The 56,036-nt window shown below is 68.5% G+C and carries 54 protein-coding genes (1 of these 54 only partly in view); 30 read left to right on the top strand and 24 right to left on the bottom strand.

Features of this window, described 5'->3' with window-relative positions:
• The 3 genes from ACFPZ3_RS29850 to ACFPZ3_RS29840 all read right to left on the bottom strand — a co-directional run.
• Positions 1-8: the start of an SIS domain-containing protein gene (locus ACFPZ3_RS29850; RefSeq protein ID WP_379517592.1), read on the bottom strand. 1,066 nt of this gene lie to the left of the window's left edge; the window shows 8 of its 1,074 coding nt (coding positions 1-8); its start codon is at positions 6-8; its stop codon lies beyond the left edge, outside the window.
• 7 nt (positions 9-15) lie between these two features.
• Positions 16-837 (bottom strand): BtpA/SgcQ family protein, encoded by an 822-nt coding sequence (locus ACFPZ3_RS29845; RefSeq protein WP_379517591.1) that lies wholly within the window; start codon positions 835-837, stop codon positions 16-18.
• Positions 838-1,031: 194 nt separating this feature from the next.
• Positions 1,032-1,427, bottom strand: coding sequence for a restriction system modified-DNA reader domain-containing protein (locus ACFPZ3_RS29840; protein ID WP_379517590.1), 396 nt, complete (start codon positions 1,425-1,427; stop codon positions 1,032-1,034).
• Between the two features lie 331 nt (positions 1,428-1,758).
• Here ACFPZ3_RS29840 and ACFPZ3_RS29835 point away from each other — a divergent pair, with 331 nt between their 5' ends.
• The 6 genes from ACFPZ3_RS29835 (at position 1,759) to fxlM (ACFPZ3_RS29810) (ending at position 6,933) form a co-directional block, all read left to right on the top strand.
• Positions 1,759-2,466, top strand: a complete 708-nt coding sequence (locus ACFPZ3_RS29835) for a hypothetical protein (protein WP_379517589.1) — start codon at positions 1,759-1,761, stop codon at positions 2,464-2,466.
• Positions 2,467-2,684: 218 nt separating this feature from the next.
• Complete coding sequence (locus tag ACFPZ3_RS29830; RefSeq protein ID WP_379517588.1) at positions 2,685-3,380, top strand: NYN domain-containing protein; 696 nt, start codon at positions 2,685-2,687, stop codon at positions 3,378-3,380.
• 115 nt (positions 3,381-3,495) lie between these two features.
• Complete coding sequence (locus ACFPZ3_RS29825) at positions 3,496-3,885, top strand: hypothetical protein (protein ID WP_379517587.1); 390 nt, start codon at positions 3,496-3,498, stop codon at positions 3,883-3,885.
• Between the two features lie 343 nt (positions 3,886-4,228).
• Complete coding sequence (locus tag ACFPZ3_RS29820; protein ID WP_379517586.1) at positions 4,229-5,152, top strand: methyltransferase domain-containing protein; 924 nt, start codon at positions 4,229-4,231, stop codon at positions 5,150-5,152.
• Positions 5,153-5,295: 143 nt separating this feature from the next.
• Positions 5,296-5,472, top strand: a complete 177-nt coding sequence (locus tag ACFPZ3_RS29815) for a hypothetical protein (protein WP_379517585.1) — start codon at positions 5,296-5,298, stop codon at positions 5,470-5,472.
• A gap of 225 nt (positions 5,473-5,697) precedes the next feature.
• Positions 5,698-6,933, top strand: a complete 1,236-nt coding sequence (gene fxlM / locus ACFPZ3_RS29810; protein WP_379517584.1) for a methyltransferase, FxLD system — start codon at positions 5,698-5,700, stop codon at positions 6,931-6,933.
• A 49-nt stretch (positions 6,934-6,982) separates the two neighbouring features.
• On the opposite strand, the gene ACFPZ3_RS29805 is transcribed toward fxlM (ACFPZ3_RS29810), so the two are convergent.
• Positions 6,983-8,047 (bottom strand): helix-turn-helix domain-containing protein, encoded by a 1,065-nt coding sequence (locus tag ACFPZ3_RS29805; protein WP_379517583.1) that lies wholly within the window; start codon positions 8,045-8,047, stop codon positions 6,983-6,985.
• A gap of 180 nt (positions 8,048-8,227) precedes the next feature.
• Positions 8,228-8,608, bottom strand: a complete 381-nt coding sequence (locus ACFPZ3_RS29800) for an NUDIX hydrolase (protein ID WP_379517582.1) — start codon at positions 8,606-8,608, stop codon at positions 8,228-8,230.
• A 192-nt stretch (positions 8,609-8,800) separates the two neighbouring features.
• Between ACFPZ3_RS29800 and ACFPZ3_RS29795 the strand changes: the two genes are divergently transcribed.
• From ACFPZ3_RS29795 to ACFPZ3_RS29760, 8 genes are all read left to right on the top strand, one after another.
• A complete protein-coding gene (locus ACFPZ3_RS29795) occupies positions 8,801-9,598 on the top strand; it encodes a TauD/TfdA family dioxygenase (protein WP_379517581.1) in 798 nt (265 codons plus the stop codon).
• Positions 9,599-9,780: 182 nt separating this feature from the next.
• Complete coding sequence (locus ACFPZ3_RS29790; protein WP_379517580.1) at positions 9,781-10,113, top strand: hypothetical protein; 333 nt, start codon at positions 9,781-9,783, stop codon at positions 10,111-10,113.
• A 73-nt stretch (positions 10,114-10,186) separates the two neighbouring features.
• On the top strand, positions 10,187-10,375 hold the full coding sequence (locus tag ACFPZ3_RS29785) for an FxLD family lanthipeptide (RefSeq protein ID WP_379517579.1): 189 nt from the start codon (positions 10,187-10,189) through the stop codon (positions 10,373-10,375).
• A gap of 80 nt (positions 10,376-10,455) precedes the next feature.
• Positions 10,456-12,492 (top strand): lantibiotic dehydratase family protein, encoded by a 2,037-nt coding sequence (locus tag ACFPZ3_RS29780; RefSeq protein ID WP_379517578.1) that lies wholly within the window; start codon positions 10,456-10,458, stop codon positions 12,490-12,492.
• Positions 12,489-13,553, top strand: coding sequence for a lanthionine synthetase LanC family protein (locus tag ACFPZ3_RS29775; protein ID WP_379517577.1), 1,065 nt, complete (start codon positions 12,489-12,491; stop codon positions 13,551-13,553). Before ACFPZ3_RS29780 ends, ACFPZ3_RS29775 begins: the two co-directional genes overlap by 4 nt.
• Before the next feature lie 51 nt (positions 13,554-13,604).
• Positions 13,605-15,650 (top strand): methyltransferase, FxLD system, encoded by a 2,046-nt coding sequence (fxlM, locus tag ACFPZ3_RS29770; RefSeq protein WP_379517576.1) that lies wholly within the window; start codon positions 13,605-13,607, stop codon positions 15,648-15,650.
• A gap of 19 nt (positions 15,651-15,669) precedes the next feature.
• The gene (locus ACFPZ3_RS29765; RefSeq protein ID WP_379517575.1) at positions 15,670-16,824 is read left to right on the top strand and encodes a hypothetical protein; all 1,155 of its coding nucleotides are present in this window, start codon (positions 15,670-15,672) and stop codon (positions 16,822-16,824) included.
• Positions 16,825-17,158: 334 nt separating this feature from the next.
• Positions 17,159-17,482, top strand: coding sequence for a hypothetical protein (locus ACFPZ3_RS29760; RefSeq protein ID WP_379517574.1), 324 nt, complete (start codon positions 17,159-17,161; stop codon positions 17,480-17,482).
• 74 nt (positions 17,483-17,556) lie between these two features.
• Here the strand turns inward: ACFPZ3_RS29760 and ACFPZ3_RS29755 are convergent, their stop codons facing one another.
• Both ACFPZ3_RS29755 and ACFPZ3_RS29750 read right to left on the bottom strand, forming a co-directional pair.
• Positions 17,557-18,330 carry a class I SAM-dependent methyltransferase gene (locus ACFPZ3_RS29755; RefSeq protein ID WP_379517573.1) on the bottom strand — a complete coding sequence of 258 codons (774 nt, stop codon included), beginning with the start codon at positions 18,328-18,330 and terminating at the stop codon, positions 17,557-17,559.
• A gap of 155 nt (positions 18,331-18,485) precedes the next feature.
• A complete protein-coding gene (locus ACFPZ3_RS29750; RefSeq protein WP_379517572.1) occupies positions 18,486-18,740 on the bottom strand; it encodes a hypothetical protein in 255 nt (84 codons plus the stop codon).
• Between the two features lie 311 nt (positions 18,741-19,051).
• On the opposite strand from ACFPZ3_RS29750, the gene ACFPZ3_RS29745 reads away from it, so the two are divergent.
• From ACFPZ3_RS29745 to ACFPZ3_RS29730, 4 genes are all read left to right on the top strand, one after another.
• On the top strand, positions 19,052-19,360 hold the full coding sequence (locus ACFPZ3_RS29745; protein WP_379517597.1) for a mycothiol-dependent nitroreductase Rv2466c family protein: 309 nt from the start codon (positions 19,052-19,054) through the stop codon (positions 19,358-19,360).
• 1,314 nt (positions 19,361-20,674) lie between these two features.
• Entirely contained in the window at positions 20,675-21,094 is a 420-nt protein-coding gene (locus tag ACFPZ3_RS29740; RefSeq protein WP_379517571.1) for an SSI family serine proteinase inhibitor, read from the top strand.
• 1,074 nt (positions 21,095-22,168) lie between these two features.
• Positions 22,169-23,365 (top strand): AfsR/SARP family transcriptional regulator, encoded by a 1,197-nt coding sequence (locus tag ACFPZ3_RS29735; RefSeq protein ID WP_379517570.1) that lies wholly within the window; start codon positions 22,169-22,171, stop codon positions 23,363-23,365.
• A gap of 382 nt (positions 23,366-23,747) precedes the next feature.
• The gene (locus ACFPZ3_RS29730; protein WP_379517569.1) at positions 23,748-24,653 is read left to right on the top strand and encodes a S41 family peptidase; all 906 of its coding nucleotides are present in this window, start codon (positions 23,748-23,750) and stop codon (positions 24,651-24,653) included.
• Positions 24,654-24,898: 245 nt separating this feature from the next.
• Here the strand turns inward: ACFPZ3_RS29730 and ACFPZ3_RS29725 are convergent, their stop codons facing one another.
• Together ACFPZ3_RS29725 and ACFPZ3_RS29720 are read right to left on the bottom strand one after the other, a co-directional pair.
• On the bottom strand, positions 24,899-25,432 hold the full coding sequence (locus tag ACFPZ3_RS29725) for a peptidylprolyl isomerase (protein ID WP_379517568.1): 534 nt from the start codon (positions 25,430-25,432) through the stop codon (positions 24,899-24,901).
• A gap of 280 nt (positions 25,433-25,712) precedes the next feature.
• Positions 25,713-26,105: a hypothetical protein gene (locus ACFPZ3_RS29720; RefSeq protein WP_379517567.1), complete on the bottom strand. Its 393-nt coding sequence runs from the start codon at positions 26,103-26,105 to the stop codon at positions 25,713-25,715.
• A gap of 268 nt (positions 26,106-26,373) precedes the next feature.
• Here ACFPZ3_RS29720 and ACFPZ3_RS29715 point away from each other — a divergent pair, with 268 nt between their 5' ends.
• Positions 26,374-27,234 (top strand): ATP-binding protein, encoded by an 861-nt coding sequence (locus ACFPZ3_RS29715; RefSeq protein ID WP_379517566.1) that lies wholly within the window; start codon positions 26,374-26,376, stop codon positions 27,232-27,234.
• A gap of 172 nt (positions 27,235-27,406) precedes the next feature.
• Here the strand turns inward: ACFPZ3_RS29715 and ACFPZ3_RS29710 are convergent, their stop codons facing one another.
• Positions 27,407-27,784 (bottom strand): hypothetical protein, encoded by a 378-nt coding sequence (locus tag ACFPZ3_RS29710; protein ID WP_379517565.1) that lies wholly within the window; start codon positions 27,782-27,784, stop codon positions 27,407-27,409.
• A gap of 1,002 nt (positions 27,785-28,786) precedes the next feature.
• Between ACFPZ3_RS29710 and ACFPZ3_RS29705 the strand changes: the two genes are divergently transcribed.
• The gene (locus ACFPZ3_RS29705) at positions 28,787-29,056 is read left to right on the top strand and encodes a hypothetical protein (protein WP_379517564.1); all 270 of its coding nucleotides are present in this window, start codon (positions 28,787-28,789) and stop codon (positions 29,054-29,056) included.
• A 73-nt stretch (positions 29,057-29,129) separates the two neighbouring features.
• Here the strand turns inward: ACFPZ3_RS29705 and ACFPZ3_RS29700 are convergent, their stop codons facing one another.
• On the bottom strand, positions 29,130-29,837 hold the full coding sequence (locus tag ACFPZ3_RS29700; RefSeq protein WP_379517563.1) for a hypothetical protein: 708 nt from the start codon (positions 29,835-29,837) through the stop codon (positions 29,130-29,132).
• Between the two features lie 433 nt (positions 29,838-30,270).
• On the opposite strand from ACFPZ3_RS29700, the gene ACFPZ3_RS29695 reads away from it, so the two are divergent.
• The 6 genes from ACFPZ3_RS29695 (at position 30,271) to ACFPZ3_RS29670 (ending at position 35,182) form a co-directional block, all read left to right on the top strand.
• On the top strand, positions 30,271-31,476 hold the full coding sequence (locus tag ACFPZ3_RS29695; RefSeq protein ID WP_379517562.1) for a hypothetical protein: 1,206 nt from the start codon (positions 30,271-30,273) through the stop codon (positions 31,474-31,476).
• Between the two features lie 222 nt (positions 31,477-31,698).
• On the top strand, positions 31,699-32,703 hold the full coding sequence (locus ACFPZ3_RS29690; protein ID WP_379517561.1) for a DUF932 domain-containing protein: 1,005 nt from the start codon (positions 31,699-31,701) through the stop codon (positions 32,701-32,703).
• 217 nt (positions 32,704-32,920) lie between these two features.
• Positions 32,921-33,379 (top strand): hypothetical protein, encoded by a 459-nt coding sequence (locus ACFPZ3_RS29685; protein WP_379517560.1) that lies wholly within the window; start codon positions 32,921-32,923, stop codon positions 33,377-33,379.
• Between the two features lie 165 nt (positions 33,380-33,544).
• A complete protein-coding gene (locus tag ACFPZ3_RS29680) occupies positions 33,545-34,114 on the top strand; it encodes a hypothetical protein (protein ID WP_379517559.1) in 570 nt (189 codons plus the stop codon).
• Between the two features lie 67 nt (positions 34,115-34,181).
• Positions 34,182-34,691, top strand: a complete 510-nt coding sequence (locus ACFPZ3_RS29675) for a hypothetical protein (RefSeq protein WP_379517558.1) — start codon at positions 34,182-34,184, stop codon at positions 34,689-34,691.
• Positions 34,688-35,182, top strand: a complete 495-nt coding sequence (locus tag ACFPZ3_RS29670) for a hypothetical protein (RefSeq protein WP_379517557.1) — start codon at positions 34,688-34,690, stop codon at positions 35,180-35,182. The genes ACFPZ3_RS29675 and ACFPZ3_RS29670 overlap by 4 nt, the downstream gene beginning before the upstream one ends.
• A gap of 158 nt (positions 35,183-35,340) precedes the next feature.
• Here ACFPZ3_RS29670 and ACFPZ3_RS29665 read toward each other — a convergent pair whose 3' ends face one another.
• The 10 genes from ACFPZ3_RS29665 to ACFPZ3_RS29620 all read right to left on the bottom strand — a co-directional run bounded on the left by ACFPZ3_RS29665 (position 35,341) and on the right by ACFPZ3_RS29620 (position 47,999).
• Complete coding sequence (locus ACFPZ3_RS29665) at positions 35,341-35,985, bottom strand: GIY-YIG nuclease family protein (RefSeq protein ID WP_379517556.1); 645 nt, start codon at positions 35,983-35,985, stop codon at positions 35,341-35,343.
• Between the two features lie 322 nt (positions 35,986-36,307).
• Positions 36,308-37,288: a C40 family peptidase gene (locus tag ACFPZ3_RS29660; protein WP_379517555.1), complete on the bottom strand. Its 981-nt coding sequence runs from the start codon at positions 37,286-37,288 to the stop codon at positions 36,308-36,310.
• Positions 37,285-38,316 carry a replication-relaxation family protein gene (locus ACFPZ3_RS29655; protein ID WP_379517554.1) on the bottom strand — a complete coding sequence of 344 codons (1,032 nt, stop codon included), beginning with the start codon at positions 38,314-38,316 and terminating at the stop codon, positions 37,285-37,287. The genes ACFPZ3_RS29660 and ACFPZ3_RS29655 overlap by 4 nt, the downstream gene beginning before the upstream one ends.
• Before the next feature lie 42 nt (positions 38,317-38,358).
• Positions 38,359-40,929, bottom strand: coding sequence for a type IV secretory system conjugative DNA transfer family protein (locus tag ACFPZ3_RS29650; protein WP_379517553.1), 2,571 nt, complete (start codon positions 40,927-40,929; stop codon positions 38,359-38,361).
• A complete protein-coding gene (locus ACFPZ3_RS29645) occupies positions 40,926-42,800 on the bottom strand; it encodes a VirB4 family type IV secretion system protein (RefSeq protein WP_379517552.1) in 1,875 nt (624 codons plus the stop codon). The genes ACFPZ3_RS29650 and ACFPZ3_RS29645 overlap by 4 nt, the downstream gene beginning before the upstream one ends.
• Positions 42,797-43,753, bottom strand: coding sequence for a PrgI family protein (locus ACFPZ3_RS29640; RefSeq protein ID WP_379517551.1), 957 nt, complete (start codon positions 43,751-43,753; stop codon positions 42,797-42,799). The genes ACFPZ3_RS29645 and ACFPZ3_RS29640 overlap by 4 nt, the downstream gene beginning before the upstream one ends.
• Positions 43,750-45,300: a TrbL/VirB6 family protein gene (locus ACFPZ3_RS29635; RefSeq protein ID WP_379517550.1), complete on the bottom strand. Its 1,551-nt coding sequence runs from the start codon at positions 45,298-45,300 to the stop codon at positions 43,750-43,752. The genes ACFPZ3_RS29640 and ACFPZ3_RS29635 overlap by 4 nt, the downstream gene beginning before the upstream one ends.
• Positions 45,301-45,542: 242 nt before the next feature.
• Positions 45,543-45,959 carry a pilin gene (locus tag ACFPZ3_RS29630; RefSeq protein WP_379517549.1) on the bottom strand — a complete coding sequence of 139 codons (417 nt, stop codon included), beginning with the start codon at positions 45,957-45,959 and terminating at the stop codon, positions 45,543-45,545.
• 334 nt (positions 45,960-46,293) lie between these two features.
• The gene (locus tag ACFPZ3_RS29625) at positions 46,294-47,238 is read right to left on the bottom strand and encodes a hypothetical protein (protein ID WP_379517548.1); all 945 of its coding nucleotides are present in this window, start codon (positions 47,236-47,238) and stop codon (positions 46,294-46,296) included.
• 347 nt (positions 47,239-47,585) lie between these two features.
• Positions 47,586-47,999: a hypothetical protein gene (locus ACFPZ3_RS29620; protein ID WP_379517547.1), complete on the bottom strand. Its 414-nt coding sequence runs from the start codon at positions 47,997-47,999 to the stop codon at positions 47,586-47,588.
• 755 nt (positions 48,000-48,754) lie between these two features.
• On the opposite strand from ACFPZ3_RS29620, the gene ACFPZ3_RS29615 reads away from it, so the two are divergent.
• Together ACFPZ3_RS29615 and ACFPZ3_RS29610 are read left to right on the top strand one after the other, a co-directional pair.
• Positions 48,755-49,522 carry a hypothetical protein gene (locus tag ACFPZ3_RS29615; protein ID WP_379517546.1) on the top strand — a complete coding sequence of 256 codons (768 nt, stop codon included), beginning with the start codon at positions 48,755-48,757 and terminating at the stop codon, positions 49,520-49,522.
• Positions 49,522-50,478: a TRM11 family SAM-dependent methyltransferase gene (locus tag ACFPZ3_RS29610; protein WP_379517545.1), complete on the top strand. Its 957-nt coding sequence runs from the start codon at positions 49,522-49,524 to the stop codon at positions 50,476-50,478. The genes ACFPZ3_RS29615 and ACFPZ3_RS29610 overlap by 1 nt, the downstream gene beginning before the upstream one ends.
• Here ACFPZ3_RS29610 and ACFPZ3_RS29605 read toward each other — a convergent pair.
• The 3 genes from ACFPZ3_RS29605 to ACFPZ3_RS29595 are packed head-to-tail and all read right to left on the bottom strand — an operon-like array spanning position 50,394 to position 53,444.
• The gene (locus tag ACFPZ3_RS29605) at positions 50,394-52,076 is read right to left on the bottom strand and encodes a tyrosine-type recombinase/integrase (protein ID WP_379517544.1); all 1,683 of its coding nucleotides are present in this window, start codon (positions 52,074-52,076) and stop codon (positions 50,394-50,396) included. The two genes, ACFPZ3_RS29610 and ACFPZ3_RS29605, sit on opposite strands and share 85 nt — an antisense overlap.
• A 6-nt stretch (positions 52,077-52,082) precedes the next feature.
• Positions 52,083-52,430 carry a helix-turn-helix domain-containing protein gene (locus ACFPZ3_RS29600; RefSeq protein WP_379517543.1) on the bottom strand — a complete coding sequence of 116 codons (348 nt, stop codon included), beginning with the start codon at positions 52,428-52,430 and terminating at the stop codon, positions 52,083-52,085.
• Between the two features lie 3 nt (positions 52,431-52,433).
• Positions 52,434-53,444 carry a tyrosine-type recombinase/integrase gene (locus ACFPZ3_RS29595; protein WP_379517542.1) on the bottom strand — a complete coding sequence of 337 codons (1,011 nt, stop codon included), beginning with the start codon at positions 53,442-53,444 and terminating at the stop codon, positions 52,434-52,436.
• A 614-nt stretch (positions 53,445-54,058) separates the two neighbouring features.
• Here ACFPZ3_RS29595 and ACFPZ3_RS29590 point away from each other — a divergent pair.
• Positions 54,059-54,325, top strand: a complete 267-nt coding sequence (locus ACFPZ3_RS29590; protein WP_358109767.1) for a helix-turn-helix transcriptional regulator — start codon at positions 54,059-54,061, stop codon at positions 54,323-54,325.
• Positions 54,326-54,330: 5 nt separating this feature from the next.
• Positions 54,331-56,036: site-specific integrase (locus ACFPZ3_RS29585; RefSeq protein WP_379517541.1), on the top strand; the 1,706-nt coding region annotated here is incomplete at its 3' end.

Below are 56,036 nucleotides of genomic sequence, written 5' to 3'. Positions count from 1 at the left end.
GCGTTCACGTCGTCCTCACCTTCGTTCGCGGATGGACGCGACGTAGGACTTGACCTTGTCGGGGTCGATGGCGCTGCCCCATCCGTCCGTCTCCAGACAGGTGCCGACGAACGCTCCGTCGGCTCCTTGCTGCGATCCCAGCAGGCGAGCGGCGTTGCCGTGGTGGGTGTGTCCGGCCAGGATGATCGGCAGTCCCGGGCAGGCCGCGCGGACTGCGGCGATCATCTCCATGGTGGTGTTGTCGTCGGTGTGGCAGAGCGAGACCGCGTCCGCGCCTGCCTGCCAGGCCGCGGAGGCGACTTCGGCTACGGTCTTGCCGCCGCCGAGCCAGGTGAAATGCATCGACTCCACCTCAGCGATGATCTTCACATCATGGGCGTCGATCTTCTTGCGGTAGTCCATCACTGCCAAGGGGTCGCCCTGCACCAGGCCGCTGGGCGACATGGTCGCTCCCACCAGCGCGCTCACCCGGGTGAAGGAGCCGCCCGCGACCTTCACCACGGCCAGCGAGGAGCGGACGGCGTTGCGCATCAACTGCGCCCCCACCCGAAAGCCTGCCCCGACCGCCTCCACCACCGCTCGTGTGATCAAGCTCAACGCGGCGATCCGCGCCGGGTCGCTGTTCTCGCCGGCGGCGTACACCCGGTCCACCGTCTGGATCAGGCAGCCGTCCGCACCGCCCTCTCGCAGTGCGCGCGCGGATCGCACCGCGGTGTGAAGGGTCTCCTGGAAGGAGCCGTCACGGTGGTAAGGCGTGCCCGGCATAGCCTGCAAGTGGATCATGCCCAGTACCAGCTTGCCCTGACCAAGCCAGGGAGTGCCCTGATCGGCCGGCACGTGTGCCTCCCGTCGCCTCACGTCCGTACGGCAGCGCGCCGATGGGCGCCGCCGCCCAAGATCTGCGGAGCACCTTTCACCATGACATCGCGAAGCAGACTCCGATAGACCTCATCGGTGAGCTGATTGCTCTGCGGTCCCGCACTGGCGCGATCCGTTCCTTGGCTACCGCTGGGATGCCGATGTTGCGTCGTCTACCTCACCAGGGCGTCGCGCAGGTCGACGAGCCTGGCGCCATCGGTTATGCGATGCCATTGACGCCAGGAGTAAATTGGATAGCCGGCAAGAACACTTGCGGCCCGGTCAGGGGTGCGATGCAGGCTGCCGTCTCTCAACCGCAGTAGTCCGTCCGCAGTCACCGTGGCATGATGTTGGTGTTTGAGCCGTTCCCGATGCCAGATGAACTCATCTTCTTTCACGATCAGACCGGCATTGAGAAGGGGGATGAGGGTGATATCGAGAGGCAATCGCCGGTCACGTGGTGGGCGTAGCCCAAGAATTTCTCTGAGTACGATATCTACTCCGCACTCGGAGCAGCTCCGCTCGTGTAGTGCTGCCAGTGTTTGATCACTGATTTCGACTGTCGGCATGTTGATCTCCCGTATGTCAAGATCCCTGAAGCATGCCGGGAACAGCTCGTAGCGGGTTGTAGTTGGTCATATCCTGGCTGAGCTGTCGAAAATTGCAGAATGTTGTGTCCACTGCAGGAGTAAGTGTCGTCCGATTGGCGGCCGGGCAGAAAGCTGTCGACTATGAGCGGCGCATGCCGTCTCGGCTAGCACGCAGAATTTGTCGGTCTTGAGCAAAGCTTCGCGTTGTGCGGCCAGCAGCGGAACATTATTTCCTGCTGGTAGAAAATGAGGGAGCTTCCTGTCATCCTGTACGCGGTGCGGCGATGGGTCAGCTCGTGTTAGGTGACAGGTGGAGGTGCTTTATGGGAAAAGCAGCCGGAATCGAAAGCAGCGCCAGTCGAAGGGGCGCCGTTGTGTAGTGGCTGATGCTACGGAAATCGGCCAACGCCACGGCGTTTTTACCCTGCGAGTCGGTGAACCCGCGACTGCGCCGGTATGTCTCGTTTTCCCTGCAGAGATCGCGGCCATCCTCGTGCAACACATGGATGAGGCGCGCATAGATGCCGAGGAGGAGTACTGGACGGTAGTCCCACCGCGGGTCAAGGCCATGAACACCGCTGACCCGGACGCCGTGAGCCAAGGGATTTCGCGGTGGTTGCTCAGCCTCAACTGGGAGAGAGTCGCGCGAGCCGCTACGGGAGGGCAGGCGTTCCTTGTCAGCTACGCCGGACACGTCGGTCTGTGCACCGAGCCTCCATTCACCGACGAATTCCTGATCGCCATCTTCGACCCCCTCCAACTTCAGCGGCTATCACCCGCGTTGAAACAGGCTGCCGCGACAGCCGTTAGCGAGTCACGCCGCATCGGCCCAACGACCCTCGCCCGCCTCAACGAAGTACGCCGGTTCGTCAAAGCACAGTCATGGCCGGCCATCAGCGTCCCAGAGGTTTCAACGGCTCAAGCCGAAGCCACGATAACCCATGCGTATCGCGGCTTCCTCGCTCGCGAACCCTATATACGACCTGCACGCCGTGATGTGCAGCCCAGGACAGGGTGACGTATCGGAGGGCCTCCGAGGGCCATGGCGTCCCGCGTCCCTCTGGCTGTCATCTATGATCTCCGCGGGGCTGCTGATCACAGAATGGCTCGTGACTTATCCTCCATTTTGCTCATCCTGGCATGATGTGCGCACCGTACGAAACATGGCGAGCACATTCGATGAGCAGGCTGGTGAAAACGCGGATCCGATCCCTCCGGCCACGGCAGGATGGCGGCATGGGCAACGAGCGCGCGGTGGTGCTGTGGGACTTGGAGAACGTGATCGGCGTGAACCCCGGCCCGGACCTGCTGGCATCCCGCCTGACTGCGGTGCGGGCCTTCGCCGAGCCGATCGCGGTGTGCTGGGCGGCCTACCCGGCCACGCTGCCGTCGGAACCGAGCCGCAAAGTCCTCAAGGCTCACGGCGTGAAAACCAGGTTGGCCAAGACTGGGAAGAACAGCGCCGACAAGGCACTGCTGGACCTGGCCCGCGAGGAAGCCGCCAAAGGGCATCGCCGCTTCGTGGTCGTCTCCGCAGACGCGGACTTCGCCGCGGTGGCCGACCTGGGCACGCTGGAGGTCGTCGTCCGGCAGAACCAGAAGATCAGCCAACGGCTGCAGCGACGGGCCACACGCGTGCACCGTCTGCCCGGCACCGCCGGGCAGACGCCTCGTGCTCGCGTCACACTCGCTGTGCCGAGACAGGCTCGCACAATGGCCGCCGGGCCCGTCGACCGTGTACAGCACCCTGCAGCCCTGGAGGCTGCTGGCCCTCCGTCCGGAAACGGCGGCGTCCGGCGGTCCGCCGTCATACATGCGGCGATGGCCGGGCTGGGGGTGTGGGCGGCCGGAGTGTGCTTTGGCGCGGGTGTCTCCGTGGGAGCGGTCCTGGTCCGGCGCCTGACACACAGGCATGCACAGGTGTCCCGTTGATCGGCGAGACACCGGTTCAGGACCCGGTTTTCGACGAGATAGCCCCAGAGGGAGACTGCATATGGTGCGCCCGAAATTCCGTATCACGTGCTGCCTGTGTGACAGGTTCATTTCCTTGGCCGCAGACGCCTACGACCTGGACCAGGAGTGGCAGCGCCGATTCCCCGCGATGAACGGCACCATCGCGTGCCCCTGTGCTCTCAAGGTCTCCTGGCAGTGCCATGAGCCGGGCGGCGGCTATGTGGAGGGCCACCTCCCTGCCGTCAACTCTACCGGCGAGCCCAAGCCTTCACGCCGTGACTTCGATGCCTGGTGCCACATCGGGGCACCCGGAACGCACGTCGCGAGGGTTCTCATGAACCCACGGTCGGGGTTGATCCAGGGCGCTGAGGAGTACCTGCGCTACACCGCCCAGCGCCGGGGCGTGGATCCCGTAGTCGCGGAGAGACTTCAGGCCGTCCTTAAGGAGTGGGACGCTGCCAAGCCGGGGGCTTCTGGTGAGTAATGACGTCGCCGAGCCGCCGGAGGCCGCGGATCCTGTCAGGCCGGGCGCAGGTCCAGAGGGTAGCGATATTGGGCAACCCGCTACATGCGGTCGCGGGAGGCAGCATTGGCTTGCCGGATGAGGAGGCCGCATGCGGTGGCGGAGACATAGCAAGCGACTCGCCGCGGAAGTCACCGAGGAGGGTTCCCGGTGGCGGCCGGTCGTCGCGGCGGTCCCAAGACATATGTTAGTGCCCCGGTGGTGGAGCACTCCGGAGGGCGAGCCGTGGGGTGTCTGGCAGGTGCGTGACGGCGCAGCGAACCCGGACGCATGGGCGCGGGCCGTCTACCGCAACGTTTCCTTGGTGACCGAGGTGGTGCGCAAGCATGCTGACCTCGCCGCTGACGGCACTGTCCTGACCGGTAGGCCTACTTCGACCTCGGCGATGCCGAGTCTGGTTCTGCGGCTGCTGCGCCACGCTCAGATACAGGATGGGGCGCGCATCTTGATTGTGGGCACGGGGTCGGGCTATCCGGCTGCCCTTGCCGCCCACCGGTTCGGTGCCGAGCTGATCACCTCGATAGATATCAGTACGTACCTGACGGACGCTGCGGCCGGTCGCCTGGATGCGCTGGGGCTGCGGCCGACGCTGCTCATCGGGGACGGGACGGGGCCGCTGCCGGGCTCTTACGACCGGATCGTGTCCATGACGGGAGTGCGTCCGATTCCTACGTCGTGGCTGACGGCCTTGCGGCCCGGCGCCCGGCTGGTGACCAAGATCGCCGCAACTCCACTCATTCTCTGCGCGGTTAAGAACACCGACGGGCGAGCCTATGGCCAGATCGCATGGGACCGTGGAATCTTCACGGCCGCCGACACGCCCAGCCAGAACCCGCGCGAGGCTGTACCGGCCGTCACCGAGGACACCAGTGGGGAGGAGGGCATGAGCCGCTTTCCCGTGGCGCGCATCCGGCCGTTCAGCGATCTGGCTGTCATGCTGGAACTCGCAGCGCCAGGCGTCCGGCACCAGTACGAAGAACACGCCGACGGACGGCACACCATACGCATGTCGCACCCAGATGGTTCCTGGGCCCGCGCCACTGCCTGCGCCGATGAGCCGTCGCCGGTCGTTCAGGGCGGCCCGCGACGCTTGTGGGACCTATGGGACGAGGTCCGCCACGACTGGCTCCTTCGGGGAAGCATGCCGGCATATGGGGCTCAGGCTGTGATTGAGTCCAACGGCGCCGTCCAGTTGTCGCGCGGCACGTGGCGATGCATCGTCCAGTAGCCCATGCCGATCTCGCTGGCTAATCGTGGTCTATCGGTTGAAAGCGATGACGGTCGTCCCACCAGATCGGATAGAACACTCGCGGCGACTCCCTCGGTAGGACGCCCCAGCGCCGGTCTTTGATTCACCCGGAAGCGGGCAACATGTCCGTCGAGCAGGACAGGCAGCGCGACCGGCTCCAGACCGAGGTGCAGCAGTTAGCGATGGCCGTCGCGCTGTCGTCGCCCCGTCGCTGGCAGATCTGGAAGATCGTCGTCCGAGCACAGGCCTTGTCCGAGGTGCGGCGCTTGGTGTCCGAGCACACCGGCGTAGCCTCCTGACGGACGAACAAGGACCTGGCTTCCAGCGATTGGTCGAACTGGGCCGCCCTGTCGGGGTGATACCAGCGGCCAGGGTAGAAGGTGGGGCCTATGCCTTCGGCGGCGAGGTCGATTCGGGCCGCAGGGGAAGGGCATTCCTTGCCTGCGGGGAGCCTGGTCAGGAACTGGAGGTCTCCTGGGGCGAGTCGCTGAGAAAGATCAGAGGTCGAAGCTAGGGTCTGGGAGGTGCCGACACCGACAGAGACCGTCACCTCCGAGTCCGCGCAGCAGCTCCGCTCTGCGATGGTCGCAGCACTGCTGGAGCAAGGCTCGATTCGCCGGCCCGAGGTGGCGGCGGCGTTTCTCAAGGTTCCCCGTGAGGTTTTCGGCCCGGAAGCCACGAGTCTGAAGGCTGTCTACGCGGTCTATGAGGTCATCCGGACCCGGTTCAACGACCGCGGGAGGGCTACCAGCTCTGTCAGTGCGCCGTGGCTTCAGGCGCAGATGATCGAGGCGGCACGGATCGGGCCGGGCGATCGGGTGCTGGAGATAGGTTCCGGGGGCTACAACGCCGCCGTCATCTCCGAGATCGTTGGACCTGAAGGGCACGTCGTCACCGTCGACATCGACCCTTGGGTGTGCGAACGAGCGACCAGGTTCCTCGCCGGGACCGGCTACACGCAGGTACAGGTCGTTCTCGGCGATGCCGAACACGCCGTCAACGACCTTGGCCCGTTCGACGCCATCTTGGTGACGGTCGGGGTCTGGGACTGCCCGTGGGCCGGACTGCTCGCACCGGGCGGTCGTCTGGTCGTTCCGCTGATCTTCAAGTCGACCACCAGGTCGATCACCTTCGTCCAGGAAGGAGATCGGCTTGTCGGCCATGATCCGACCGTGTGCGGGTTCGTCCCCCTACAAGGTGAGGGTGCCCACCGGTCTCAGGAAGCCGAGCTGGCCGGCGGTGCCGTCTCGTTGACGATCGACGGCGGAGCCGAACTTGACGAGGCCGCGCTCAATCGTGCGCTGGAGGCGGACCGGACGGAGCTGTGGACGGGCGTCACGGTCGACAGTCATGAGTCGTTCGAGACGCTGAACCTGTGGATTGTGACCGAAGACGATCTGTTCGGGCACATTTACCGCGACCCCGCCAGTGAATGCGCCCTCGTTCGTACCGCCGCGCGCTGGTTCTGCCCGGCACTCATCGCGCCCGACAGTTTCGCCTATCTCACCGCCCGCGAAGCCCACCGCGACGATCAGAGCGGCAAGGTCCGGCATGAATTCGGCATCTACGGACACGGCCCACAGGGCGCCGATCTGGCCGACCGCCTGCACGAGCACGTGCTGACCTGGGATCGTGACTGGCGGCACCGCTCCGGACCCTGCTTCACCCTCTACCCCGTGGACGCCGCGATTCCCGAACCCGCCGTCGGCAGGGTCTTCCGCAAGCGCCACACGCAGCTGCTCATGCAGTGGCTGACGTGATCGGATCGGACTCCGGGGCTATCACGCTGAGGGCGAGGCCGGTGAGTCATTAGGCCGCCGGCAACGTGAGGTACAGGCGTTGCAGAGCTGCTGCGCCGGCCTCCTCGATTTCTGGCAGGGCTCCTCGTGCGGCTCGCATGGCGCGTTGGATCTGATGAGGAAGGCGTGTGTTCTCCGCGGTCGCGATCGATTGCAGAAGTGCTTGGGAGGCTGCGGTCTTGTCGCCCGTGGCGCGGAAGACTTCGGCGACGGTGACGCGTTCGATCGTCTGCCATTGCGGCGCGACACCAGCCGCATCCGGTGTGTCCGCTTCTGCCAGACGCGCCGCTTCCTGTAGACGGCCTGTAGCGAGCAACCCGCGGAGGTGGACTTCTCGTAGGACGAAGGGATTGACCAGTGGCGTGCCGTGGTGGGAGTCAACGAAGCGTCGCAGGTCAATGATCGCGTTGTCGAAGTGCTCGACGTTGCCGAGTTCGGCGAGCGTACGAGCCAGAGGGATGAGGACTGCGCCGCGTTCGGATGCTGGAGCGATGTCGGATGCTCGCTGCAGCCGAGCTGCGGCTGCCGGCTTCTTTCCGATCTTGCGTAGTTCGTTGCCATGGACGCGTAGAGCACGGGCAAGAAGAGCGACGTCGTCGAGGCGATGGGCGATGAGGAGCGCGCGGCCGGTCCAGCGCGCAGCGGCTGCGAGGCTTTCCTCGGGAAGAACGTCACCGAGGGCGACGCCGAGCATGGCGCGGGCTTGTCCGAGGAGTTGCGCGGCGGCACGGTCGGCGCGCCCTTGGGCAAGCCGTGCTTCGAGTCGCCAGACCAGAGGCCACAGTTCGTTGATGGCCTCGGCGCTGTGTCCTGACTCGCGCGCCACCGAAGCCAGGCGGATGGTGGATTCGCCAAACTTGATCATAGAGATGAAGTCGGCGTCCGCAGGGTCGGTGACACCGAGCACGTGTGGGGGCAGCCCCAGATGGTGTGCCACCCGTCGCAGGGTGGGCACGTCGGTGATGACGCGCCGCTCATTCTCGATCATCGAGATGTAGGTCGTGTCGTACCCGAGCGCCGAGGCCAGGGCGGACTGAGTGACCTGCGCGGTGTGTCGGTACGCCTTGATGATCACTGCCAGGTTGCCTGAGGCCAGCGCTGGGCTCGCGGACGGCGATGTCCACAGCCAGAGCGGTGACCCGGTAGAAGCGAGGCTGGGCAGTGGGGCGCCGCTGATGACGTGACAGGCCGGGCACAGGCGGGAGGCGTTCCATCCGTCGTCGACGACGGTCTCGCACGCGGCACACAGCATGAGCTACCTCACTGGATCACGCAGCCTGGAGAACCAGTCGGCGATGGACCGCTTGTAGCCTTGCGGCATCCGCAGGTTCTCCACTTCCTGCTCAGCGAACAGGCCGACCTGTTTGTGCTCGTGGCTGAGCACCGGCGGCTTGTCGGTGGTCACCGTGGCGCCGTAGGTCACGATCAGCACGTCGACGCCGTCGCGGATGTGGTACTGCCAGGAATCCAGGATCGGCCCGATCTGCGCGTCCCAGCCAGTTTCCTCGCTGATCTCGCGCTCCAGGCGAGCTGGCGGGTCTTCGCCGAGCTCCAGTTTGCCACCGGGCAGTTCCCATTCGTCGCGTTCGTTGCGCAGCAGCAGCACCTGGCCATCACGGACGATCACGCCCTTCACCGACACAGGAAAGGTGTGGGGGCGGTAATTCATCAGCAGCGGCCTCTCTCCGTTGATGGCTGTGCCTGGAACCTAACACGGTCGACCACCGCTGACCGGGGTTCCGGAGGTTGACAATCTGTCACTTGTCCAATCCGCAGGGTCTACCGGACGCTGAAGCCGAGACTCCCCGCCCGGCAGATATCGGAGGTGATGACGGTGGAGCACGAGGCTTTCGCCAGCCACTACGTGAGCCTGGCGAACAGTGATGGGCTGGTGCGCGCCGCCGCGATGTTGTCGCGCGACGGTCTGGTCACGTTCGACGGGGTGCACGACCGGCAGTCGGTGGTTGAGCTCGCCTCGCGGCTGCTGACTGCGAGGGAGCACCGGGACGCCGCGGCGGACGGTGTGACGATGATCGCCGACCGGGGCTCCGTCGCTGATCGTCTCGGCTACGCCGGATTCGGGGCCGGAGAATTGGAGCCGCACACGGACTCTTCGGCGCTGGCCCAGCCGCCCAGGCTGGTGATGCTGGTGTGCGTCCAGCCGGCGGATTGCGGGGGCGAGTCCTCCGTGGTGGACGGGGCCGCCGTCTATGCCGACCTGGGCGGCCGCTCGTCTGACCTTTTGCAGGCATTGAAACAGCCTGGCACGGTCCGGTTCGGCGATCCGGGCTATTGGGGGTCGGTGTTCGAGCCGACGGTGGACGGCCGGCTGACGATCCGGCTCCGTCTTGACGGCCTGGAGCATTTCACCAGCCCCGTTGTCGAGGCCGTTCCAGCGCTGCGCGCCGCGATCAGTAGGCATGTGCGGGTATTGCCGCTGCAGCCAGGACAGGGCTACCTGCTGGACAACTGGCGCATGCTGCATGGGCGCCGCGGTTTTCGGGGATCTCGCCTGATGTATCGCGTTCTCGGCGACCCCGTGACTAGCTGTGTGCTGCCCTCTGGATTCATGCCGCGCTCTCTTTCCATGGTGGGAGCGTCTTCTGACGGGTGGGATCGTCCATGACGATCTCAGTGGCAGCCCGCTGGGCAGGTGCGCAGGGCCTTGTCTGGGTGGCGTCCGCCGTGTGGCGGGCGTGCGGCGGCTCACCGTCTGCTCGCCGCCGCATACCAGGCACAGATGGCGGCCCTCCCCGGAAGAACCTCAGACAGCGCCATCAGCGGCCTACGCCTCCAGGAGAGGAAGGCTTGCCGCAGGGTCAGGCCGATACCGCCGCCGACGTGGTGGCCGGAAGGCATGTCATGGACCTCCAGCAACGCGCCTGTGGGCTGTTCCTGTTGATGTACTCGCTCTACTGGCGCCGCTTTGTGGCCATCTACATGGGCGAATGCGATCACGGCATCATCCTCCGGGCGGCCACGCCAGATGAGTTATGGCAGCTCATGAGCCGTGTTGCACCACCGGACTGGCAGAGCAGTTCCCTTCCACCCCTCGTGGCCAGGCCCTCCTCGGCCGTCGACGCGCCCGGCATGCCGCCTGTACTTCCAATCGAAGACACCGGCCGACTCTCAGGCCGTTGATCGCGCTCTCAGAGCCGCCGACGCTGAACCCCTTCCCTTCACGAACGCCAACGCAGGACAGGAGCAGAAGCCAATGAGCACTTCAACCATCGAGCAGGGCGCCGAACAGGTGAACGAGGTCGCCGGGGCGGAAGCAGCGTTCGTCCCGTTCAACCTTGACATCAAGCTCGTGGAGAACACTCCGGCGGCCAACACGTCGCTGAGGTGTGGCACCGGCGACACGTGCGGGAGCTCGTGTCCGAGCGCCTGCACCACGTCATAACCCCATCAGCCCGGTTGTCTCTCGACCGGAGCCGGACCTTCCGCGCTTCCCGGATGGTGAACAGGAACGGAGTGAACACAATGACGCGGACGCGGATCAGACGGTATCGCCGCATCGGCGCCGGGATGCTGCGCGCCACGCTGCATGTGCCTCCTCCTGCTCTTCCGGATTGGCCGAAACCGGGCTGCTCGATCGAGCAATGGCGGTCGTGGCTGTCCCCGGTGTGGGCCGATGAGCCCTTCCGGCAGGCGGTCACCAACGCCAGCCCGGACCTGGCCCGCCAGGTCCGGGCCGTGCTCGACGGGCAGGTGGACAACCCCCGCCGGGCCCGACGCGCCGCGCTCGCCGTCGCCCGATACGCCCTGCGTTACGCGCACCGCTCCACCCCGTTCGGCCTGTTCGCCGGTGTCGCCCGGGTCGAGTTCGGCGACAGGTCCCTCGTACGCGTCGGGGATGCGCACAAGGCCGTCAACCGGCCCGACCCCGCAGCCCTGGACTCGGCGATCACCGCGTGGGAGACCTGCGGGGAACGGATGGCCGACGTCGAGGTGTGCGTCAACAACCTCGCCCGCATGCGCGACGGCCGCGTCCATGTTCCGGCCGAAGGCGCGGACGAGTTCTCCCTGGCATCAACGACGGCGGTGGAGCTGGTACTGCAGGCCGCCAGCTCCCCGATCCCGTACGCCGCCCTGCTGGGGAAGCTCGCCGCCGAGTTCCCGCACGTCGAACCCTGCCGCCGGGCCGAGCTGGTCGCTGAGCTGCTGCGTACGCGGCTGCTGCGCTCCCGGCTTCGTGCCGCCGCCACCGTCACCGACCCGGCCGCCGTCGTGCCGCCCGCACTCCTGGCCGCCTGCCACCGCAAGGCAGTGGACGTGCGGTTGGACGCCGAAGTACGGCTGCCCGAAACGGTCGCGGTCGAGATGGAAACCGCGGCGACCGTGCTGGCTCGGCTCGCGACCCATCCCGCCGGTACTCCGGCCTGGCGGCGCTACGCCGAACGGTTCGTCGACCGCTTCGGCGAGGGGACCGAGGTCGCGGTGGAGCAGCTCACCGACCCCGGCAGCGGATTGGGCCTGCCGGACGGGTTCGGCCTGCTGTCAGAGCCGCCGAGGCCGATGTCGCGCCGCGACCGGCTGCTGCTGGACCTCGCTGGGACGGCCGCCGTCGAGGGCAACAGGGCGGTGATCTTGTCCGAGGCGATGATCGAGGACCTGGAGGCCGCCGCGGCTGAGCCGTTCACCGATCTCGCGCCCGCGCCCCACTTCGAGGTGTGCGCCCAGGTTCAGGCCCGGACGATGGCGGCTCTCGACGCGGGCGACTTCCGGCTGCGCGTCCACACCGTCTCCCGCGCGGCCGGCGCCATGTCCGGACGGTTCTGGCATCTGCTGCCGGACCTGGCCACTGGGTATGCCGCTCTGCCCACCGTCGCGCCCGGCGCGGTGCCGGCGCAGCTGTCGTTCCACCCCACCCGGGCCGAGGCCGACCTGCTCACGCGGGCACCACACGTCGTGCCGAAGCTGGTCAGCGTCGGCGAGTACCGAGACAGCGGACAAGAGAACGTGCTGCATCCGCGTGATCTGGTCGTCGGCGCCCGTGACGGCCACCTGTATCTGGCGGTGGCTGCGACCGGGGAACGCCTTGAGCTGCTGGCACCCACGGCGATCAACTTCCTGTGGAACAACTACACGCCGCCGCTGGTCCGGTTCCTGGCCGAGATCAGCCGCGCCGCCACCGCGCAGGTGACGTGGTTGGACTGGGGCGCCGCGTGGACATTGCCGTTCACCCCGGCCCTGCACTACCGCCGCACCGTCCTGGTCGCCGCCCGCTGGCAGCTACGCGCCCAGACGCTGCCCGGCCGTACGGCGCACCAGGAGGTGTGGGCCGAGCGCCTGCACGCTTGGCGTGGCCGTGCCGGGGTGCCTGAGCGGGTGCTGCTGGCCGTCGACGATCAGCATCTGCCGCTGGACCTGGCGCGGGAGATGGACGTTGACCTGCTGCGCGCGCACCTGGGCGGGCAGCCGGTCGCGGTGTTGTTGCAGGCGCCGCCGCCGGATGCCGATGGGTGGATCGGCGGGCGGGCGCACAGCATCGTCGTCTCACTGGAGTCGAAGCGATGAGCGAGCTGGCGACGCAGGCCCTGGCCGAGGGCGCGCTCGGGGCAGCGCTGCTGCACATCGAGCACGCCGACCTCGCCGCCGCGCGACCCCTGCTGCAGGAGGCGGTCGCCGGCGGGGTCAGTATCGGCTCCAACGCCAGCCTCTATCACGGAGCCCCGGCCCTGGAGTTCGTCCTCGGCCGTGCCGGGCGTATCGACCGCGAGGTACAGGCAGGCGTCGACCGGGTCGTGGCCGCCCGCCTGGCCGCCGCCCGCCGGCGACGGCTGGCCCGGCACCTGCCGACGCTCGCGGAATTCGACCTCATCCGCGGACTGACCGGGCTGGGGGCGCTCCTCCTGGCCCGTCCCGGCTCCTCGCCGCTGCTCGAAGGCATTCTGACCCACCTGGTGTCGTTGGCGTGCCCGGTCGAGACCGAGGGCCGGATGCTGCCCGGATGGTGGTCGCCGGACAGCCCCACGCACGAGGTGGGCATCCCCGGCGGCCACGGCAACAACGGCATCGCGCACGGCATCGCCGGACCGCTGGCGCTGCTGTCCCTGGCCGCCCGCCGCGGCATCCGCGTCGACGGCCAGAGCAGCGCCATCACCACGTTCGCGACCTGGCTGGAGAAGTTCGGCAGCTCCTACTGGATCACTGTCGATCAGCTCACCGCCGACGAGCCTTCGCAGGTGCCGGCCTTGCGGCCGTCCTGGTGCTACGGGGACCTGGGGATCGCCCGCGCGCTGCAGCTGGCCGCGCTCGCGCACGGCGACCCTGCCCGTGGGCAGAGGGCAGAGGAAATCGCCCTGGCGGCCCTTGCCGACTCCGACCGTCTCGACCGGGTGAGCGATGCCTCCCTCTGCCATGGCTGGGCCGGACTCCTGACCGTCGCCACCGCCCTCGCTGCTGACAGCGCCACCCCCGACCGGTTCACCGCGAGCATCCAGCACGCCCGCCGGCGCCTGGCCGCGGGAATCGGCGAGCTGTCCAAGCCGGGGTTTCTGGAAGGGCGTGCCGGGGCGCAACTGGCGTTGGACGGCTCCAACGTCACCGGCTGGACCTGCGCCCTGCTGATCCACTAACCCTCCGCCGTACAGCCGAACCCCAAACCGAGCAGGAGCGACAACGACGACATGGACAGCTACGAGGACAATCTCGCTCCACCGGCCGAGCCGGAGTGGTGGCAGGCCACGATCCGTTTCCCCGGCGATGCCGGGGTGAGCCCCGAGGCGGCGGCCAGGCTGTCGGCCGCGCTGACCGGACGGCGCTTCCACTTCCTGCGCAAAGACGGAGGGCTGCGGCTGCGCACGGACCGTCCCGTGGACGTCCTGCTCGACCAGCTCGTCGCCGACGAGATGGCGGCCGGGTGGGTCGGCGGCATCTACGAGGCTGAGACCGACGCGTTCGGCGGCCCGTGGGGCATGGCCATCGCCCACGCGGTGTTCTGCGCCGACAGCCCCGCCGCGTTGGCCGAGACCGGCAGCCCCGACAGCAGAGAACGGTGCATCCTGCTGCTGTCCTCGATGTACCGGGCAGCTGGGCTTGACCCGTTCGAGGTCGGTGATGTGTGGGCGAAGATCGGTGACCTCCGTCCGCCGATCGACCCGCCCGCCGAGGCTCGCAGGGCGGCGGCGATCACCACGATGCGGCGCCTCATGAACGCCGATGCCGCCCAGCGGCCCCACCCCGAACCGGGCTGGGTCGAGCGTGTCGCCGCGTTCGAGGACGCCGGCCGCCGCCTTGCCCGCCTCGCAAAGGAGGGGCAGCTGAAGCGCGGTTTGCGCGCCGTCCTCGCCCACCACGCGATCTTCGCGTTCAACCGGAACAACACGCCCGTGGCCGAGCAGGCCGCGACCGCGTGGCTGGGCTGGCAGGCCGCCTTCGGAGATACCGAACCGGAGGCCGCCTCTACCAGCCGGTCCGCACCAGTAACCCCCGCCTTCACCAGGATGGAGACCGCCATCAGCACCACCGTCGACCCCACCAAGCTGCGCGAGGCCATGGTGGCCAAATACATCGACTCCGGCCACCTGCGCACCCCGCAGGTCATCGACGCTTTCCGCACGGTCGAGCGCCACATGTTCATCCCCGACGCCGACGTCGAGGCCGCCTACGTCGACGACGCCGTGCCGATCAAGCACGACGCCGGCGGCGAGATGATCTCCTGCATCTCCGCGCCGTCCATCGTCGCCACCCAACTGGAGCAGGTAGGCGCCTGCCCCGGCCACAACGTCCTGGAGGCCGGGGCGGCCACCGGCTACAACGCCGCACTCCTCGGCCACCTGGTCGCCCCGACCGGCCGGGTGTGGACGATCGACGTCGACACCGACCTCGTCGCCACCGCCTGCACCCACCTGCAAGCCGCCGGGGCCGGCAATGTGACCGCGGTGCTCGGCGACGGCGCGGCCGGGCTGCCGGAGCACGCCCCCTTCGACCGCATCCAGTTCACCGTGGGCGTCGGCGACATCCCCACCACGGTGCTCGACCAGCTCGTCCCCGACGGCCGCCTGGTCATCCCGATGCGCATCCGCGGCAGCATCTCCCGGAGCTTCGCCTTCGAGCGCGACGGCGACATCTGGAAGACCGTGTCGTGTGAGATGGCGACCTTCGTGCCGCTGCGCAAGGGCATCTGCGACGACCTCTACACGCGCGTCCAGATAGCCGGGGAAGGCGACGTCCACTTGGAGACCTTCAGCGAGCAGCGCGTCGACCGCGAGGCGATGCGGATGATCCTGGACACCCCTGCCCGCCCGGTCTATACCGGGGTGAAGTTCCGGCAAGGCGACCCGTGGCAGTGGGTGTATCTGTGGCTGGCTTGCGTCCTGCCGAACGGGCTGTCCCGGATGCCCGGCCGGCGGGCCGGGTTCACCCCGCACTTTGCGTGGGGTTCGATGGCGGCGCTCGACGGCGACACCTTGGCCTACCTGACCATCCGCGAAGGAGAAGACACCCAGGGACGCTTCTGGGCGATCGGCGTCATCGGTCATGGCCCACGCGCCGCCGTCCTCGCCGAGCAGGTCGCCACCGCGATCGAGGAATGGGACCGCACCTACGGCAACCAGGCTCCCGCCCCCGGCTTCCGCATGGCCACCGGCGACAGCCGTGACCAGCTCAAGGCGGCCGACCCGCGCTTCATCATCGACAAGCCCGCGAGCCGGCTCGTCGTCGACTGGCCGTAGAAGGGACACAAGCGTCGTGATGAACCCGGTGATCGCCGCCCGCATCCCGCTGGTCTGCCGTACCAAACCGCCTGGCAAGCCCCTGGCCGCGCGCATCGCCGATCTCACCGCGCTGAGCATCGAACCCGCAGGTGCCGACCACCACGACCTGGTGGCCCGCGCCTGCGGGGTCCTCAACATCTGCGCGCTCATCGCCTCCGACGCCGGGCTGCCCGACCTGGCCGCAGATCTGTGCTGGAGACAGCACAAGATCTTCGCTGAGAGTGGCAGCCTCGACCGGGAGAGCGCGGTCATGTCGTTGATGCCGCTGATCAACATCTCCCGGTTGCTGATCCGCGAAGGCGACGGCAAAGCCGCCTACGAGGTGCTCGACCAGCTCTACCGCGCCGCCCAGCAGCGCAGCTCCATCGTGATCCACGGCCACGACGTCGACCTGACGCCCCTGATCCACAGCCGCGACGGCCACCGCGCGCTCTGCACGGAGCTGTGGATCGCTCTGCTCATCGACGGGGCCCGAGCTCTCGCCCAGCAAGGCCGCTGGAGCGAGGCAGCTGACGCGATGGCCGCCCATCGCGGCATCGGCGACCGGCTGCTCGACGGACGCCAACTCAAGATCATGGCGCTGATGGAACAGGGACTCCCCGGCGAGGCCGCCGCCGTGATCGATGACACCGTCCCTGCGGAATCGTGGGAGCACACCGTCGCGGGGCTGTTGCGCGTCGCCTGCCGCCCGCCCGACACACCTACCCCATCGGGGGAGTCTGACCATGTCGTCCAGGAGGTGCTGCCTCTGATCACTCAGCCCGAACCGATGACGGCGGCTTTCCGGGCCCGACTTGGCTTGACCGCGCTCGACCTGATCGCCGGCCGATCCTCCTCATCTGCCTTTCGTTTGGGCGTAGCGCTTGTCGAGGTTGCTTCCACCGACGCCTACGCCGCCCGCGATGTCCTCGGCCATCAGGGGATGCGCTCCCACATGACTGACCAGCAGCAGCAGAACCTCGGCGCCGTGATCACCGCGGCAGGGCTCGGAATCGGGCGTCTGCCTCAGGTCTACGAGTACGCTCTGGCCGCGGCTGTGGGTCATGCCGAAAGCCGGCTGCGGGCGCTGCTCAGCCAGGATGGCTTCTCACGGGGCCCAGGAACACGCGATGGACCTCCCTCCCAGCCCTGACGGCGGCTACTACGGCTGGACCTCTACAGGAGGTACGCCGCGCTGGCGCTGGGTTGCATGGCTATTCGCCCGCTTCAGCGAGCCGACCCTACAGAGCAGCGATCCGGGGCCAGCCGGAGAAGACGCCGACCTTCCTTGACCGCTCGAACGGGGCAGAAGAGTGGCTTGACCATTTAGGACCTCGGCCAGTTGGTTCTGTCGGTAGTTGGTGACGTCAGTTGGTCGTGAAAGCTGACGGCACCAGGTGATGGCCCAGAAAGACGTTCGCGAATTCTGACGTCACCATCGGGGTTGCGGTGTCAAGCGCGATGTGCTCAGTAAAGGAGCACCCCCGATGCCGCCTGGCCAGTCGAAGGCCGAGTTGTACGCCGCGCTGCGGCGCGACTCCCGCGATGGCATGTCGAACCGGGCGTTGCAGTGCAAGTACGGCGTCACCTGGAGCACGGTCAACAAGGCCCTGACCTCGGCTTGGCCGCAGCCACGCACGACAACCGCTTCGGCGCGGCCGTCGAAGCTGGATCCGTTCACGCTGCTGATCGACGAGACCCTGCTCATTGATCTGGACGCGACCAGGAAACAGCGCCACACCGTCACCCCGGATCTACCGCCGACTGATCGACGAGTACTCCTTGTCCGAGGCGTTGCGTTGACCACTTGAACCCGCACCGATGAGAGGGCGCAAGCGTCCTGCGAGCAACCGCGCGGTCCGGCCAGGGACTGAGAGTCCGGTGTTTATACCTTGCTCGCGACCACCATGTAGTTCTCGGCCTCAAGATCGAACGTGCTCAGTTCCGTTTGGAGTCCGACCCGGTGCAGCTCGACTTCGAGTTCCTCGTACCGGTAGGGCCAGCAGGACAGCAGTTCCGAGCGGACAAGAACCAACCCGGTCGCATCAACTCGCGCGATCGCAATCTCGATGTGGTGCTCCTCCTCCCAATGCGGCGCAATCTCCCAGCGGTAGACCACGACGGCATCGCGACCGTTCCGGCGGACGAGTCGGTCACTGATCTCCAGCCGGGAACCTCTGGCCCTCACGAGTTCCCAAGTGCGGGATGTGAGTACCAAGCGCCCGCCGGGGCGCAGAAGCCGTGACATCGACTCCAGAGCAGCACCCCTGCCTGTCGCGCCCGCGGCATGGTGAAGCGAGTTGCCAACGCAGAACACCATGTCGAACGTGTTGTCCTGGAAATGGTCGGGCAACTCTTCCCAGTTCGCCCGTACGGCCCGGACGGATGCCCCGAACTCCTCAGACAACTCTGCAGTCCGACGAACCATCGCCTCGCTGGCGTCAGTTGCGACAACCTGCATGCCACGACCGGCGAGGCCAACCGCCAACTGTCCGGTTCCGCACGAACAGTCGAGGACGTGAGCGTTCGACGGCAGGAGACTGAGGACGTCATCGAACGACGCAGCGAACTCGGCTGGAGGCAACTTTGCATCCGAGATGAGCCATTCGTACACCTCGGCAAGCACGTCATAGCCTGTCACAACCACTACCTCCGTCACGCGGCAGACTCACGGTAGGGACGTCAGTCCATCAGCGGAGCAAGCCGGGCACCAATGGTTTTCGCGCGGATGGCTCTGACGGTGTTTGTGGGTTGTCAGTTGTCCGTCTGTCCCGTAACAGCGAACCCTGAGTTGTGACAACGAAGGTTGAGTGATCAGCGCGTCGTCTGGTTGTGGACATAGAGCCTGATCAGGCCGTAGGAAATCGAGACGTCGTGCTCGTCCATGAGCCGTGTCCAGATCTCTGTAGGGCGGTGACCGTTCTCGATCAGGGGCTCGATGAGGTGCTGGACCGGATCGATGGCCGAGGGGCGGCGGGGTAAGGGCTTGCGGGCCGGAGGCTCGGGGTTGGTGAGGGCGGCTTTGACCGTGCGTCCGGTGACGTGATGGCGCCTGGTCAGGGCGCGCATGGACAAGTTCTCGGTCTCGGCATCGTGACGGATCCGCCGGTAAAGCTCTGCCTTATCGATGCGTTTGGGCTTGTTGGAAGGGCCGGGTTTGTCTCGACCGGGAGCGGGGCCAGTGTCGGAAAGCGTCTTTCGCAGCACCTGAGGGGCGCGTCCGGATAAGACGGCGAGTCGTTCGAGACGCGGCTTGCCGAACCACGTCGGTGGGCTGGCGAGGAAACCGTGCAGGTAGCTGGGCTTGAGGTGGTTGGCCCGGGCCAGACGGCGGATGTAGGAGCCGATGGTCTCGCCCCATCCGCAGCCATGCGTGATGGCTGGCTACGGTAGGTGTCGTACAGAGAAACGGCCCCGACCCGTTCACGCCGGGGTTCTCACGGAGGCGGGTCTGCCCCGAGCCGCTGGCCGCAGCCGTCACGAGCACGGAGTTCGATCAGCTCATCAGAGACTCGCACGATGAGGCGCTCAACGAGGTCGGCCTGGATGTCGGGACGCCGGTTCTCCGCATCGGTGGCATGGTCATGTTCGACCCCGTGATCACGCCGGCTCCTTGTGGTGAAGCTGCCGGACGGCCTGGTCATGGTCGCCAGGACCGGACGGCTTCTTCGAGCTCAACGGAGCCGTGATCGGACCGTCAAATCGTCCGTTGAGTGAGTGGACACCACAGCTTGGCCGAGGTCGGCTGAGGCTGCGATCGTCGAGGCTTTCGCGTTCGGTTTCGGCAAGGAGCCGAACAACGACTGCGGAGCCTCGACCGGTGTGCCTCGTGATCTGGTGCCGTGCCGGCGAAAGCGTTCGACGGGTCCGGTCACCCGGTCCGGGCCGGTACCGCTCGCACAATGCGATACCCGACAAGGCACTCGACCTCAGCGAGGGGGTGCCAGGCGGCACCCCCCACCTCGGACTCCTGGATATGCCCACGTCCGTATCTGTCACGAAGGAGTAGCCCATGTCCCAGGGCGTCATGACCCTTGCCGTTGCCAACCGTGCGCATGCTGTCCACCCTGATCGGAGGGTTGAGGCCGCTACGGTGCTGAACTGGGAGAATACGCACGGCAGGCTGTCAGCCGAAGAGACGATGGCATGCGATGTTGCGCACCTGGAACTCACGTTTGCGAGGGGGGAACAACTCGTCGCACTTCATGTCGATCAGCGAGGGGCCTCCATTGCGTTCGGTGAGATCGGCCCAGGCTGTGCGGGGATCGCTCGGTACGTGCTTCTGCCGAGGGCTGGACCGGGGAAAGGGGCGGTCAGCTGCGGGACTGGCCGGCGGGCGTGGGCGTAGGAGTTCGTGGCGGCCGTGCGGCTCATGGATGTGTGCACGGTTTCTGACTGCGCCCACGTGCTTGGCGGTGCCCCGTCCGTCGTCTGCTTTTCCGATCCCGTGAGGGAGCGCCAGTGACACTGGTACGGAGGAGGTGGATGAGATGTTCGACTTACGCCACGGTAGAGAAGGCGTAGCGACATTATGGCCAATGACGCCTCGCGTAGCATCCGCGGCTTGAGGCGAAGAATCCTGCTGACCGTCGGTTCTGACTGTCCCAGTGCCGCCCAGAGCTATCGCTGCGGCGATGACGGTGGCGGCTCCGCCTGCCAGCAGCAGGATCTTGGCGAACATTTGCCTACGCGGTTGGTCACCCTTGTCGGGCATGGCTGGCCCCCGATGCTCTTGATCGTTACGGTGCGTAGCGTAGCTGTGGCACCTTGGGTAGCCTGCCGACTTGGATCTTGCCTTGCCGATTCCTGACGTTGACGTTTCGGTACGATTCGCCGGATGGCTGCGCCCCTGCCCGGAAAGCCGCTTCCCTGATGGCTGCGAGGCTGCCGTCGTCGGGGACCGCTGTGCAGGCAAGAGCGCCTCAATCGCTGAGCGCTCTTGTCTCAAGCAGCTTACTGATTGGATACCAGACGCAGATCGGTAGCTTAAGGTAGCGTGATGAATGCTTTGCGTTACTGAAGCGTCTGGAGTGTTGATGCGTCTGCCCCTGCTTGTCGCCAATGCCGGTCTTTGCGCTGGCCTCGTCCTTGTGGCCATTCCCGCCCATGGAGATACTCGCCCGAACGCGGTCTTTCTCTCCGTTACGGCTCATGGAAACACCACTCTGAAGGCGGTCTATCTGCGGTGTCCAGGCATGACGGAGGGACACCCGTATGGCAGGGCCGTATGCGCCGTCATTGATGCCATTGACGGCGACTTCAACCGTCTTCCTAGCAACCCAAACCGTCGGTGTACCGAAGAGAACGCCTCGGTCACAGCGACGATGGGCGGCCTGTGGAGGGAGCGGTCCATCAGCTGGCAGAAGACTTTTCCCAGCGCTTGTGCGCTCTACGCCAAGACGGGCCCGGTCTTCCGTTTCTGAGAAAGTCGGTCCGGGTTTCATGTGATGAGTGCGGTTTGGCTGGTGCGCGCGGTCCGTTCACCAGGGAGCGGCCGAGGCGGTGATGGCGGGGGTGCGGCCATCGCGTACTTGACGATGTTCGGCCCTGGAGTTGCTGAAGCGCCCGTTTATGCACGGCGTCCACATCTTCTAGGAGTGGCGTAGAGCCGTGTCCCGACACCGTTCGGATGGTGTCCCGCCGAGTGGTGGATCAACGATCTCGTCGTGCCTCGCCAGCCGATTTGGGCAAAACAAGAGCGAGCGGGTGTCACGTAACCGTCGAGCCGTGAGTCCTCCATGCAGGAATAAGTCCGTAAACACGGAGTGCGGCACGATTTCAAGTCTTTGTGATTTGCATTCAATTTCCGTGGCGTGGTGCGAAGGGTGAGGTGGTAGATCGTTTGGCGTAGCCAAACCCTCTGGAGGAGGCTGGTGATTCGGGAAGGTCTTCCAAGCGACTGGAAATGCGAGCATTCCGGGCTTTTGGGTCGCGTGGTCATCGCGGGCGCGTTGATGTGCGTTGTGCTGGATGGTTCGAGCGTGGCTTTGGCGGGTGTGGAACCGTATTGTCCGTCGCAGTATGTCCCGGAGCAGGGACACCAGATGTTCGACATTGAGAAGCTGTGCGCGTTGGTATACGGGGACCTGGTCGGGGGACGGGCAGTTGATTGGAAAGAGCGGCTGGCGGAGTCTCGGCGTGGGCCGGCGAAGACGGCGCCCTCTTCACGGCCACGGGTGCACTCGACACCGAAGGGTTCGGTACCCAGGAAAAGGCCGTCCAGGCCAGCACCGAGGTCCGTCGTTCCTGTGCCTGTGCCGACGGCGAATACGCACCGAAGAAGAGAAAAGCCGCGCGGGCAGCAGGAGGCGGCGTCGCGGCCGGATCGGCCGTCGACATCCGTCACGGTGCGAGGAAACAACGCCAGGCGCGGCGTTCGCCGGCACCGTCAGGACAACGACTCACGCTCGCCGCGGAGCGGTGTGCGAGTGAGGCCGGCGGTTCCGCCGTTGCCCTCCCCATCCCCTTCATCCTCGCGGCCAGCGCCGTCGCCTGCGGTGGGTGCCGGTGAAGGCACGGCGGCGGGCAAGCGGGCCGGGACCTCTTCTTCGGTGGGGCGGCCGCTTGGTGCTGCGCTGCTGTTCGGGGTGATGGTCATGCTGCTGGCCGCGGTGCTGATCAGTCGTCGCCGCTTTCGGCCGCGCGTGGCCGTTGCGGGCTCTTCGGGAGGCCGTGCTGGCGGGCCCCCTGATGGCGGCGGGGACGAAGGCATGGTGGCTGCCGCTGCCGCGATGGCGCCTGAAATCCATGCCGCCGTGGCGGGGTTCGTTGCCGGCAACTGCCGTGGCGAGGAAGAGGCAGACGAAGAAGCAGTCAGGGCCGAAGGAGAGGCGCAAGACGATGCACCTCGGCCGGGCGCGCTAGAGACAGACGCCGGCGAGACGGGCCTCATTGATCCGGGGCGCGCAGTCGCAGCTTCTCCTTCCATGGCGTTGACAGCGTCTGGGTTCGTGGTGGTGCCGGGGAAGGCGAAGGCCGAGGTGCTGGGAGTGCCGCGGTTGTCGTATGGCGGGGCGGAGCTTTCTTTCGGTCGTGCGGAGGCGTCCGATCTGTTTGCGTTGCTGGCTACGTCACGGGAGGGGGTGTCGACGGAGGGCATCATCGACACTCTGTGGCCGGGCGATGGTGAGCGGGGCGGTCGTCTGTTGGAGTCGGCGGTTCGGCAGCTCAATCAGGTGATGCGGCAGGCGTCTGGTCTTGCGGTGGGGGTGAGGTTCGTGGTGACGGCGCGGCAGCGGCGGCATTTGGCGGCCGCGTACTTCGATGTGGACTATTGGCGGTTTGAGGATGCCTTCGTCCGGGCGGGTACTGCGGAGGAGGAGCCGGCTCGGCTTGCTGCGTTGCAGGAGATGCTGACCTTGTATCGGGGGCCGCTGCTGGCCGAGCGTGATGGGTCGTGGGTGCTTCCCCGGCGCCAGGCTGCCCAGACTCGGGCTGTCGATGCTGCCGCTCGGCTGGCTGAGTCGCGGCGTAGGGCTGATCCGGAGCGCGCGCTGGATGTGCTCATGCTGGCGGTGGAGCGCATCGACCCGCACAGCGAGGTGCTGTGGTGCGGAATTATGTCGCTCCATGGCGAGTTGGGCCGGCTGCCTGCTGTACGGCGCTCGTTCGAGCTGCTGCGGGAGAGGTTGGCGGAGATCGACGCGGTGCCGAGTCCGCAGGCGCGGCAGGTGTATGAGCGATTCGTTCGTTAGCCAGCCGGTGCTGCGGGCGAGTGGCGGGCGACGGAGGAGAGCCCTGGTGATTTCACCAGCTACTCCCTGGCCCCACCTACCAGCGGTTTCCGGCTCCACCCATCAGGGCGATCAAGGCTTGATCACCAGCGAGATTTGGCCCCCACCCCAGCGGTCGTCACCCCGAAAGCCGGTGAGGTGGGGGCGGGCTTTCGGAGTGGTCGGGCTGTGCCGCTGGTCGCCAAGGGGTGAAGAGCAACCGCTGACGCAACGGGTGGGCGAGCGCCGCGAACTGCTCAGGCGCGCCGATCTCCAGAACGCCCTCAGGAGGTGGCGAGTGGGATGGTTGAAGGTGTTTGAACGGTTTTGACGTTTTCGTCAGGGCGGTGCTCTACTCCCTGCCATGACGACTCTGACGAACCTTCAGCCCGCCCCTGTCATCGATGAGACAGCCCGACTGCTGACCGAGCACTACGTTTTCCCCGAGATAGCCGAGCAGCTCGCCGATCTGCTCCAACGACGCCTCGCCGAGGGCGCCTATGACGTCGACGGTGCCGAGGAACTCGCCCGTTTGGTCACCGCGGACCTGCAGTCCGTCAACGACGACAAACACCTGAGACTGAAGCACCACGCCGACCCGGTGTCCCCCAAGGAGGGCGCGGCAACCCTGGAGTCCATCCGCCGCGACTTCGACACCTCGCTGGGCGGTGCGCCCCGGGTGGAGTTGCTCGACGGAGGGGTCGCCGTGGTGGAGCTGGCGCCGATGCTGTTTCCGCTGGAGTGGGCCGCCGAACCGCTGAGCGCCGCGCTCACCCTGGCCTCCAGCGCCCAGGCGCTGATCGTGGACCTTCGCAACAACCGGGGCGGCGACCCGGACACCGTCGCCTTCGTTTGCAGTTACCTCCTGGACGAGCGCACCCACCTCAACACCATGTACTGGCGCAGGGGCGAGCGCAGCGAGCAGTCCTGGAGCCTGCCGCACGTTCCCGGCGCGCGTCTGGGCGGCAGCAAACCGTTGTACGTGTTGTCCAGTGACAGCACCTTCTCGGCCGCCGAGGAACTGGCCTACGACCTGCAACAGCTCGGCCGCGCCGTTGTCGTCGGCGAGCCCACCCGCGGCGGCGCACACCCATGTAAAGGCTGGACCGTGCATCCCCACCTGGAAGCCACCGTCCCGACCGGCCGCGCCATCAACCCCGTCTCCGGCGCGAACTGGGAGGGCACCGGTGTGCAGCCGGACGTCCCTTGCCCTGCCGCGGAATCCCTCGACCAGGCACACGCACTGGCCCTCGCCCGACTGGCAGGCTGACGCAGTCCAGCTCATCGACCGTGTGGTATCAAATGTCGTTCGTGATCAAGGCGACTGGAGCTTCGGGCCTGGTACCGGACTGCGCTGGGTGTGGTACCAATACTCATGCTTCATGCCAGGCGCTCCCCGGGGTGGGGCCAGTTCTCATCGGTGTCCTGTGCTCGATTGGCACCGAAGTTGGATCAACCACGAGTTCGTGCCATCGAACCCTGACCGGATGGCACAAAGGCGCGAGGTCGCCCTGGTCAGTCCTCGCGGGTCTCGATGACGATGGTCTCGAGGACGATGTCGTTGACGGGCCGGTCGGTGCGGGGGTTGGTGGCGGCGCCGGCGATGGCGTCGACGACCTTCTTGCCGGCGTCGTTGGTGACCTCGCCGAAGATGGTGTGTTTGCCTGTGAGCCAGGCGGTCGGGCTGAGGGTGATGAAGAACTGGGAGCCGTTGGTGCCCGGACCGGAGTTGGCCATGGCGAGCAGGTAGGGCTTGTTGAAGGCGAGGTCGGGGTGGAACTCGTCCCTGAACTCATATCCGGGGCCGCCGGTGCCGTTTCCGAGCGGGTCGCCGCCCTGGATCATGAATCCGCTGATCACCCGGTGGAAGACCGTGCCATCGTAGAGAGGGGTCGTGGTTTTCTCCTCCGTTGCCGGGTGGACCCACTCCCGTTCGCCCCTGGCCAGCTCGACGAAGTTCGTCACGGTCGCTGGCGCATGCTTCGGTAGGAGCCGGATCTCGATGTCACCCTGGTTGGTCTTGAGTGTGGCGTACAGCTGCTCAGCCATGCACCGCTCCTTGTCTAGTAGTCAATAGGTCACTCAAGGTTACTACTTGTCTGTTGTCTGGCGAGGTCTCGCCACCCGTCGCCTCCCAAGATCCATCGTTCGCCAGCCAGTCCGCGCTCCACACCGGTGGTCCACCAACTTCGGTGGCAAACCGGTCAAGGTTCGCTGTCACAGGACAACCGGATATGAATCCGCTTCATCCCGGTTGGTCCAGCGGACTTCGTCAGGGGGTAGGTGGAGCCAGAATTCGTTCCTGAACTCAGCCCTGGCTCTGCGGGGCTTATCCAGCTGTTCGGTGTAGCGCGTGCTGGTCGCGCGGGGTGTAGGTGGCCAGCATGGCGGGGGTGAGCAGGTGGGCAGGTTGAGTGCCGTAGATGCGGGCCAGGAGGCGCAGGGTGTAGAGGGAGGGGCGCCGGCCTGTCTCGGGCCAGGTTTCATGCTCGTAGAGGCGTGATTCGCGCAGTCCCGCGCCGGTGGTGTCGGTGAGGCGGTGGAAGGCGGCGACTACCTGGGCGGCGGTGAGTCCGGCGGCGTGGCGGTAGAGGCGTAGCGGTGTGGCGGGGTGGTCGAGGGCGAGGATGACGGCGATCTGGTCGATGCTGAAGCCGTGCTGGCGCAGGTATCGGCTGCGACGGCGGCAGTCGAGCAGCGTCTGGTATCCGGTTCCGGACATGTGTCGACGTCCCCTTTCCTGCGGCACGCGGGCGTCGCGTGATCCGGGGGACGGTAGGCGGCCTCTGGGGAGGGACTCCAGTCTCGGCGTGGGGTGGTCGATCGGGCGGTCACGGGAGCCGTTGGTGGGTGGTTCGGGGCATGGCCGCAGGTCGGGGCGGGGATGGGCGTGGGGTTGCGGTTGGGGGTGTGATTCGGGCGGTGAGGTGAGTGATCGTGCTGGTCGTTCCCGGATGTGCCGGGGCCGTGACCGGAAGGGATCCGCCAGCATGGATAACCGCACGCAGTACTCCTCGGGCGAGGCGAGCCATCTCCTCGCACCGCGTACGCACCGGCAGCCGCGTGGGGAGGAGTTCCCGGATTTGGCGCCGGGATTGGTGATGTCGACTTTCCGCTCTCGGCCGGTGTGGGGTGGGATGGCCTGGCGGCAGGCGTTCCCGGGGCGGGCGGATCAGTCGGCTCTGGCGCGTCGCCTGGTGGGCCAGTTGCTGGCGGACACCGGCCGGAGGCAGGACGCGGAGTGGGTGACGGCCGAGCTGGTCGCCAACGCGCTGCACCACTCATGTTCGGGTCACTCGTGTTCGGGACAGGCGCAGGGGTTCTTCGTGGTGGAGGTGCTGCGCGGCGCGGGCGTGGCCCGGATCGTGGTGTATGACCTGGGCGGGGGTTCGGTTCCGGACTTCTCTCAGAGGCCGGGTTCGCTGCTGGGGCTGGCCGAGCACGGGCGAGGGCTGGCCGGGGTGGCTGAGCTGGCGGTCCGATTCGGGGCTGCGGGTGATGCGAGTACCGGGCATGCGGTGTGGGTCGAGCTGGCCCTGTCCGGGGAGCCGGTTCCGGCGCCCGCACCAGCAGTGGCCGCATCGCCCACTGCGGCGACAGCTGGTGCGGGCGAGCCAGAACCGGGCGGTTCGCGCGAGCCGATGCCGGTGGGCTCCGGTGGGGTCGCCGAGGAAGCGGGCCGTGTCGTCGCCGGTAGCGGCTTGTCGCCAGTGGGCTGTGAGGGGGTCTCCGGTGAAGAGCCGGGTGGCCTGGTGGGTGGTCTTCCGGTTTCAGTGGATAGACCGGGCTTCGGCAGGGGGGAGGCGGTTGTTGGCCTGGACCCTTCCGTGGGCGTGCGGGAGGGGTGGTGAGGCAGAGGGCGGGCCAGGCGTCCGCGTTCGGTCAGGAGCCGTGGGCACGGCAGGCAGTGGCCGGGCTGCGCCGGGACTGGCCGGATTGGGCCTTCCTGATAGTGGGGTATCGGTGGCTCGCGATGCGGGGCAAGCAGGTGGTGATCAGCGCGGCTGGGCCGCAGGAACTCCGTCAGGCCCTGCCATGCCTCCCTCCAGAGCCGAATGTGACCGGGCCGAACGTGACGGGGCTGAGTGTGACGGGGCTGAGTGTGACGGGGCTGGGTGTGACCGGGCCGTCATCGGGGTCCGGATTGGCTGTGCTGGGCTTGGTCGGGGGCGGTGCGTCAGAGCTCGGCCCGGTGCTGCCGAGGTTGGCCGAGCTGTTGGTGGCGGGGCCTGGTGTGGGCTGGGCGGGGGTGAGCGGGTCGCCGTCATCGGGCTCGGCGTGTACGGCGGGCACCGGTGGTGGTGGGGTGTGTGGGGGTGCCGGTACGGGGTTGAGCGGCACCGTGGCGGCGGTTGCGCCGTTGCCGGGGGCGTTGACCGCTGAACGGTCGGGGACGGGCACGTGGGCGGTTGCTGCCGCTGACGGGGCGCGGGTGGGGTGGTGGCCGTACGGGTGGTCGTGGTGGCCGTGGGGTAGGTGGCGGGACCGCTCCCGGCTGCAAGCGCGGGCCGGGGAAGGCGGCAGACGGGCGGGCCGGGACCGGCTTCCTGTTGGCGGGGCCAGGCCGCGTCATCGGCGGGTCCGCTCGACGCCTGCCGCAGCGGTGGTGGCCGCTGCCGTTGCCGCCTGAGCGGTGATGGGTCCCGGGGTGTGACGGGCGGGGGTGCGGGCTTGACACCTGGGGTGCAGGTGGGCGTTGATACCCCTTCGCCCGTCCGGCCGGGCTGGGGGTGCTGGGCGGGCGGACCTGGGTGGGTTCGCCTCGCGTCGGAGGCGAGGCGAACCCACCCTTGGGGTTGGGGACGTGGCCGCGTCAACCTCGGGTCCCGCGTGGGCTATCGGGGTATGGGCGGCGGAGGCGGCGGCGGAGGCGTGTCGGATGGGGGCAGATCTCCGTACCGGAAATAGGGGTGGCGTTCCCTCCCGCGATTAAGGCCGCTACCCCGCACAGGTGTTGTTTTCGCAGGTCTTCCCGGTTTCGGACAGTGCGGTGGGCGGCCCGACTCGTCTAAGGACGAGTCCTTTGAATATGTGTGCGCGTGTGTTCTCCTGGCCTGACGGCGCTACCTGTTGGTTTGTCTCCCTCTTTTACCTCTTCCCTCTCCTGCCTGTCAGCAGTATCCGGCCGGCCCGTGGCCTGGCGCGCGGCCGGCTCCTGCGCCGACCTCGGCCTGGACGGCGAGCAGTGTTTTCGGCTGGGGTGGTGACGTGATGTCTGACGTGCGGCGGGGCGGCACGGCCGGGGCCCGTGCGGCGTCCGGGGAGGCGTCCCGCGTGGCGTCGGGAAGCCTCCCGGAAAACTTTACCTTAATAGCCGCTAGAAAAGTCCCGCGCGCTATAGGTGGCGGCGTTATCGAGATAAAATGAGAATGTCAGCGAGAAAAAGGCGAAAGGTGAAGGAAAATGGCGCATGGTGGGGGCGAATTCGACGGCGAGTTCATGGCGATTGCGGCGGCTGACATCCGGTCGACGGATGTGGTGCTGAACCCGGCCCGGTACGTGACGGGCACGGCGGATCTACCCGGCGGCGTGATCGACATTTTCCGTCCGGCTGACCCGTCGCGGGCGTGTGAGGGATGTGATGCGGGGCCGGGGGAACCGTGCGGATGGGATTGTCTGGGGTTGGCGGCGTTGGATGACGCCACGGGGTACGGGTTCGCCGACGCGGGCTGACCGGCCCGGGGGACACGTGGCCCCGGTACCGCCGTAAGGGCGGTGCCGGGGCCGTTCCTTTCCCGTTGCCCGGTCAGGCGGGGATGGGCGTGCCGGGCATGTCAGCGCTATCTGTGCTGTCCGTGGTGGGTGTGGGTGGGTGGATGGCGAGGTGGGTGGCGATCATTGCGGCGATGTCGGCGGGTGGGGTATCGGCCGAGGCGACGGGTTCCAGGCTGGGATTGCCGGGGGCGGCGGAGTGGGTGCATAGGTAGGCCCACTCGATCGTGAGCGGGGGCGCGGGAGGCTGATCGGGTGTGGTGGGCAGGGGGATGGTCAGCTCGATGAGGTGGCCGTCAGGTGAGCGGTAGAGCTGATCGAACAGATGGGTTCGCCGTACGCCCTGAAACCTGCGGTTCAGTCCGTGTTCGGCGAGGGCGCGGGTGTAGGGCAGCGTCAGGGGCATGCACGCGGCGATGTCGGCGCGGTCGAGGTAGAGGTCGCCGAGGGTGTCGGTCAGGTGGGCGGCGATCACGTCGAAGTCGGGCTGTGCGCCCGGCGTGCATGCCTGGCAGGTGTGGGCCTCTTCGCCGGGGTCGCAAAAGCCTCCCAGGGCGAACATCTCCTCGTAGGTGCAGATTTCGAGGAGGCTGCCGTCATCGCCGCGTTCCGGGCGGACGATGACGGGTTGAACATCGCGGTCGTCCCACATGATCGCCCATCCGGGGCCGTGGTCGATGAGCGCGCGGGCGTGCCGGGGGCTGACCATACGGCGGGCGGTGGTGGTGTTGGCGCGTGTCATGCGGTGCCTTTCGATTTCCCCGGCGTGTTATTCCGGTGCCGTGACCGGCGGTGTTTACCGCCTCATTCCATGGACGCTCGATCCGCAATGTTTGTCAACCGCGATGCGCATTAACCCCGCAGTTGCTTTCGCGCGGTATTCGGGCATTCGGGCATCGTTTGCCATCGTCCGGTGAAATAGGTGAAGAGCTGGACGCGCGTTTCATGTCAAGCCGATCTCATGGGCTTCTCGCGAGATGTTTCCGCAGATCAGTGGTTGGTTTGTTAGGTCAGCCTCTCCAGCCGTTGGGGTGACATAGAAAATGGCCCGGTCGACTTGCCGTCCGCGTTGCTTGCGAGGGATGGTCGTGACGCAAACGAAAAGCACCGGCCCGGACGGGGGCCGGTAGGGCGACTGGAAAGGGCGTCACGAAATGGCTATTCAAACCCCGGAAATGACCGTCACCAAAACCGTTCCCGCTGACGCGGAAACCGCCGTCACCATTCCCGCTGACGTCGCGCCTGTGACGGCCCCTGACGGCCCCGACGCCGCTACCCCGGACACCGACCTCGCCACGGATGCGGACGCGCGTGTGACGGCGGTGTGGGCCGCGCTCAACGCCGAGCCCGGCGCGTCCGCCACGGTGATCGGGGCGGCGGCCGGGCTGAACCGGATGGTCGCGGGCAAGATCCTCAACCAGTTCGAGGCCGAGGGACGTGCCCGCCGCGAACCGGGGGTGAATGACGGTCAGACGCGGGGCCGCGCGGCCGACCGGTGGTTCCCGATCACCGCTGACACGGCCGTGCTGACCGGCACCGCCGACGCGTCGGCCCTGGCCCCGGAGCCGTCGGATGTCGCGCCCGCCGCGATCACCACGCCGGACACGGAAACCCCGAACGCGGACACAGCACCCGCGTCGGATGAGGAGGCGGTCCCGTCTGCCATCGTTTCGGCCGACCCCGCCATCGCGGAGGAGCCGACCGACGAGGCGGACCTGGCTGAGGAGCCGGGCGGCCAGCCGGAGGGTCTGAGCGTCGACGACACGGCCGGTCAGGGCTCGGAAGACCAGCCGGGCGGCGAACTCGACTCGGTTCCCGACGCCGACATGTCCGAGCCGGTGTCTGAGCCGGTGGCCGATGATCCGGCATGGGCGCAGGCGCGGGCGGACCTGACGGAACTGATCGAACTGTTCGGCGGGGTGATCTCGGCACAGGGCGAGGGGAACGCCGTGATGGCGTTGGGGTACTTGGAAATGGCGATGACGAAGGTCGCCTCGGCGCACCGTAACGTGCGGGCGGTGCTGACCGGCACCACCGCCGCCCCGGCCCGCCCGGCGGCGGCCCGTCCGGGTGCCGCAAGCGGCGCGGGTGCGGGGGACGGGGTTCGGCCGAGTGCGTTGCGGGACATGGTGCACGCGCACCTGATCGAGTTCCCGGACAAGGACTTCACCCCGTATGAGATCGGGCGGGCGCTGGACCGTTCGTCCGGCGCGGTGGCCAACGCGTTGGACCGGCTGGTCAGCCTCGGTGATGCGGTGCTGTCCTGTGAGCGGCCCCGCCGCTTCGCCCTCGCCCCCACCGCCACCCCCGCCACGGTTGCGGCTGTCCCCGCCGACGCTGACGCCGAGAACACCGTGAGGGCCGACACCCACCGCGACTGATCCGGGTGCGGGCGGGCCGCCCCAACCGGCCCGCCCCACCCGCCGCCTCGGCCCTGCGCCGGGCTGCGACACCCCCTGTCACCCACTGATCACCGGCGTACCGCCCTCGACACGGCGGGACCGGACCCCACCACACCCCAGCGCTTCTGTTTCGCATGCCCGCACATCACCACCACGCATCACCACCACGCATCAGCACCGCACATCAGAAAGGGAACTGTCATGGCTCACGAGATCGAGGTCTTCGCCAACGGTTCGGCCGGGTTTGCCGCCGCCGGTAAGCCGGGCTGGCACGGGCTCGGTTACACCGCGCCCGGCCCGATGACCGCCGAGGACCTGCTGTCCAACGCCCAGCTCGCCGGGTGGAACGTGCGCAAGGTGCCGGTCGGCCAGGTCATCGACCCGCTCACCGGCCTGCCGGTCGTTACGGATGAGGACTTCCTGGTGGTGCGGACCAACCCGGTCACCGGGGCGCCCGAACGGCTCGGCCGGGTCGGCCGGGACTATCAGGTCCTGCAGAACGAGGACGTGACCGGGTTCCTGCAGACGCTGGTGGATGAGTCGGGGGCGATCTTCGACACGGGCGGTTCGCTGAACGGCGGGCGGCGGGTGTTCGTCACGATGCGGCTGCCCGAGCCGCTCATGGTCGGCGGGTTCGACCAGCTCGACCTGTATCTGGCGGCGTTTTCCCGGCATGACGGGTGGGGGTCGTTCGTCACCGTCGCCACCCCGGTCCGGGTGGTGTGCGCGAACACCGAACGGGCCGCGCTGGCCAACCACGCCTCGAAGTTCACCGTCCGGCATACCGGCAACGTGGCCGGGCGCATCGCCGAGGCGCGGGAGGCGCTGAAGCTGACCTGGAAGCACGGGCAAGCGTTCGCCGCCGAGGCCGAGAAACTCCTCGCCATGCCGATGGAGGTGAAGGAGTTCCGGCAGTTCGCCAACCGGCTCCACCCCCTCCCGGCCGACGCCAAAGAGCTCGCGAAGCGTAATCACGATCTGACCATGCGGGATCTGGAGTACCTGTTCACGCAGGCCCCGACGCAGGAGCCGATCCGCAACACGCGCTGGGCCGCCTACAACGCGGTGACCGAGCGGCTGGACCACAAGAGCCCGGTGTTCGGCAGCCGCGACGTGGCGACGGTGCGGGCGGAGCGGGCCCTGCTGGACGACCACGACAACGCCAAACTCAAGGCCCGCGCGTTCCGGCTCCTGGCCACCGCCTGACCCATAGCGCCACAGCGCCCACAGCGCCGGTGTCCGGTACGGGCCCCCGCACGGGGGCCGTACCGGACCCACACCGGCCATTGTCCGACCGGCGGCACAAGGCCGCCCGCCCCCCGATCCCGGGGTTGCCCGAGCGGCAGGGTCCGGGCCGAGGTTCCAACCCGGCTGGTACCCCGGGCCTCGCGTACGTCATCAACCGCTACCGAAGGAGATCGTCATGGGACGACTCGAAGACCTGGCCGTCCACTACGCCAACGCGGCCCGCTGGGAACTCGGCGAGGCCCTCAACCGCATCGCCTGCCTCGATGACGAGGGCACGTTGCACGATAAGGACCTGGGCCGTATCGCTTACGCCTATCAGCGGTTGTCGTGGTGGCAGCAGGTCACCGACCTTACGCACGGCCGCGAGGAGGCCGTCGACGGCGCGACCGCGCTGCTGACCGTGCGGCAACGGGCTCAGGACCTGCTGATCAACGCCCGCCCGGTGAACAACGGCGGCTTGTTCGCCCTGGCGATGGCCGAGTCCCGCAGAGGTGGCGCGCGGGCGTTCCTGGACGCGACCGAGAAGCTCGCCGAGGCGCTGGCCCTGCCTTCCGATCACGACACCCGTCCGGCCGACACCGGCGGGCCCGCGACCTCGACCGAGCGGGCCTCGGCCTCGGAGCGTCGCCCGTGACGGCGTGTGCGGGGTCGCGTCTCACCGTCCGCCCCCTTGTCCGCCGCACGGGCCTGCGCCCTGCTCGGCTCGAGCGGGGCGATGTGCCGAGCCGTCAGCCGGGCGGCCACCCCATGACCCTCACCCTCAACAGTCCCTGTCACACCAGCGAAAGGACAACACACGATGGATCACCGCTACCAGCCCGGCCCTCTGCCCCCGCCCGGTGAACCGAACAGCACCCCTCCCGCCCGGGACGGCACCACATCTCAGGAGGAGACGGCGCGGCGCTCGTGTGAGCAACTGACCACCGAGAAGATCACCGCCGCTCGCCACGCCTTCTACACGGCGGCAGCGAAGGCGATCTTCGCCTTGCAGAACGGGCAACGGCTCTGTGGCGAGCAGGTGTTCACCGCCGCCCACGCTCAGGCATCGCGCGCCTGGTGGGATCTGGTCGATGAGGAGATCACCGGTAAGAAGCTGACCTCCGATCACGCGGTGCGGCGGGTGCGTTCCTGGGCCCGCCACTACCTCACCGGGGAGCCTCCGGTGGCCCGGCCGGGCACGCTGTTCGATCACGCTCTGGCCCACGCCGCGCGCATGGCCGCCCGCGACTTTCTCCACGACAGCGGCCACCTGCTCACCCAGCACCTCATCCAGCAGAGCGCCCATCCGATCGCGGCCACGCCCGTGGACCACGACCACCCCCGACCGGACAGCCCCGCCCCGCCAGCCTCGACGGCGGCGGGGCCATGACCGGCCAGCCGACCCCGCCCGCGCATCCCGGCGCTGGCGACACCCCCAAAGAAGGGACACCCATGTCATGAACAACTCCCAGCAGCATCCAGCCCCCGCCGCACCCTCAGGAAAGGTTCCGGCCGCGCTGGAGACGGTCATCGAGCAGGCCCGCAGCGCCCGCCAGCATCACCTCGACGACATCGTCCGGCGTCTTGGCCGGGGCGAACGGCTGAGCGCCGAGCAGATCTACACCACCCTGCGCGCACAGACCCTGTGCACATGGTGGCGGCTGCTGGCTCGGCACCTCGAGTACGCCGATGGCGGAGGCGTGCGTCCGGCTGAGGCCCTGTCCAGGTTCGTCTCCTGGATCACCCCTTACCTCGATGACCCCACCCCACCAGACCCCAACGTGACCACACGAGCACCCGGACGCAACGGCGAACTCGAGTTCGCCCTGGCCCACCTCGACCACAGCCTCGCCCTCATCCGGCAAGGCGCCGCCCGCATCTTCCTCGCCCAGACCGAGATACTCGCGCCGGCCTGCTCTGCGCAGCAGTCTCCGAGTGCCTCGACCGGGCAGGAGGCCACGGCATGATCCACCCCCACGTCACCGGCACCGTCACCGGCACCGGCGAGCCCGCGTCCGCCGCGCCGCAGTCACCGGCCACCCGTAAGTCCGGATCGGGCCGGGCGGATAGCACGGGTGTGGAGGTCTTCCAGATGCTCGGCTGGCGCTGGGACATCACCGAGGCAAAGAAGCTCACTCAGGGCCGGGCCCCGGATGGGCGGATCCAAACCTGGTGGTGGGCGGGCATGGTTCAGCTGGTCGCCATCGACGCCGAGCACGCGGCCCAGGTGGATCTGTCCGAGCCTTTGATCATGGCCACGGTCCCGAACGGCGGCATGCTGATCATCGACGGCTGGCACCGCCTGTGCAGGGCCCTGGCCGTCGGGGTTGAGGAGCTGTTCGCCGTGGTTCTCACGGAAGAGGAGGAGCTTGCCTGCCGGATCTTCGACCGCGAAGACGACGACGAGGAAGAGACGGAGGGAGAGGCGACGGACGAGGACATGTTCGGTAGCGCCTGATCCGGTGGCATAGGGGGTGCGCCCCGTCCAGCACAGAGAAAGTGCGCTGGCCGGGGCACACCTCCTCCACCACCGGGTCTCATGACGTTAGCGGCTTAGCGCTCCCCTATACACATAGGTGCCCGCCTTGATCTGCGCGATGATCTCCTTCACGTCTTTTACGGGGCCCAACGGCGGGCTCGTGTCGGGGGCTGGTCGGGTACGGGCTGAGGTGGGGGGGCGGGCTTGTTCGCCTCGGGCCTGGACCTGATCCTTTTGACGAGAGGTCCGCCGCCGTCGGGGGCACCTGCTGGGCGGGGGTAGAGGGTGTGCCCGATAAGCCGGAGCACGGACTCGACGGGGAGCAGGTAGTCGATGAGGCTGGTCTCGTCGTCGTCGGACAGGGTGGGGTCCTGGGGCCGGTTGCGGTTGCGCAGATCGACCTGCCTGGCCTTGGCGAGGTGGTCGTAGAGGCGCCCTTCGAGCCATCCGGCTTCGCTGCTGTTGAGCGTTTCGTCGTCGTTGGATTCGTAGCGGATGAGCAGCGCCCGGTACCAGTGGTCGCGGTCCTTGAGCTGCTGGAGGACGCGGTGGCGGAGGCCGGGGTTGGTGGCTTTGCCGACGTAGGCTCCCCACCGCCCGTGGGTGTCGGGGCGGTCGAGCAGGAGGTAGGCGCCGGGGACGTTCCAGCCTCGTTCGAGGCGGTTGGCGTGGTCGCGGTCGAGCAGGAGCATGCCGGCGACCTTGTGCTTGGCGCGGATCTTGATCGGGTTGTTGAGGTCGTAGGAGAGGCTGACCACGAGCTGGGACGGGGCAAACCGCATCGCGCACACGAGGTGCCTCCTTCACCTGCGAACCCATGGAGATCTTCCCGGACAGTATCGGAAACATTCCTCTGCGTGACTGCGAGTTGCAGGAAGAAACGAGCAGCTCACCCGCCGGATAGGTACTACGCCGGTGCCGGACGACGCTCTGGCGGGTGCGGTGACAGCCATGGTTGGGTCCGTCAGCCCGCGCGATCCGCCGTGGCTGTGGCCCCGGGATGCGGTGGCGGCTGTCCACGGCGCTTGAGGGCCGTACGGCGGCCGTAGAGTATCCCCCCGGGGCCCGGTGTTGAGCGGCGTTGCAGCGGGGTGTGGCCTGCGGTTAGCGGGGGTCGGGTTGGCCGGTGACGGCGTGGGTGGTGGGGCGGGTGAACTCGATCAAGTCCCGCCGCTGGTAGCTGTCGATTTTGACGACGCTGCGCCGGTTGGGTGCGTGGATCATCTGGCCGTTTCCGATGACGAGGCCGACGTGTCCGGGGCCGTCTGCATCCATGTGGAAGAAGGCCAGATCCCCGGGCTGTTCTTGACCGGCTGGGATGGGTGGGCCGTGGCGCCATTGGTCGGCGGCGACGCGGGGGATGCTGATTCCGGCGGCTTGGTAGGCGCGCATGGTCAGCCCGGAGCAGTCGAAGGCAGTAGGGCCTTCGGCACCCCAAAGGTACGGTTTGCCCAGTTGAGCGTGCGCGTATGCGAGTACGGCGGCGATGTGCTCGCCGGGGATGGGCGGGACGCAGGTCCCGGTGAGGGCGTCAACGGTGCGTTGGGCGAGGGGCTCCCACCGGGCATAGGCGTCGGGGCGGCCGGAGCGCTGGACGGCTTGGGCGGCCCGGGTGAGGGGGAGCTGCTCCCAGCGGGGCACTTTGACCAGGCGGTCGTAGAAGGTGCTGGTGGCGTGGCGGGGATCGAGGACCTTTTCCGGAGTTCCCCAGCCTTGCGAGGGGCGCTGCTGAAACAGGCCCAGTGAATCGAGGTGGCCGTAGTGCACGTTGCGTAGCTGGGACTCCTGCAGAGCGGTGGCGACCGCGATGACGGCTGCCCGCGCGGGCAGGCCGCGCTCCACGGCAATCTGGACGATGAGGGCGGCGTGGGTCTGCTGCTCGAGGTCCAAGGTCAGCGTGGAGGCCACGCCAGTCGCTGTACCGGCCGCGACCGGCTCGCCCGCCGTGCTGCTCGTCGTCGCGGGTGTGATCGCGCAGGCCAGGCCGCCGGGTGTCCCGGAGCCGGTGAGGATGCTGGTGGCGGCCGCGACGAATGCGCAGATGATGAGCAGCAGGAGGGCGGCGCCGGCCGCGGCGGTCTTCACCTGCTCTTGTTGTCTTCTTGGAAGATGCTGTCGAGGAATTCGTCGTAGTTGTCGTCGGCGGCGGTGTGCTGTTGGGGGTTTCGGCCGAGGGCGAGATGGGGCCAGCCGTTGTCGAGGTCGGCCAGCCGCATGCGTGCCTGTCCCGCCTCGGCGGGGATGGGCAGCCAGACGGGTCCGGCGGGGCCGTCGCCGTGGGTGGTGTGGACGGCGGTGGCGATCGGGAGGTCGCTGCCGGTGAGGAGTTTGCGCAGGTTGGTTTCGCGGGTGGGGTTGGGCAGCCAGAACAGGAGCGGGGTGGTGTGGTGGGTGGCGTCGGTGAGGTTGCGGTAGTCGTGGAGTTTGTCGGCGACGCGTTTGAGTGGTTCGGTGCCGGTGTCGTGTTCGAGGAAGAAGTCGATTTGGCGGCCGTTCTCGTGCCAGCAGCCGTAGGCGTCGGGGCGGGCCAGGTCGCTCCATTTCGTGGCGCATTGTCTTTCTGACCACCAGGCTTTCAAGGTGGCTTGCGGGGTGTGGCGGGCATGGCTGTGCAGGTGGGAGAAGAAGTCGTTGACGCCGACCTGGTGGTTCAGTCGGGAGGAGACGGCGACGGGGATGTCGGGGTTGTAGCCGAGTTCTTTGAGGGTGATGCCTTGGCGGGCGGCCAGGGCGGCGGCTCCGGCTTTGCCGAGGGCCCAGTGGATGGGGGCCGAGCCTGCGCCGTATCCGGCCCAGGGCCGGAAGCGGGTGACGGCGTTGAGCTGGAACAGGATGGTCATGCGGGCGCGGGTGGCTTGGGCGATGGTGAAGAACATGCGCTGCAGCTGGTGGGTGGTCAGGACGCGGTGGCGGTGCAGGTGGTCGAGGACCTGGTAGTCGCGCTCGGTCAGTCGCGCGGCGAGCATCATCAACGCGGTGTGATCGAGCCTGGGCTGGGCTGCCGGGATGGGCTGGATGGTGAACCGGGGCAGCTTGCGAGCTGCAGCTGTGCGGGTGGCGGGCTGCTTGGTCGGCTGGCAGGTGCACGAGCAACCGCAGGGCTTGTCGGACATGGTGAACCTCCGTGACGTGGTCGGGCAGGGTGTTGGGCCGGGTCAGGAGCGGCTGGAGGCTGAGGGCGCGCCGGGGCCACGGTCGCGAGAGACCTGGCCGGGAGCTCTGCTTGCGATCGGTTCGGGCGCCTGGCCTGCTCGCCGGGCAACCGCCAGTCCCGTGAACCGCTGGCGAGATGCCTGGCGGATCTCTGCTTCCCGGCCCTCAACCAGGGCGGGCAGGGGCCGGGTGCGCAGGGTGAAGGCGGAGGTCTGCTGGCCGTCGATGATGAGGAGCGCAGCGGCCTGGTAGGCGCCGAGGTGGGTGAGGTCGTGCGGGCTGATCAGCGGCGCGGTGTGGTGCTTCAACTCGCCTGCGTCTTTGGGTGAGGCGTTGAAGTAGACCTTGTTGCGGGCATCGGCTGAGAGCGCTTCGCGCAGGTCAGCGGGAAGCTGGTCGAGATGCTGGTGGGCCAATACCAGAGACAGGCGGTAGCCGCGCGCTTCGGCCAGCACGTCGTTGACGTGGCCGGGCAAATTCAAGAAGTTATGACACTCATCGATCACCAGCGTGGCGTCGGGCCTGTCAGCCTCGGACACGTGTGAGCGGCGGGTGGCGGCCTGCCAGGTGTGGGCGAGCAGGATGGAGCCGAACAGCCGGGCCGCGTCGTCACCCAAGATGCCCTTGGGCAGCCGGGCCAGGACCAGCCCGCCTCGGTCGAGAAGTTGGCCGATGGGGACGGTGGTCTCCGGGCTGGCCAGTGCCTGCCGCACGAACGGGCGGAGCAGGACGGCGCGGAGCTTGTTCATCACCGGGCCGATGACGGTGGCCTGCCCGGCTGGGGTGAGGGCTTGGTAGGAGTCCCAGAATCCGGCCAGCAGTTCATCGCGCAGCTCGGCTGTGGTCCGGGCACGAAACGCCGCATCGGTCAGCAGCCGGGGCACATCGGCCAGGGTCGCCTTGCGGCCCAGGACACTGGTCAGGGTGAGGCAGGTGGAGCGGAGCAGGTCGTCCACGCGTGGTCCCCAGGCGGTGGAGAAGCAGCGGTGGAAGATGGTGACGACGGAGTCGACGGCGAAGGCGGGGTCGTGCCCGGCGAGGATGTTGATCGACGGCGGCGGCGTGGGGTCTTGCGGGTCGAACACCACGGTCCTGCCGATCGCCCGCTTGGGCAGGCGGTTGAGGATGTCGTTGATCAGGTCGCCCTTGGGGTCGATGACCAGGGCGCCCCTTCCTGCTGCCGCATCAGCCAGGACCATGTTGGCGAGCAGGGTGGATTTGCCGACGCCGGTGCCGCCCAGGACGTGGGTGTGATGCCGCCCGTCGGCTACGGGCAACGCGACGGGCCGGGGTGGGCCGCTGTCGGCGTCCCCGAGGATGCGGGCGGTGCCGCCCCCGGTGGTGCGGGGTACGGCCGGGGACGGCGCTACCGGGCGGGCTCCGGCGCGGGCGATGCCGGGTGCGTCGATGTCCCACGGCAGGTGCGCGAGCGCGGCCAGTTCGGTGACGGACAGCAGGTAGCCGCCGTCGAGGCGGCGCGAGCCGATCGTGCGGCCGGGCCGCCAGAGGCGTGCTCGGCGCAGGTACTGGTGGCCGCCGGTGAACAGGGCGAAGACGCCTGCCAGGGTGTGCGCGTGGCCGCGCAGCCATCGGCGAGTCAGATCAGAGGCTGCCCTGCCGTCGTGGTTGACGGTCGCCGGGGTGCCCGAGGTGATGGGTTCGCGGCTGGTGGCGACGGCGTACCGGACGGCGACCGTGTAGCGCGGCTGACCGGCCTTGGCCAGGATGGTGCGAATCTGTTCGGCGCGTTCGGGGAAGTCGCGGGCCAGGTCACCGGTGCGGTGGTGGTCGCGGGCGGCTGTGGGCAGGGGGAGGATCTCATCGAGGACGCGGCCGAGGCGGTGGCGGCTTCCTCCGCCGCGCAGGTGGGCGGCTGCCTGGTAGGCGTGCCGCAGACGGCGGCCGGTGGTCGGGCGGGCCAGCACCTGCACGACGGCGTGCTCGCCTTCGCGTAGTCCGCCCATGGCCTCCAGCAGGGAGCGGACGGGGTCGTGGTCGTGGTCGGTCTTGAGCGGGAAGTGCTCGGCCGCGGCCAGGACGAGTCGCCCGCCCGCGACCTCCGTCTCCATCGGGAGGGGTGTGGTGGCGGGGCTTGTGGTGGTGGTCGCGCCGGGCCAGGCTGCTTGGACGGCCTTCTCCACGATCCCCGGGGGTATGGTGCCGGGTACCCACAGGTGGATGCGGACTCCGGCGTCGCTGCCGTGGTACTCCCACACCAGATGCGGTTGCCCGGCGAAGGCACGTCTCCATGCGGGTCGCAGGAGCCCGACGAGCTGACGCCATAGCACCACGGCGCCCTCGGGATCGCTGCGCGGCGGGCTGGAGATCTCGATGAGCCGGGCTTGGGGTGTCATGTCGGCGTGACGGAGCCAGCCGAGCAGGTAACGCGCCACAGCAGCGACGGTCCACACGACGGCGAGGGCCAGGGCGAGGCGGGGCGCGTAGGTGAGGGCGAGTTCGGGCAGGCGGGTGGGCAGCTCGGCGAGGAAGTCCAGGGTTTCCTGAACGTCGTGGTCGTCGATGCCGCACAGCAGGCACGGCCCGTTCGGGCTGGGTGCCGGGTTGATCGTCATAGCGGGTCGCTCTCCTCGTGGTCGTTCTGGATGTTGGTGGTGACCCCGGTGAAGCCGGGTGGGCCGGGTGGTTGCGCGTCGTGCGCTTGGAGCGGGCGGGGTTGACCGAGCTGACCGTGCTGGCCGAGTTCGGCGAGGAACTGCGGGTCTGTCGTGACCAGCGCCGCCTCAGACGGCGACGCGACGATGGTCAGGGCGGCCCGACACGCAGGGCCGGCCACCAGGAGCGCTTCGCCGCGCTCGGCGGTGAGCAGGAACTGGCGCTCGCCATCGGTCAGGTCGAAGGCGTCCCCGACGGCGCCGATGGCCTGCGGCGCTTGGCGCAGCAGGATCTGGCCGGCGGCGTTGGCCACGATCGCCTGCCCCAGCTCCGAGCCGAGGAGGTCCGCGGCGTCTTGGGTGACGACGGCGAGCCCGGCCCAGTGCTTCCTGGCTGCCTTGGCCATCCGGAAAAGGAAGCGGGCGCCTTCGGGTTCTTTCATCAGTAGCCAGGCCTCGTCGACGACGACGAGGCGTTTCTTGCGGTCGCGCGGGTTGGCCACCCGCCGCCAGATCGCATCCAGCGCCAGCAGGGTGCCGACGGCTTTCATCTCCTCGGGCAGGTCCCGGAGGGAGAAGACGGTCAGATGTCCGGCTGGTGTGGTGGTGGTTGGGCCGTCGAACAGCTCCCGGTAAGAGCCGCTCACGTAGGGGGCGAGGTGCGCGGCCAGGTCCGCGCCGGTCTGACCGGCCGTCTTTGCGGTAAGCGTGGTGACCAGATCGGCGAGCAGCGGGGCGGGCCTGCTCCAGGTGGCGGGGTCGCGGGTGATCCCGGCCGTCTGGTAGGTGGCGATGATCGCGGAGTCCAGCGTCGCTCGTGTCTGCGCGGTGAGCTGGGTGCCGCCGAGCATGGTGGCGATCAGGGTTTGCAGGAACATGGCCCGCCGCGACAGCACGTCATCGTGGGGGCCGTGGCTGGCGGGCAGGTCGAAGGGGTTCCATCGCACGCCGGTGGCGCCGAGGTGCAGGCAGGTGCCGCCGACCGCGTGGGCCAGGCGCGCGTATTCGTCTTCGGGGTCGACGACGGCGACCTCGACCCCTTGGTAGAGCAGGCGCAGGGTTTCGAGTTTGGTGAAGAAGCTCTTGCCCGCGCCGGAGCGGGCCAGGACGACGGAGTTGTGGTTGTCCTGGGCGTAGCGGTCCCACAGGACGACGCCGTTGCTGGTGGCGCTCAGCCCATACAGCACCCCGCTCTCCCCGACAGTTGTGGCGAGGTCGGGTGAGGTGAACGGGAAGGCCGCGGCCAGCGCGATGGTGTCGAACGTGCGCGTGCTGTTGAGGGAGTCGACGCCCAAGGGCAGCGTCGTGGTCCACCCCTGCAACGCGCGGAACGTCGCCGGTTGCGCATCCAGCAGCAGCGACGATGCCAGCGCCCGGACGCGCTCCACCTCGGCCGCCAGCTCCGGTTCTGTGGGGGCGTGGATGGTGAGGTAGAGGCCGACGGTGAACAGGCGGCCGTGACCTCGGGCGAGGCTGTCGGCCAGGGTGGTGGCGTCGTCGGCGGCGGCTTCGGCGGCGAAGTCGGCGAGTCTGCCGTGGGCGGCGTCGGAGCGGCTGGCCGATTCCAGGCGGGCGAGCCGGCGGCGCAGCCGCATCGCGGCGACCTGCTGGGGGATCGGCTCGATGTGCAGGGACACATCCAGGTGGCCGGGGTAGGTGAGCAGCGGTTCGAGCCATCCCGCGCCGACGTCGCGCGGGTAGCCGGTGACGGCGAACGACGCGCAGACGGCGCCGGGCAAGGTCAGGGTCCGGGCGCCGACGTGCGCCGACCCCGGATGGGCGAGAGCGCAGGACTGGTGGTCATGGCTGCGGTGGCGGCGGCGTAGCTTCACGGCGTGCTCCCGGTGGTTGAGATGATCAGCTCGTCGGGCAAGGCCTGGCCGAGCGGGTGCCGGCCGCCAGGGTCGAGGCACTCGGCCAGCGCCTGGCTGGCCGTGTCGGCGTCGAGGACGCGGGTCGCCACACCGAGCGCGGCGAGGCTGCGCTCGGCCTCGGCAGCCCGGCGCAGGACGACGGCCGCGCAGGCATCTCGGCGTACCGAGCGTCGTCCCCGGTGGGTAGCCGGGTGGTCGCGGAGCACGATGAGTACCTGCCGCATCAGCAGCTCCCGCGAGGTGTTCAGCTCGGCCAGGTAGTCGGCGTGCTCGCGGGCGGCTGCGGCCAGGGCGGCGTGCGGCAGCACCTCCGCCTGGTGTTCGACCGTTTCGATCAGGTCGGTCAGGTCGGCTTGGCGGGCGCGGGCGAGGATCTGCACGGGTGCTTCGAGGGAGTTCAGCCACCGGCCGAACGCCCCGACCAGGGCCGCCTGCTCGCCGGTGGTGCGCAGGTGGAACGACAGGGTGCTGGTCTCCACCAGCACCGCAACCCCTCCATCAGTGAGCTCCAAGGCGCCGTCGGTGCGGATCGCCCGCACCGGTAGCCGCAGCGGCGCGGGTAGCCTGCCTCGCAGGCGGCACCACCGGGGCGGTTCGGCGACCCCGTCGGGTGCGGTCACGAACTTCTTGCGGGCGCGGGTGTGGAGCAGGGCGGCCAGGGCGAAGCGGTCCAGGCTCAGCCCGTCCCGTCGCCCGAGCGCGATGCTCAAGCCGAGCGCCACGAGCGGCAGGACGATCGCGGCGAGGATGACGATGGGCAGGAGCTGGTGGAACAGGTAGTAGATGGCGGCGGCGAGACCGCCGGTCAGGATGACGATGAGGATCTGCCGGAAGTTGAGGCCGTAGGCGAGCTTGTCCGGGCAATTGAGGTCGGCGGGAATATTCGCGATCAACGGTTCGGGCTCGTTCATTGGCCGTCCCTCCTATTCATTCGGCGGGGTGGCGGGTCAAGGCGGAGGTGCAGTTGCCGGGGCCGGGCCGGGCGGGTGGGCATGCCGGGCAGCATCGGCTGGCTCCAGGGTGGTTTCGGGCGGATCCAGGGGCCGTTCGGCGTGGTCGGGTTGGGCGGTATGGGTGGGCGTGGCACCCGGGTGACCGGGAACGGCAACGCCAGCTGATGGCCTCGCCCGGTGGCGGATCCTGTTCGCCGTGATCCCGATGGCGATGCAGCAGGTGGGAGATTGAGGGGTAGCTGGAGCTGCTGGTGGCCGCGCGGTCCGGCCGGGGTGGGTGTGTTCACCGGTGGTGTTCCTCCCGTGGTGGGGCCGCCCGTCGGCTGTGGTCCTCGTGGCCCGCTACGCGGCCGGGCCGCTGCTGGAGCGCGCCGTCCTGCTGCAGCGGTGCCGGGCGGGCGGCGATGGCGGTGCGCGGTCTTCGCGCTCTTCGTGGCGGTGCGGGCGGCCCGGCCGCCTCTGGTCAGGGCGGTTTTGGCCAGGCCGAGGGTCTTGTAGAGGATCAGCGCTTTGACCAGGCGGCTGAGCAGCTGGGGTTGGGCGTTCTGCCAGACGGAGCGGGCCACCCAGCCGGGAATTTTGATCAGGATGAACAGCAGGCCGATCAGGACCAGCGTGTCGATGGCACGCATGACGACCGGCTTGACCGCCGCCCCGACGGGGTCGCTGGCGGGGGTGGCGAAGGCGTCGGTTGAGTCGGTGAAGTACACCTTGAACGCCAGGATGAGCACGAGCGCCTGCAGCACTTGCATGATCAGGACGCCGGTGAAGGCGCGCCACCACAGGCGGGCGATGTGCTCGGTCTGCGGCAGCGCGTGACACAGCAGCGCGAGCGGCGCCGCGATCATCAAGAACAGCAGCAGCGCGACGCGCACGATCGCGATGAACGCCAGGATGAGGCCCATCACCACCGCGAGCCCGATCATCCAGATCAGGAACATCTGCGGGCTCTGCAGTTGCCCGACCGGGTTGGTGAGCTTGTTGGCGATCAGGTCGCCGGCCCGTCGCCCGTCCACCCCGTCGCCGAGCAGCGCCGCGACGAGGCCGTTGGCCAGCTCGATGGCGTACTGGCAGAGGGTGAGTGAGAAGTTGAGCGTGATCGCGGCGACTACCAGGCGGGGTGCGACCTCGGCGGCGGTGGTGGAGGTCTGCACGCTGCCGTACGCCATCACGATCACACCTGCGGCCAGCACGAACAAGCCCAGCAGCGCGTTGGCCACCACCCGCACATGCGCCGACAGCTCCTGAACCCGCTCCACCATCGAGGGCGGCGGCGCCGACAGCAGCAGCGTGCCGACGGTCTGGAAGGCGGGCTGGATGGCCTCGGTGACGATCAGGCCGAACCAGCCGTTCAACGCCCGGTTGATCTTGCAGCCGAAGTCCAGCCACCCGCACTCCTCGGCTCCCCCGTCCGACTCCGGCTTCGGGGTCGGGGTCGGTTCCGGCTGTGGTGTGGGAGCCGTGGGTGTGGTGCTGGGGACCGGATGGACGGGCGGTGTCAGCATCGGCCCTGCCGGTACCGTCGGCGTCGCGGCCGGTGTAGGCGTGGGTATGGCGGGTGCTGTGAGCTGCGGGTTGGCCGTCGGCGAAGGTGCCGCCGGCGGAGGGTCTGGTTCGGCGGAGACCGGAGCAGAAGCGAGGGTGAGCGTGACGGCGATGACGGCGATGGCCTGTGCCAGGTGGCGACGCGCGAGAGTCAGGAGCATGCTCGTTGCCGGTGGGCGAGGTGGTGAATGGCGGGTCACCGTCAGGCCCCGACGATGCCTTTGAGGATGGTCACGAAGAGCGGAGCCAGGACGGCGATGCCGTAGCCGAGGGCGGCGTAGCGCAGGGTCTTCTTGGCTGCTTCGACTTCGCCGGGGTCGCCGCCGGCCAGGATGTAGCGGACCCCGCCGACGGTCAGGAACAGGGTGGCGAGGGCGACCAGCAGGCCGATGATGACGTTGCGCAGGTTGTCGATCACCTGGTTCAGCGAGGCCGCGCCCTTTCCGGCGCCCTCCCCGTCTGCGGCGAGGGCCGTGACGGTGGTGGTGGTGGTCGTGGTGGTGGCTTGGGCGAAGTGCGCCAGGGCGAGTTCTGCGAGCGTGCCGAAGGTGACGGTGGCGAGGATGACGGCGGTGATGAGCAGGGCCTTGCGGGTGGTGGAGCGGGTGCGTGGGATCACGGCTGCCTCCCGGGCAGGGTGTCGGTCGGGCTGGGTGTCGATGGGTGCGTAGGTGGGGCGGGTGGTGGCGGTGCGGGTGAGAGGCAGCGCGGAGGTGCCGGGCCGGTCGCGGGGCCGGTGGGCGTCCTCCTTTGAGCGGGTGGGTGCTGGTGGGCTGGGCCGGGTGACAGGGACCGGTGGCCAGGTACAGGCCTTCGCTGCCGAGCCGCGGCGTCCTCCGCGCTGCCTTCTCAGTGGTTAAAAGACCTGGGTGAAAGGCCGAGTTAGGACATGAGGGCCAGCGGATTTTGCGCAGTCTTTGCTGGCTGCTCGCCGCCGATCGCCGGTGTGATCGCTACAGGTCTCCGCGCTGGAGCGCCTGGTACAGCGCGGTTTCGGCGCGCTGGCGGCGTTTGAGCGCGGCGCAGTAGAGCAGGCCGCGGCGGCGGCAGTAGGAGCTGAGCGACACGCCGTCCAGCCGGGTGGCGGCGATCAGCTCCGCCTCCAACTCGGTGATGATCTGCTGGGCGATCGCCTCGGCCAGGAGCACGTCAGGGTGGCCGGCCGGGTAGGTGAGCGGCTGCTGGCCGCTGTCGGCGCGGTCGGACAGGTCGGGGTCGGCCAGCGGGCCGGGCCGGTCGATGGCGTGGGCACGGACGACGGCGATGTGGGTCAGCCGGGAGAGCCGGAGCAGCGGGTGTGACCAGGTCAGGTTCACCCGGCACAGGGCCTCCATGTAGGCCGTGAGCACGTCGGCTTCCAGGTCCTCGCGGTCGACCCGCTCGACCACGGTCTTGCTGGCGAGGGCGGTGATGAGGCGGCGCAGCATCGGGATGGCCAGGGCGACGGCGGCGATCATCCACGCTGCCCGGTGGGTGCGGGCCTGGCTGATGAGGTGTCGCCACACGTGGTCACGGGTGGTGCGGGAGCAGGTCGGGTGCAGCAGCATCGCCTGCAGCTCGTTCAGCGGGATGGGTCGGGCCGGAAGCCCGTGCCCGAGCTGTGCGCCGTCGAGTGAGAGCGGGGCGGGGCCGCGCATGAGCAGGGTGAAGGCGTGCTCGGCCACATCCAGCGGCAGCGATCCGCCCCGGCTGCATGAGTTGCCTCCGAGACTGTCGGGCGCCTCGTTGGGCTGCGTGGTGTCCGCGTCGAGGTCGATGGTGGGCAACGCTTCGGCCGAGCGGGCTGTGGGCGCACCGTTCAGGTCGGCGCGGTCGGCGGCCGGGCTGGTCAGGATCGTGCGGGTGGTGGCTGGGTTGGTGGTGGCGTCCGTGGCGAGGTGGACCGATGGGTGAGACATGGCGAGGCTCCCGATGAGGCGTTCGGTTCGGACGTCGCCATGTCGCCAGAGAGGCCGGACAGGAATCGGGCAGGAAATGATCAGACATCGGGCGCGGCAAAGATCACGCCAGTTTGGGGTCACGCTCCGGAACCATGGATGACCTGCGAAAACGCCAGAATGACGGGCTTGCGCGTGTCGGGTTGAAGACAGGTACGGTCCATGACGCCGCCCCCGGAAGCGGTCTTGACCTGCGGTAACGGGATGAGGCCGAAGTCTCGGGTCAAGATTGCGTCAACCGGGTGGACCGAAGCGCACCGTGTGGGTTCTGGCTCACCTCTGCCGGTTTCGGGTTGCAGCGCGGCCGGTCAGAGGCTCTCGTCTGGGTCGCTCAGGCGGGTGGGGAGAGTGCTGGGCTCGCTGGTGCGGAGCATGCGGGCCTCGGCTTGGGCGTTGGCGATGAGGGACGAGACGGCCTCGGCGCAACGGCGGGCCGCCAGTTCCCGGATCTCCTGGGGCGGGTCGCGGTCATCGATGATGAACAGCGTCCCGTCGTCGGTGACATGAGTGCGGGCCTTCCAGCCGAGCTGGCGGGCCGCCGCCCGCGCGGCTCGCCGGACCTCGGCCACCTCGCCCAGCTCGGCGACCGCTTCGCGGGTGAGGACGAGCTGGCCGTAGAAGCCGCGGTACTCCGGCTTGAGGCTGGCGGACATCATCGCCTGGACCTGATCGACGAGCTTGGCGAAGCGGCGTTCGGCCAGTTCGTCCTTCCGGCTCGGCATGCAGATCGCCTCCCGCTGACACGTCTCGGGGTGTCCTCTTCCCAGATTAGGTGGCATTCGTCAAGGACGGCCGGCCGTGGTGGAGCCGGTGACGAGCGTTGCCCGGAAAGTGTCCGAGACGGCTGTGACCTGCGGAAACTCTCTTCATGGTGTGCGTGGGAGGGAGGAGGTGCGGGAGTGTGGGCGCAGGCCCGGAGGGGACGGTACGCCGGGTTGGCACACTCGTTTGTACGGGCCGGACCCCCTCCCAGCATCCGACCCGCACGCCGCACCATTATGGGCGTGACCAGTTGGGTGCGGAGAGTGAATTGCGCAGGTGGGGCACGGTCGTGCGCATTCCAGGCGAGACAGCCGGCGATCTGGCCAGGGGCTGACCGGCAACGCTTGTCCACAGGTTGTGGATGAGGAGCCGGGCTGTCCTGGCCGGTGGCGTCCAGCCGTGGGCGCGGGACCGCATACCGCTGGTCTTGCCGAATCTTTACGTGAGGGCCTGTCCGAATTCGGCTCTCGCGGCAGGTATTTGGAATAGTGACAGGGATCGGTGGCCCGGCACTTCGGGCCACACCCACATGACCAAGCCCATCATCACCTCAACCTCAACGGCATCCACGCCCACCCGTTCCTCTGCCGCTCCCGGGCCTGCCCCGGCCGGCTCCTCGTCCATCGCGTCCGGACCAGACGCCCAGCCCGGCGAGCCCGGTCTTCGGCTGTTCCGGGAGGGTCAGGATGCGGGCCGGGGGCATTTGCCGCTGTCGGTGTGGCTGGCGGCAGCCGACACCGAATCGGCCGCGACCTGCCGGGCGGGGTGTTGCCATCCGGTCAGCGGCCCGTTGGCCCGCCACCTGGTCGCGGCGTGTACGCGGCTGGGCGAGACCGTGGTCCATCTCGGCGCGAGCGATCACCAGCTCGTCTCGGCCGCGCTGACGGCGGGCTGCCTGCCGGTGGCCGTCTTCACCGACGTCGCCCGCGCGGGCGTGTCCTGGAGCTGCCTGGCCCGCACCCATCCCGGCTACGACCTGGAGGTCACCGACCTACGCGTCACCGAGCCTGGCGATGACGCCTGGGTGCTGGCTGATCTCGCGGGCAGCGCGGGGCTGGTCGTAGCCGAGCAGACCTGCCAGCAGCCCGTGGGTCACGCCCCCGGCCGACCGGACTCCGAGGCCGAACCTGAGGTGTTCGATGTCGCTCGTGCGGCAGGGCTGGTCAAGCCGGGCGGGCATCTAGTGGTGGTCACCGGCCTGCACCGGGAAGACGGTGTGGCCGACCCGGTACCCGAGATCATCGCCCGTGCCCGGCAGACGGGGCTGGTGTATCTGCAGCACATCATCGCCCTGCGGCATCCCGCTCGCGGTGAGCGCATCGAAGCGGATCTCTCCCGCCGTGCTCTGGCTGCGGTCCAGGATCTGCCGGAGTGCGCCGGGTTGCCGGCGAGTGCCCGGGTGCACGCGGACATGTTGCTGTTCACCGCCCCTGGCGCCACCGAGCCCACCGGGTGCACCGAGCGGGTCGGGGGTGAGGGCTGATGACGGAGGTGACGACGTCGGTCTGGGCGACGGGTCAGCGGCCGTCTCGGGTTCAGCGCCGGGGCCGGTATGTGCCGGAGTCGATGCGGCATCCGGGCAAGATGCTGCCCTCGATCGCCGCCAAGGTGATCGCCACCTACACCGGTCCGGGGGAGTTGGTGGTCGATCCGATGTGCGGAATCGGCACCACCCTGGTCGAAGCCGCCCACCTGGGCAGGCACGCCGCGGGAGTGGAGTTCGAGGAGCGGTGGGCGCGCCTGGCGGTCGCCAACCTCGGCCATGCCCGCGCACAAGGAGCGGCGGGGTTCGGGCGGGTGGTGGCCGGGGACTCCCGGCATATCGCCCGGTTGCTGCCGGACCTGGTCGGGCGGGCGGCGCTGGTGCTCACCTCGCCGCCGTACGGGGCGGCCACGCACGGGCACATCCGCTCCACCCGCGACACCGGCGAGCCGGGCGTGCGCAAGTGGAACCAGCGCTACTCGCACGATCGCGCCAACCTGGCCCACCAGCAGCTCCCGCACCTGCTGGAGGGGTTCGGCCGCATCCTGGCCGGCTGCGTGCAGTTGCTGCGGCCGGGCGGAGTCGCGGCGATCACGGTGCGGCCCTACCGGGTGCGTGGCGAGCTGGTCGACCTGCCCGGTCACGTGCATCAGCTGGCGGAGGAGGCCGGGCTGGTGTTCGTGGACCGGATCGTGTGCCTGCTGTGCGGGCTCGGCGACGACCGTCTTCTCAATCGGGCGTCGTTCTTCCAGTTGCACGAGGCGCGTAAGGCGTGGGCGCGGGGGGTGCCGATCCACGCTGTAGCGCATGAGGACCTGCTCGTGTTTTCCGTCCCCCAGAGATCCGTGGGTTCACGGAAACTGAAGGATCTTCAGCGGGAACCCAAGGGTTCGTCCGGAGATATCTCGGATCCGCTGGCGCGGGTTCCGGGCGAGGACACGGGGTGGTCCTCATGAGGGCGGGTGAGCAGATCCCGGGCGGAGTTGGCGTAGCGGACGGCGGTGTCTTCGGCGATGCCGAACACCTTGGTCAGGTGGAGCGGGTCGGGTCCGTGGGTGAGCGCCTCCTCGAGTTGGCGGTCGATCCGAAGCCGTTCGATGGTGGCGGGCAGCCCACGCAAGAGCGGCGCGAGCAAGGTTTGGCTGACCGGTTCGGTGCCGACGGCGGTGCGCTTGCTGATCAGCAGGTGAGGGTTGGCCGTGTCGGGCCAGCGCTGTCGGCGGTACTCGAGCCACTCGATCAGGAGCCGATGGGTGAGGTCGTCCAGGGGCCGGGTCCATCGGGAGATGGTGATCCGGCGGTTGCCCAGGTCGATGTCGTCCAGGCGCAGCGCGCGGATCGCGAAGGGGCGGGCGGCGTGCACGGCGGCCAAGGCGACGAACAGTCGTGCGTGCGGGGCGGTGGCCGCCACGACGGTTCGGGCGATCTGGTCGGGCGACAGCGGTTGAAAGACCGGGTGCTCCAGTCGGGGAGTCTTGATCCGGCTGGTCGGGTCTCGGAAGATGACGCCGCCGCGTTTGGCCCAGCGAAACAGCGATCGCAGGGCGCAGGCGACGGTCTGCCGGTGGTGGCCGTGCAGCGCGTCAAGCTGGGCCAGCACGTCGGCGCGCGTGACTTCGCGCAGGTGGTCGTAGGCGGCGGACCAGTCCAGCAGGGCGGGTTGGATGACGCGTACGTTGGCGGCGACCGTGCTCTGGGAGCGAGGCAGGGTGCGGGAAGTGCCGTGGAGCAGGGCGCGGGCCCAGCCATCGACGGTGACGGTGATGCCGGGGGCCAGGCTGTCGAGCTTGCGCTGCAACCACAGATCGAAGCTGGTGGGGCGATCGTCGTCCAGCACGCCCATGGTGTCGAGGATCTCGACGGCGCGGCGGAAGCTGTTGCTGCGCCGGCTGATCACCTGGTGGATGTCGGAGGTGCGGATGGTGTCCCCGTCGGCGTGCCCGGCCAGCAGCATGACCAGGGTCCGCTGGGTGGTGCAGCGCACGATGGCGCTCCAGCCGCGGGCCTGGGCCATGGTGTGGGCCAGGTGCAGCGCCCATGCCAGCCAGGGATTGTCCGGCACGGGCTGGCTGCGCAGATCAAAGCGTCCGTAGCCGAAGGTGCGCGGGGGCGCTGGGAACAACGGCGGTTGCAGCCACCGACCGGCCGGGCGGATGGCGATCGGGGGCGGCGGCTTGAGCGGGCGGCCCTTGGCCCCACGCCGTCGGGGGATCCGCGGCGGCGGCGCAGGCGTGCGCGGCGGCTTCCACAACAGGAACAGCTGATGGAAGCGGACGTCGCGCAGGTGCGGCGCCATGACCACCTTCGAGCGGGCGTCGCCGTCGTGGTGGCGCCGGTTCTGTTCGGCCTGACACCAGCACAGCCGGCAGTACCCCTTCTTGAGCGGCAGCACCCGTCGGCAGGCGCCGCACGCGCCGGTCTCGGGGTTGAAGAGGGGGAAGCAGTAGCATCCCGCGCACAACCCCATCGTGTAGGTCTGGCCCCAGCCCAGGCAGGAGGCGCAGCTGACGATCCCGGCGCGCAGGCCTCGACGGTGCGGCGGAGTGGTGCCCATGGCGGGTCAGGCCGGAGGCAGCGAGCGGCCGTCACGCCGGCGCGGCACCACCGCACCGGAGCCGCTGTCGCCTCCGGCGGTCGCGGCGGTCGGCGTGGCCGACCTGGTGGCCTGCCGGGTGGTCTGCTCGGAGATCAGGTCGGGCTCGGGAATGAGCAGTTCACCGATCTGGCAACCGAGCACCACGCAGATGACGTCCAGGTCCGACAGTTTGACCGAGATCGGCTGCCCCGACCACAGGCCCGACATCTTGCCTGCGGAGATCACCAACCCGTGATCGGCGAGGCTGCGCTGGAGCTCCGAGGCCTTCCAGATGCCTCGGTTCGCGGCGGCCAGCCGCAGATTCCATTTCACCGTTCACAGTCCCTTCAGCCGGGCGGCGGCGCGCTGCTGACCCGCGATCCAGGCGTCCTCGACATGCGTGCGGTGCACGTGCACGTAGTGCATCGTGGTGGTGATCCAGGAGTGTCCAAGGGTTTCCTGGATGGCGACCAGGTCCATCCCGTTGCGGTAGAGCTGGCTGGCGCAATAGTGCCGCAGCACGTGCGGCGTCAGCGTCGTGGACCAGTCCGGCAGGTGCCGGGCCGCGGCCTCGGCGAGCGCGGCCCGGATCCGGTCGGCTCCCACGCGTGCGCCGCTGCCGTCGGCGTTGCGCCGCTCGGAGGGAAACAGCGGGGCGCTGGGGCGGGTGTGGTCATCGTCGAAATGTCCCCACACGTCCTGCACGAACCAGCGAAGCGTCCGTCCCGCCCCGTTGATCAGCGGGACCATCCGCTCACGCGGGCCCGAGCCGCGGCTGCCCTTGCCGTGGCGCACGTGCAGCTTGCCGAAGTGGCCCAGGTCCCATTTGACGTCGGCCAAGTCGAGACGGCAGGCCTCGTTCACCCGCAGCCCGACTTCGGTGATCAGCCGTGCTGCGGCGTAGTTACGCGCGGTCGGCGCGTACTTGCGGCAGCTGGTCAGATCGCTGCGCCAGCCGGCGAACAGTCGCTCGACCTGCTCAGCCGATGGCGGGATCCGCAGCGAGGCGTCGCGCCGCCCACGCGGCCGGTTGATCTCATCGATCGGGCATTGCACCACTCGGCCGGTCAGCCGGTGAATCTCGACCTGGTGCCGCAGCTCCAGGAACACGAAGAAGGTCCTCAGCACCTGAGCCCGGGCCAACCGCGTCCCGCTGGCCGCATCACGCAGCACCGTGCCGAAGTAGACGTCGGCGTCGGTGGGCTCCATCTCCCACAACGGGCGGCCGAACCACGCCCGCATCAACTCCAGATGCCCGATGTCTCCGCTGATCGTCGAGTCCGCCAGCCCAGCCGACGCTCGCGCCAGGACAAACTCCGCCAGCACATCGGTCTCGAACGCCGCCAACTCCTCGGGGCCGGCGGGAGAGCATACGTCCCGAAGATCCTTTACCGCCGCCAGGCCCAACCCAAGCACCCGTCCCTTCACCAGCAGAGCAAAACGATCGGAACCCACGATAGGACTTCACGAATCGTGACGGAGCATCAACACACCGTGGAAGCAGGGATCGGTGATCAAAACCCGCAAGCCGCCAGTGGAACCGGGTCTGAACATCCCACCACGCTGATCACGAACCCACCGGTTGTTTCTCAGACGCCGCCCGGTCCCGAGCCTGGCGCTGCTCGGGACGCCGTACGCGAGCTGGATTAGCCCCGCGTGACCCCTGGTTCCTGGCCCGCATTTCGGGCCGGGTGCTGGGGCGCGGGCGTGAACCTGCGGATTTCGCTTGACGCGGGCCGTGGAGGTGGGCGTCGATATCGCCCGCCCACGCACCCGCCCCGTACCGGGCCCCGGGCCTGGGGGCTGTGGTCGCCGGTCCATGAACGGCGGTCACACTCCGCGCTCGGGGGCCGGGCGGGGCCGGGTCGGGGTGTAGCGCCCGCACAGCCCGCCCTGGCGTACGGGCCGCGCGTGCTGCGCGACCCGAACGCCCTGTTGATCAACGCTCATGGAGGTGATGCATGACCAGCACAAACCCAACCAGCCACCCGGCGCAGCAGGCGGCGCCGGAGGTGATCAGCCTGCTCGCGGCTGGGCGGCTGCTCGGCCTGAGCCGCAGCACGATCTACCGCCTTGCCAAGGCAGGTGAGTTTCCGTGCCGGGTGCTGCGCATCGGTGGCCGGTACGCGGTGCCGGTGCGCGGGCTGCGGGCGCTACTCGACCATCCCGATCAGGACGGCAGCAACGAGGGCGGCAGCCAGAGCCGCCAGGCATGCGAGAAAGGATGACCACGATGGCGAAAGACCCGAACACGACGGCGGGCAACGAGCTCAAAGTCGCCAAGGGCACAACGTTCAAGATTTGCACGTGCATCGACCCCGAGACCGGCAAGAACATCAGCAAGTCCTGCCCCAAGCTGCGCCGCACCCACGGAAGCGGCGGCCGGTGGAGCACCACCCACGGCACTTGGGGCTACCAGCTGGAGCTGCCCGCCCACACCGACGGCAAGCGGCGTAACCCGCTGCGGCGCAGCGGGTTCGCGACGTTGGAGGAGGCCGAAGCCGAGCTGGATCACGCCCGCGGCCTGCTCGCCCTCGACAACGAGCCCGCCGTCCGGCGGCAGATCACCAAGCTGATGCTGTCGGTCCTCAAAGACACCAAGCATCTACCCGACCTGGAAGAGGTGCGGCGCAAGGTCCGCACCCGGCAGGACCTGAACCGGCACATCACGGTGACTGAATGGCTGCAGGAGTTCCTCAAGCGCAAGCGGTCGATCGAGGCGACGACGAAACGCTCGTATGAGTCGCATGTCCGGCTCTACCTGACGCCGTACCTGGGGCAGATCCGGCTGGATCGGCTGCGGGTCTCCGACATCGCGGGCATGTTCGATGCGATCGAGGAGTTCAACGACATCATCGCCACCGAACGCGGCAGCGGCGACCCCGCCCGGGTGGCCTCGGTCCGATATCGCCGTCCGGTCGGGCCGACCACGCTGCATCGCATCCGGGCGACGTTGCGGCATGCGTTGAACGTCGCGATCTGCCAGGACCGGCTGCTGGACTTCAACCCCGCCGCCGTGGTCGAGCTGGCGCCTGCCGTCCGCCCGAAGCCGGTCATCTGGACCGATGAGAAGGTGACGCAGTGGCGCAAGGACCACGCCGGGCACCTGGATCGGCTCAAGCGGGCCCGTGCCGGTAAGCGGGTCGACCCGATCGCCGTCTACATCGGCACGGTGCGGCCGTCGCCGGTGATGGTGTGGACGCCCGAGCAGACGTCGGCGTTCCTCGTCTACGCCCGCCGGGATCGGCTGTTCGCGCTGTACAGGCTGATCGCGGTGCGCGGCTTGCGGCGCGGTGAGGGGGTTGGGGTGCGCTGGCCGGACGTCATCTTCGAAAAGGGCAGGATCGGCGTGCATTGGCAGATCACCCAGCTGGGCTGGGACCCGATCCAGGGCACCCCGAAGACCGACGCCAGCGACCGTGAGATCGCCGTCGACGCCGAGACGATGGCGATCCTGAAAGAGCACAAGAAGCGCCAGGCCCGCGAGCGGCTGGCCGCGGGAGAGGACTGGGTGGACTCCGGATTCGTCTTCACCGACGAGATGGGCCGCCCGCTGCACCCGCAGCACGTGACCGACCGTTTCTACGGGCTGTGCCACCAGGCGGGCCTGCCGCCGATCCGGCTTCATGACCTGCGCCACGGCGCCGCCACCGCGATGCTCGCCGCCGGGGTGGACATCAAGATCGTGCAGGAGACGCTCGGGCACAAGACGTCAGCGTTCACCCGGGACACCTACACCAGCGTCTATCCCGAAGCCGCCGCTGCAGCGGCCGAGGCGACCGCTGCCCTCCTCGCGGGGCCCGTCGTTCCCGCGCCTGGGCCGGTGCCGCCCAGGCGGGGCACCGCTCAGCCTCGAACGAGCGATAAGGGGGAGGGTGAGGCTGGCGGGTCGGTGATCCCGATGCCGACCCGCCAGCCGTCAAGAGGTCAGGCAGAGAG

The sequence above is a fragment of the Nonomuraea insulae genome (genome assembly GCF_042656245.1).
Note: the sequence above shows the minus strand (reverse complement) of the source record. Positions and strands in the feature narration are given on the sequence as shown.

Coding starts and splice junctions, on each gene's coding strand:
- ACFPZ3_RS29785 (WP_379517579.1), top strand. CDS start 10,187: ATGAGCACTTCAACCATCGAGCAGGGCGCCGAACAGGTGAACGAGGTC.
- ACFPZ3_RS29665 (WP_379517556.1), bottom strand. CDS start 35,985: ATGCGGTTTGCCCCGTCCCAGCTCGTGGTCAGCCTCTCCTACGACCTC.
- ACFPZ3_RS29750 (WP_379517572.1), bottom strand. CDS start 18,740: ATGCGCGCCCTGACCAGGCGCCATCACGTCACCGGACGCACGGTCAAA.
- ACFPZ3_RS29715 (WP_379517566.1), top strand. CDS start 26,374: ATGGATAACCGCACGCAGTACTCCTCGGGCGAGGCGAGCCATCTCCTC.
- ACFPZ3_RS29740 (WP_379517571.1), top strand. CDS start 20,675: ATGCTTTGCGTTACTGAAGCGTCTGGAGTGTTGATGCGTCTGCCCCTG.
- ACFPZ3_RS29840 (WP_379517590.1), bottom strand. CDS start 1,427: ATGCCGACAGTCGAAATCAGTGATCAAACACTGGCAGCACTACACGAG.
- ACFPZ3_RS29675 (WP_379517558.1), top strand. CDS start 34,182: ATGAACAACTCCCAGCAGCATCCAGCCCCCGCCGCACCCTCAGGAAAG.
- ACFPZ3_RS29815 (WP_379517585.1), top strand. CDS start 5,296: ATGTCCGTCGAGCAGGACAGGCAGCGCGACCGGCTCCAGACCGAGGTG.
- ACFPZ3_RS29830 (WP_379517588.1), top strand. CDS start 2,685: ATGGGCAACGAGCGCGCGGTGGTGCTGTGGGACTTGGAGAACGTGATC.
- ACFPZ3_RS29795 (WP_379517581.1), top strand. CDS start 8,801: ATGACGGTGGAGCACGAGGCTTTCGCCAGCCACTACGTGAGCCTGGCG.
- ACFPZ3_RS29640 (WP_379517551.1), bottom strand. CDS start 43,753: ATGAACGAGCCCGAACCGTTGATCGCGAATATTCCCGCCGACCTCAAT.
- ACFPZ3_RS29775 (WP_379517577.1), top strand. CDS start 12,489: ATGAGCGAGCTGGCGACGCAGGCCCTGGCCGAGGGCGCGCTCGGGGCA.
- fxlM (WP_379517576.1), top strand. CDS start 13,605: ATGGACAGCTACGAGGACAATCTCGCTCCACCGGCCGAGCCGGAGTGG.
- ACFPZ3_RS29720 (WP_379517567.1), bottom strand. CDS start 26,105: ATGTCCGGAACCGGATACCAGACGCTGCTCGACTGCCGCCGTCGCAGC.
- ACFPZ3_RS29650 (WP_379517553.1), bottom strand. CDS start 40,929: ATGACGATCAACCCGGCACCCAGCCCGAACGGGCCGTGCCTGCTGTGC.
- ACFPZ3_RS29605 (WP_379517544.1), bottom strand. CDS start 52,076: ATGGGCACCACTCCGCCGCACCGTCGAGGCCTGCGCGCCGGGATCGTC.
- ACFPZ3_RS29690 (WP_379517561.1), top strand. CDS start 31,699: ATGGCTCACGAGATCGAGGTCTTCGCCAACGGTTCGGCCGGGTTTGCC.
- ACFPZ3_RS29610 (WP_379517545.1), top strand. CDS start 49,522: ATGACGGAGGTGACGACGTCGGTCTGGGCGACGGGTCAGCGGCCGTCT.
- ACFPZ3_RS29620 (WP_379517547.1), bottom strand. CDS start 47,999: ATGCCGAGCCGGAAGGACGAACTGGCCGAACGCCGCTTCGCCAAGCTC.
- ACFPZ3_RS29590 (WP_358109767.1), top strand. CDS start 54,059: ATGACCAGCACAAACCCAACCAGCCACCCGGCGCAGCAGGCGGCGCCG.
- ACFPZ3_RS29685 (WP_379517560.1), top strand. CDS start 32,921: ATGGGACGACTCGAAGACCTGGCCGTCCACTACGCCAACGCGGCCCGC.
- ACFPZ3_RS29780 (WP_379517578.1), top strand. CDS start 10,456: ATGACGCGGACGCGGATCAGACGGTATCGCCGCATCGGCGCCGGGATG.
- ACFPZ3_RS29705 (WP_379517564.1), top strand. CDS start 28,787: ATGGCGCATGGTGGGGGCGAATTCGACGGCGAGTTCATGGCGATTGCG.
- ACFPZ3_RS29695 (WP_379517562.1), top strand. CDS start 30,271: ATGACCGTCACCAAAACCGTTCCCGCTGACGCGGAAACCGCCGTCACC.
- ACFPZ3_RS29765 (WP_379517575.1), top strand. CDS start 15,670: ATGAACCCGGTGATCGCCGCCCGCATCCCGCTGGTCTGCCGTACCAAA.
- ACFPZ3_RS29670 (WP_379517557.1), top strand. CDS start 34,688: ATGATCCACCCCCACGTCACCGGCACCGTCACCGGCACCGGCGAGCCC.
- ACFPZ3_RS29700 (WP_379517563.1), bottom strand. CDS start 29,837: ATGACACGCGCCAACACCACCACCGCCCGCCGTATGGTCAGCCCCCGG.
- ACFPZ3_RS29625 (WP_379517548.1), bottom strand. CDS start 47,238: ATGTCTCACCCATCGGTCCACCTCGCCACGGACGCCACCACCAACCCA.
- ACFPZ3_RS29635 (WP_379517550.1), bottom strand. CDS start 45,300: ATGCTGACACCGCCCGTCCATCCGGTCCCCAGCACCACACCCACGGCT.
- ACFPZ3_RS29760 (WP_379517574.1), top strand. CDS start 17,159: ATGCCGCCTGGCCAGTCGAAGGCCGAGTTGTACGCCGCGCTGCGGCGC.
- ACFPZ3_RS29725 (WP_379517568.1), bottom strand. CDS start 25,432: ATGGCTGAGCAGCTGTACGCCACACTCAAGACCAACCAGGGTGACATC.
- ACFPZ3_RS29680 (WP_379517559.1), top strand. CDS start 33,545: ATGGATCACCGCTACCAGCCCGGCCCTCTGCCCCCGCCCGGTGAACCG.
- ACFPZ3_RS29655 (WP_379517554.1), bottom strand. CDS start 38,316: ATGTCCGACAAGCCCTGCGGTTGCTCGTGCACCTGCCAGCCGACCAAG.
- ACFPZ3_RS29730 (WP_379517569.1), top strand. CDS start 23,748: ATGACGACTCTGACGAACCTTCAGCCCGCCCCTGTCATCGATGAGACA.